Here is a 48,787-nt window from a genome sequence, read left to right on the forward strand (position 1 = left end):
GCGACGCGCTGCATCAGCTGCGCGTCGCGGTGCAGGTGGGCGGCCTCAGCCGTCACACCTTCCAGCCAGGCTGATAGATCGGTCTCGGCACCTTGCGGCCAACTCTGCGCCGTTCTCTGCAGCCGCAACAACAGATGCCGCTCGGCTTCCAGTTCGAGTGCCTTCACTTGTTCGCGCAGGGTCCGCAGGTCGGCGTCCTCCGTGGCCTCGGCCTTCCATTGTGTGCGCAACGCGCGTAGCGGTCGCACGACATCGGTGTCCCACGAGACGGCCACGCTACGTAGTTGCTGCAAGCGTTGCTCATCGCAGGCCACGCACCGTTGTCCCAACCACGCACCACACAGCAACAGACACACATTGACCCCCGCCGACTGCAATTGCAGGCATGCCTGCTCAACGCCCGGACGGGCGTAGGTGGTCAGGGAAAAGCTCCACAGGTCAGAGGACATAGTGCTACTCGCGCCAGTTGCGAGCGAAGCTGGTAGACTCCGCCGCCATTATGATTCGACTTCAGAACCTGACTTTACAGCGTGGCCCGCAACGTCTGCTAGAAGACGCCGAGCTGACCCTGCACGCCGGCCAGAAAGCCGGCCTCATCGGTGCCAACGGCGCCGGCAAATCGAGCCTGTTCGCCTTGCTTCGGGGCGAGCTGCACCCTGACTCGGGTGATTGCTTCCTGCCGGCCGACTGGCGTATCGCCCACATGCGCCAGGAGGTCGACACCCTCGAACGCCTGGCGGTCGACTACGTGCTCGATGGCGACCTGCGCCTGCGCCAGGTGCAACGCGACCTGGCGGCAGCCGAAGCGGCCCATGACGGTGCCGCACAGGCCCGCCTGCACTCGGAACTCGACAGCGCCGACGGTTATACCGCCGACGCCCGGGCGCGCAAGTTGCTGGCGGGTCTCGGGTTCACCAACGAGCAGATGGATCGTCAGGTCGGGGATTTCTCCGGTGGCTGGCGGATGCGCCTGAACCTGGCGCAGGCCTTGATGTGCCCTTCGGACCTGCTGCTGCTCGACGAACCGACCAACCACCTGGACCTCGACGCCATCATCTGGCTCGAAGAATGGCTCAAGAGCTATCCCGGCACCCTGATGCTGATTTCCCACGACCGGGACTTCCTCGATGCCGTGGTCGACCACGTGGCCCACGTCGATCAGCGCAAGATCACCCTGTACCGCGGTGGCTACAGCGCCTTCGAACGCGCCCGTGCCGAACGCCTGGCCCAGCAACAGCAGGCCTACGAGAAGCAGCAGGCGCAACGTGCGCACATGGAAAGCTACATCGCCCGCTTCAAGGCCCAGGCCACCAAGGCCCGTCAGGCCCAGAGCCGGATCAAGGCGCTGGAGCGGATGGAAGAGCTGACCGCCGCCCACGTCGATTCGCCGTTCGACTTTGTCTTCCGTGAATCGCAGAAAATTTCCAGCCCGCTGATCGACCTGTCCGATGCCCGCCTGGGCTATGGCGACAAAGCCGTACTGGAGAAGGTCAAGCTGCAACTGACGCCAGGGGCGCGAATCGGTCTGCTCGGACCTAACGGCGCCGGTAAATCGACCCTGATCAAGAACCTTGCCGGTGAGCTCTCGCCATTGGCTGGCCGCTTGACCCGTGGCGAGAACACCGTGGTCGGTTACTTCGCCCAGCATCAACTCGATTCTCTGGACTCCAAGGCCAGCCCGTTGTTGCACTTGCAGCGCCTGGCACCGACCGAGCGCGAACAGACCCTGCGCGACTTCCTCGGCGGTTTCGACTTCCGTGGTGCGCGAATCGACGAGCCGGTGCTGAATTTTTCCGGTGGCGAAAAGGCGCGCCTGGCATTGGCCTTGATCGCCTGGGACCGACCGAACCTGTTGCTGCTCGACGAACCGACCAACCATCTGGACCTGGAAATGCGCCTGGCGCTGACCATGGCCCTGCAGGAATTCAGTGGGGCGGTACTGGTGGTCTCCCACGACCGTCACTTGCTCAAAAGCACCACCGATAACTTTTACCTGGTGGCGGACGGCAAGGTCGAGGAGTTCGACGGCGACCTGGAGGACTACACTCGCTGGCTGGTGGATTATCGCCAGCGCAATGCCCCGGTCAGCAACACACCGGTCAACCCGGACAAGACCGACAAGAAAGCCCAGCGTCAGGCCGCCGCTGCGTTGCGCCAGCAACTGGCGCCGCACAAGCGCGAAGCCGACAAGCTTGAAGCCGAGCTGGGCAAGCTGCACGAAAAGCTTGCGAAAATCGATGCCAGCCTCGGCGACAGCGATATCTACGAGCCGACGCGCAAGAACGAATTGCGTGATCTGCTGGCCGAACAGGCCAGGTTGAAGGTGCGTGAGGCGGAGCTGGAAGAGGCGTGGATGGAAGCCTTGGAATTGCTGGAAAGCATGCAGGCGGAGCTGGAGGCACTGTCCTGATGGACGCCTTCAAGCTGCCGCTGCCGGCGATGTGGGTCGAGCCGATCTGGCTTGGCGTGCAGATCCTGCTGATTCTGCTGGCCGGTTACGTCGCCCAGCGCTTTGTCGCCAAGTGCCTGACCCGCCTTGGTGAGCGCTATCCGTTCCCGCCGCAACTGCTGATGCCGCTGCGGGGCGGTTTGCGCTGGCTGATCATGGGTAGCGCGCTGATTTTCGTCCTGGAACGACTCGGTGTGTCGGCCACGGTGCTCTGGACCGCATTGTCGGGTTTCGTCGCGGTCGCGGCAGTGGCGTTTTTCGCCATGTGGAGCGTGCTATCGAACCTGCTGTGCGCGATCCTGATCTTCACCGTCGGCCCGTTCCGCCTGGGTGATGTGGTCGAGTTGGTGGACACCACCGACAAACCCGGCGTCAAAGGCCGGGTGGTGGCGATCAATCTGCTGTACACCACGCTGGTCGAGGCCGAAGAACTCGGCACTGGCAGCGCCATGGTGCAAGTGCCCAACAGTTTGTTCTTCCAGCGTTCGGTGCGGCGCTGGCGCGGGACGGATGTGCTTCCTTCCAACGGGTTTGAAAAGTAAGCCTTCTGCTGTCCGATAGATTGCCTTCGCGAGCAAGCCCGCTCCCACATTTGCTCTTCGGTAGACACAAACTTTTTGAGCACCGCAGATCCAGTGTGGGAGCGGGCTCGCTCGCGAAGGGGCCCTCAAGTCGTAAGCGCTGGTCGGCAACCGCAACATCCCGCAAAAAAATCGGTAGTCATCCACCCAAAGCCGCATTAGCTTAGACGTCTGTCACGAGTCTGAGTCGAGGTGTGCAATGGAGCTTCAAACATGGCTGGCGTTTTTTGCCGCCTGCTGGGTGATCAGCCTGTCCCCCGGTGCCGGCGCCATTGCGTCGATGTCCAGCGGTCTGCAGTACGGTTTCTGGCGCGGTTACTGGAACGCCCTGGGCCTGCAACTGGGCCTGGCTTTGCAGATCGCCATCGTCGGTGCCGGTGTCGGCGCCATTCTCACGGCTTCGGCCACGGCCTTCTACGCCATCAAATGGTTTGGCGTGGCGTATCTGGTTTACCTCGCGATCAAGCAATGGCGTGCGCTGCCCAGCGATATGAGCGATGACGCGGCAGTGCGCCAGATCGGCAAGCCGATGGCCCTGGTGTTCCGCGGTTTTCTGGTGAACATCAGTAACCCCAAGGCGCTGGTGTTCATGCTGGCGGTGTTGCCGCAGTTCATCGACCCCCATGCTCCACTGCTGATCCAGTATCTGGTGATCGGCGTGACGATGGTCTGCGTCGATCTGATCGTCATGGCCGGTTACACCGGTCTGGCGTCCAGGGTGCTGCGTATGCTGCGCACACCAATACAGCAAAAACGCATGAACCGGACCTTTGCCGGGCTGTTCATCGGTGCGGCAGCGTTCATGGCGACGCTGCGCAGAGCCGCGGCGTAAATCGACCGAAACCCGAAAAGGCGACCCATGCGGTCGCCTTTTTTATTGGCGTATCAGTTCCTTGGAGAACCCTCGAAGTCGCAGGAAGTCCCGACAAAGCTTGAGCGAAACCCGTTGGGCGTTAACAATATGTAACTTCGTTTTTCCAATTGAGACTCATTCATGATTTCCCCCTCCCGTTTCCTGGCCTGGCTGTTGCTGCCGCTGCTCGCGGCGAGCAGCGTTCAGCTGCTGGCCGCCCCCGCCGAAGGTGCGCCGCAGGCGCTGCACTTGCTCGATTACATCGGCGCGGATTACCCGGACACGGTGCAGGCGGGCAGCATCATGGATGAGGCCGGGTTTCGCGCGCAGCAAGAGTCGGTCAAGACGCTGGGAAGTCTGCTGGCGGCCATGCCGGCCAAACCGGAAAAAATTGCCCTGGAGCAAAGCCTGGTCGCGCTTGGAAGCTCCATCAGCGCCCGTCAGGACGGTGCCGACGTCGCGCGCCAGGCCCGCCAACTGGGGGCAAAGCTGGCCGTGGCCTATGAAGTCAGCCAGGCTCCGGTCATTACGCCGGACCCGGCGCGTGGTGCGCCACTGTACGCTCAGCATTGCTCGGTCTGCCATGGCGATACAGGGGCCGGCGATGGCCCGGCAGGTGTCGGCATGACGCCACCGCCATCCAATCTGCGTGATAGCACACGACTGGATCGACTTAGCCTCTACGCGATCTACAGCACCTTGGGCCTGGGTGTTGAAGGGACCGACATGCCAGCCTTTGCCGATCAGCTGGATGATCGTCAGCGTTGGGATCTGGCTACCTATATCGCCAGCTTCAGTGTCGACCTGGCTACAGCCAATGCTGACAGAACCTACAACATCGCCGACCTGGCTCGTCAGACCCCGGCCGAAGTGCAGGCCGTCGAAGGCCCGCAGGCCGCCGCGACATTCCGTGTCCAGCGAGCGCAACCGCCGCAGGTCAAGCGTGGCCCGGCACAATTGCTCGACTACACCGCAGCCACTCTGGACAAGAGCATCGTGGCGTATCGTGCCGGTGAGCATGATCAGGCTTATGACTTATCGGTAGCGGCGTATCTGGAAGGCTTCGAGCTGGTTGAAAGCTCGCTGGACAACATTGACGCCAACGTGCGTAAAGACACTGAAAAATCCCTGATGGCCTACCGTCAGTCGTTGCAGGACGGTTTGCCGGTGAGCGACGTCGAACAGCGCCTGGAGGCGGCCAAGGCCAGGTTGAAGGCATCGGCCAGCCTGCTGGGCAACGACGGTTTGAGCTGGTCGCTGAGTTACATTTCCGGCTTGCTGATTCTGTTGCGCGAAGGCCTTGAAGCGATTCTGGTGCTGGCGGCGATCCTTGCTTTCCTGCGTAACACGGGTCAACAGGCGGCGGTGCGCAGCGTCAACGTCGGTTGGGGCCTGGCGTTTCTGGCGGGGCTGGGCACCTGGGCGCTGGCAGCCTATGTGATTGATGTCAGCGGTTCGCAGCGCGAATTGCTGGAAGGCGCGACAGCGTTATTTGCCAGCGTCATGGTGCTGTGGCTGGGAGTGTGGATGCATGACCGTCGTCACGCGGCGGCCTGGCAGGATTACATCAAGACCAGCATGGTGGGTGGCGGTGGGCGTTTCGGCTTTGCGACCCTGGCGTTTTTCTCGGTGTATCGCGAACTGTTCGAAGTGATTCTGTTCTACGAAACCCTGTGGTTGCAGGCAGGTCCCGCGGGGCACAACGCGGTGTTGGCAGGTGGAGCCACGGCGGTGGTGCTGCTGGTCGGCCTGGCCTGGGTGATTTTGCGCGGTTCGGCGAAATTGCCGCTGGCGCTGTTCTTCAGCATCAATGCTGGTCTTTTGTGCGCCTTGTCGGTGGTGTTCGCCGGACATGGCGTGAAGGCGCTGCAGGAAGCGGGAATATTCGGTACGCGGCCGGTGCCGTTCTTTGAGTTCGACTGGTTGGGGATTCATGCCGATGCGTATTCGTTGAGTGCGCAGGCGGTGGCGATCATCGCGATTGTCGTGTTGTATGGCCGTAGCCGGGTGGTTGCGAAGCAGCGGGTACAGATTTCTTAAACAGAATTCGCTGCGCTCACATTCGCGGGCAAGCCCGCTCCTACAGGATTGCGTATAACCTGTAGGAGCGGGCTTGCCCGCGATGTTTTTTCAGAAAGGATCAAAACATGCGTGTCTGGATCGATGCCGACGCCTGCCCTCGGGCAGCGAAGGATCTGGTGGTGAAGTTCGCCCTCAAGCGTCAGTTCGAAGTGGTGCTGGTAGCCGGGCAGCCGCAGATCAAGCCCGGTCTGGCGCTGGTCAAGCTGATCGTGGTGCCGAGCGGCCCGGATGCGGCCGATGATTACCTGGTGGAGCACGCAGTTCCCGGTGAATTGGTGATTTGCAGCGATGTACCGTTGGCCGACCGTCTGGTGAAGAAGGGCGTGGCCGCGCTCGATCCGCGCGGGAAGGAATTCGATGCGCAGAACATGGGGGATCGGCTGGCCGTACGCAACCTGTTCACCGATTTACGCGAACAGGGGCAAATGGGCGGAGGGCCAGCGCCGTTTGGCGACCGTGAGAAGCAGGCATTTGCCAATGCGCTGGACCGGATACTCACACGGCTGGCCCGTAAACTGTAGGAGCGAGCCTGCTCGCGATGGACGTCAACGATGACGAGTGCTGGCTGGATGAACGCGGTGCTCTCACGTCCATCGCGAGCAAGCTCGCTCCTACAGTGTGTCAGGCGTCGTTTTCGTGGGTCAGTTCGAGCACGCGGTCGACCAGTTTGTTGATGCCGGAAGCCGCCTCGCTGATGCTCTGCGCCAGCATGTAGGCCGGGGTGCTCACCAGTTTGCGTGCCTTGTCCTCGACGATGTCGCTGACCGCGCAATCGGTATGGGTCGCGCCCATCTTGTTCATCGCGGCGGCGGTGTCGGTGTCGTTGCCAATGGTGCAAGTGACGCCGGGGCCGTAGATCTTGGCCGCCAGGGCCGGGGAAATGCACATCAACCCCACCGGTTTGCCGGCCTCGGCAAAGGCTTCGGTCAGTGCCAGGACATCCGGTTGAACTGTGCAGCCGGCGCCTTGAATGGCGAAGTTGGACAGGTTCTTGGCCGAGCCGAAGCCGCCGGGCACGATCAGCGCATCGAAGTCATCGACGTTCGCGTCACGGATATCCTTGATGTTGCCCCGGGCAATCCGCGCCGACTCCACCAGCACGTTGCGCGATTCGGGCATTTCTTCGCCGGTCAGGTGATTGATGACATGCAACTGCGCGATGTCCGGAGCGAAACACTGCACCTGCGCCCCGCGCTGATCCAGGCGCAGCAGGGTGATGACGCTCTCGTGGAGCTCGGCGCCGTCGTACACGCCACAACCGGAAAGGATCACTGCAACTTTTTTGCTCATGGGCTTTTCTCCAGATTCATGGCGTTAAATGTCCACTAATTTGGCACTCGTTGCCATAGGGTTAATTGACGGTTACACATAGCATCTGTCCTCTGGACTCCGGTCAGGGCGCGTCATGGACTTCATTCTGTATGCGGTGCCGTTTTTCTTTGTGCTGATCGCCGTCGAGCTGCTGGCCGACCGTTGGCGCGGGGTGCGCAATTATCGGTTGGCGGACGCGATCAACAGCATCAGCACCGGCGTGCTGTCGACCACCACGGGGCTGCTGACCAAAGGCGTGGGGTTGGTGACCTACGCGTTTGCCCTCAAGCATCTGGCGCTGTTCGAGTTGTCGGCCGACAGCGTCTGGACTTGGGTGTTTGCTTTTGTCTTCTATGACTTCTGTTACTACTGGCTGCACCGCATGGGCCACGAACGCAACATCCTCTGGGCCGCGCATTCGGTGCATCACCAGAGCGAGGACTACAACCTGTCCACGGCATTGCGCCAGACCAGCACCGGATTCCTGCTGAGCTGGATCTTCTATCTGCCGCTGGCGGTGTTCGGCGTACCGCTGCTGGTGTTTGTGAGCGTCGCCGCGCTGAACCTGCTGTACCAGTTCTGGGTGCATACCCGGCACATTCCCAAGCTTGGCTGGTTCGAATGGTTTTTCGTCACGCCATCCAATCATCGGGCTCACCATGCACAAAACGCTCTCTACATGGATCGCAACTACGGCGGCGTGTTCATTATCTGGGACCGTCTGTTCGGCTCGTTCCAGGAAGAAGACGACAGCGAGCCGGTGATCTTTGGCGTGACCACGCCGCTGGCGAGCTGGAATCCCGTGTGGGCGAACGTGCAGTTCTATGCACAGTTGTGGGCAGATGCGCGGCGTGCCGAAAGTACCTTGGACAAATTGCGGATCTGGTTCATGCGTACCGGCTGGCGCCCGGCGGACGTGGCGGCCAAATACCCGATGAACAAGCCGGACCTGACCCGGTTCCGCAAATTCGAGGTGCCGCTGGACGGGCGTCAGCAGCTCTACATCTTGTTGCAGTTCTGCGTGTACATCGCGCTGGGCAGCTACTTGATGAGCCTTGAACCGAAGCTGTCAGTCGCCGCCCTGGTGTTGGGCTGGGGAGCGGTGGCGTTTGGTCTGTTTGTGCTGGGCGTGGCCCTTGAGGATCGCCCATGGGCGTTGAAGCTGGAGCTGGTGCGACTGACGTCGAATCTGCCTTTGGTGTGGCTGGCACCAATGGTGGGGCTGTGGCCGGCCAGCATGGTGGGCTGGGTCGGCCTGCTCAGTTACAGCCTGTTGAGCGGCATCGGTCTCTACTGTTGCAGAAACCGCATCACTCGACTGGCGTCGTAGGGCCTTCGGTTTTGATGCTTTCGGCTTTCAGCGCTTGTTCGTCGGCGTAGACCTGCTTGGCCAGGCGGGCATTCTTGAAGCGCCGACGCAGCCATAGCACGAAGCCCAGGACCAGCAGGGCGCCGAGCACCCAAAGCTCGTACTTCTTCACACTGCCGAGCATGCCTTCGAGCACTGCGCCGAAATGGTACGCGGCCGCCGCCAAGGCTGCGGCCCAGATCGCCGCGCCAATGCCGTTGAGCAGCAGGTAACGACCCGGCGGGTAGCCTGACAACCCGATGGCCACCGGCATGACCGTACGCAAACCGTAAACGAAGCGGAAGCTCAATACCCAGATGTCCGGATGCTTGCGAATGTGTTCCAGCGCCCGGTCACCCATCATCTGCCAGCGCGGCTTGCGCGCCAGCAGTTTGCGGCCGTGCTTGCGCCCAAGGAAGTACCACAGTTGGTCGCCGGCATAGCTGCCAAAGAAGGCCACGACCACCACCAGGTTGATGTCCATGTATCCACGGAACGCGAGGAAGCCCGCGAGTACCAGAATGGTTTCGCCTTCGAAGAACGTGCCTAGAAAAAGGGCAAAGTAGCCGAAGTCATGCAGAAATTGTTGGAGCATTGTCTGGGTGCTGGCGAAATGAACGCGCAGCCTAACCCTTCGGACACATTCAGGAAAGTGTCCAAATGTGTCTCGACGTGAACATTTCCTACAACGACAATGGAATGCGGCTACGTGTCGCGGGATGCACACAACTGTCATCTGTTCGTCATAATGGCCGCTTATAACTGTCACGCTCGCCCGTAAGCGCGGGCTCAGGAGTCTGCCGTGAGCTTTACCCCCGCCAACCGTTTGTTCCCTGCAACCCGCCTGCGCCGCAACCGTCGTGACGACTTCTCGCGTCGTCTGGTCCGTGAAAACGTCCTGACCGTCGATGACCTGATCCTGCCGGTGTTCGTACTGGACGGTGAAAACCGTCGCGAAGCGGTGGCTTCGATGCCGGGTGTCGAACGCCTGACCATCGACCTGTTGCTGGAAGAGGCGGCCAAGTGGGTCGAGCTGGGGATTCCGGCGCTGGCACTGTTCCCGGTGACGCCAGCGGAGCTCAAGTCCCTGGACGCCGCCGAATCGTGGAACCCGCAAGGCATCGCCCAACGCGCGACCCGTGCGCTGCGTGCGCAATTCCCGGAGCTGGGCGTGATCACCGACGTCGCCCTGGACCCGTTCACCACCCACGGCCAGGACGGCATTCTTGATGAAGAAGGCTACGTGCAGAACGACATCACCGTCGACGCACTGGTCAGGCAAGCCCTGTCCCACGCCGAAGCCGGCGCTCAGGTCGTGGCGCCATCGGACATGATGGACGGTCGCATCCAGGCGATCCGCGAAGCCCTGGAAGTGGCCGGTCACGTCAATGTACGGATCATGGCCTACTCGGCCAAGTACGCCAGCGCCTATTACGGCCCGTTCCGCGATGCGGTCGGTTCGGCGCTGAACCTGGGCAAGGCCAACAAGGCCTCCTATCAGATGGACCCGGCCAACAGCAACGAAGCGCTGCACGAAGTGGCGGCGGACTTGTCAGAAGGTGCAGACATGGTCATGGTCAAGCCAGGCATGCCGTACCTGGACATCCTGTGCCGGGTAAAAGAAGAATTCAAAGTGCCGACGTTTGTGTATCAAGTCAGCGGCGAATACGCCATGCACATGGCGGCGATCCAGAATGGCTGGTTGAGCGAAGGGGTTATCCTCGAGTCCCTCACCGCTTTCAAGCGTGCAGGGGCTGATGGCATCCTGACGTACTTTGCCGTTCGTGCTGCCCAATTGTTGCGAGAGCAAAAATAGCCCTCCCAGGAACATTCGATGAATACCGAAGTACTCACTGAAGTTGCCGTAAAAGACGCTCAACCTGTGGTGGAGCAAGTCGACGAGACCCCGCCGGAGCTGGAGCCAGCTCCGCCCGCGGCGGTCGTCGAAACCGCTGCGACAGTGCCAGCGGTGGCCATTCCCGGCCTGGATGACAGCAGCCTGTACATCCATCGCGAGCTCTCGCAACTGCAGTTCAACATCCGCGTGCTGGAACAGGCGCTGGACGAGTCCTACCCTTTGCTGGAGCGGCTGAAGTTTCTGTTGATCTTCTCCAGCAACCTGGACGAGTTCTTCGAAATTCGTGTCGCCGGCCTCAAGAAGCAGATCACTTTCGCCCGTGAACAGGCCGGCGCCGATGGTCTGCAACCGCATCAGGCCCTGGCCCGCATCAGCGAGCTGGTCCACGGTCACGTCGATCGCCAGTACGCGATCCTCAACGACATTCTCTTGCCGGAGCTGGAAAAACATCAGGTCCGCTTCATTCGTCGCCGCTACTGGACCACCAAGCTCAAAACCTGGGTCCGCCGCTATTTCCGCGACGAGATCGCGCCGATCATCACTCCGATCGGCCTCGACCCGACGCACCCGTTCCCGTTGCTGGTGAACAAGAGCCTGAACTTCATCGTCGAGCTCGAAGGCATCGACGCCTTTGGCCGCGATTCCGGTCTGGCGATCATCCCGGCGCCACGTCTGCTGCCGCGCATCATCAAGGTGCCGGAAGAAGTCGGTGGCCCTGGCGACAACTATGTATTCCTGTCGTCGATGATTCACGCTCACGCCGACGACCTGTTCCAGGGCATGAAGGTCAAGGGCTGCTACCAGTTCCGCCTGACCCGTAACGCCGACCTGGCGCTGGACTCCGAGGACGTCGAAGACCTGGCCCGCGCCTTGCGCGGCGAACTGTTCTCCCGTCGCTATGGCGATGCGGTGCGACTGGAAGTGGCCGACACGTGCCCCAAACACCTGTCTGACTACCTGCTCAAGCAGTTCAACCTGGGCGAGACCGAGTTGTATCAGGTCAACGGTCCGGTGAACCTGACGCGGCTGTTCAGCATCACCGGCCTGGACAGCCAGCGCGAGCTGCAATATCTGCCGTTCACCCCGCAGATCCCGAAACTGCTGCAGAACAGCGAAAACATTTTCAGCGTGATCAGCAAGCAGGACATCCTGCTGCTGCACCCGTTCGAGTCGTTCACCCCGGTGGTCGACCTGTTGCGCCAGGCTGCCAAGGACCCGCACGTGCTGGCGGTGCGCCAGACCCTGTACCGGTCCGGCGCCAACTCGGAAATCGTCGATGCGCTGGTGGATGCGGCGCGTAACGGCAAGGAAGTCACCGCGGTGATCGAACTGCGGGCGCGGTTCGACGAAGAGTCCAACCTGCAACTGGCCAGCCGCCTGCAAGCGGCCGGTGCGGTAGTGATCTACGGTGTGGTCGGCTTCAAGACCCACGCCAAGATGATGCTGATCCTGCGTCGCGAGGCTGGTGAAATCGTGCGTTATGCGCACCTCGGTACGGGCAACTACCACGCTGGCAACGCCCGCCTGTACACCGACTACAGCTTGCTGACCTCCGACGATGCCTTGTGCGAAGACGTCGGCAAACTGTTCAGCCAGTTGATCGGCATGGGTAAGACGCTGCGCATGAAGAAACTGCTGCATGCGCCGTTCACCCTGAAAAAGGGCATGCTCGACATGATTGCCCGCGAAACCCAGTTCGCCCTCGACGGCAAACCGGCGCACATCATCGCCAAGTTCAACTCGCTGACCGATCCGAAGATCATCCGCGCGTTGTACAAGGCCAGCCAGTCGGGCGTGCGCATCGATCTGGTGGTGCGTGGCATGTGCTGCCTGCGACCGGGCATCGCCGGGGTTTCCCACAACATCCACGTGCGCTCGATCATCGGTCGCTTCCTGGAACACACCCGGGTCTTCTACTTCCTCAATGGCGGCGAAGAACAGATGTTCCTCTCCAGCGCCGACTGGATGGAGCGCAACCTCGATAAACGCGTCGAGACTTGCTTCCCGGTGGAAGGCAAGAAGCTGATCATGCGGGTCAAGAAAGAGCTGGAGCTGTATCTCACCGATAACACCCACAGCTGGAGCCTGCAGTCGGACGGTCGTTACATCCGCAACACGCCGACCGGTAACCAGAACCCGCGTAGCGCCCAGGCGACATTGCTGGAGCGTTTGGGCAGCCCGATCCTGGCTGTTCGGTAACGCGGGCGAGGTATAAAAAATGGCGATCCCAGCGGATCGCCATTTTTGTTTCACCACCGTCCACTGTAGGAGCGAGCTCGCTCGCGATGGGCGTGAACGATAACGCGTGCTGCCTGGAGAAACGCGGCGCCTGTTGGTTTTTCGCGAGCAAGCTCGCTCCTACAGGGGCTGGGGTCAGCGAGCGTTCAGCACGATATCTACGCGTGTCAGCCATTCCGCTTCAATGGCGAAGTCGGCTTGGGTCAGCTGGTTTTCATCCAGCCAGTTTTCCGGGAAAACCACTTCCAGGTGGTTGTCATAGGCGTTCAGTTCCACCTGGGGCATTTGCTGGGTGCCACGTATGTGGTGGAACAGAATCGCAAAGCGCAGCAACACGCACAGGCGAATCAGCTTGGTGCCGTCATCGCCGAACTCGGCGAACTTGTCCTTGGGAATGTTGCGTCGGTGGCCGCGTACCAGCAGCGCGAGCATCAACTGGTCTTCGCGGGAAAATCCGGCGAGGTCCGAGTGCTCGATCAGGTAGGCGCCGTGCTTGTGGTACTGGTAGTGGGCGATGTCCAGGCCCACTTCATGGACCTTGGCCGCCCAGCCGAGCAGTTCGCGCCAGACGCCGTCTTCCAGATCCCAGTCCGCGGCCACCTGGTCGAACGCATGCAGTGCCTTGCGCTCGACGCGTACCGCTTGTTCCTGATCGACGTGGTAGCGCTCCATCAGCGAAGTGAGGGTGCGTTCGCGCACGTCTTCGTGATGATGGCGGCCCAGCAGGTCATAGAGCACGCCTTCGCGCAAGGCGCCTTCACAGTGATCCATGCGTTGCAGTTCGAGGGAGTCGAAGATCGCTTCGAGGATCGCCAGGCCGGCCGGGAAAATCGCCCGGCGATCCGGTTTGATGCCTTCGAAATCGATTTTCTCGACGTCGCCCAGCTTGATCAGTTTGCGCTTGAGCCAGGCCAGACCTTCGGCGTTGACCTCGCCGGTGCTGTGGCCGCCAGCCTTCAGCGCCAGACCGATGGCGCGGATGGTGCCCGAGGAGCCAATGGCTTCATCCCAGGTCAGGCGATGCAGGGCGTGCTCGATGCTCATGATCTCCAGTCGCGCCGCGGTGTACGCCTGGGCGTAACGGGCCGGGGTGATCTTGCCGTCCTTGAAATAGCGTTGGGTGTAGCTGACGCAACCCATCTGCAGGCTTTCGCGCAGCAGCGGTTCGAAGCGCTGGCCAATGATGAACTCGGTACTGCCGCCGCCGATGTCGGCCACCAGGCGCTTGCCCGGGGTGTCGGCGAGGGTGTGGGACACGCCGAGATAGATCAGGCGCGCTTCTTCACGGCCGGAAATGACTTCCACCGGGTGGCCGAGAATTTCTTCGGCGCGACGGATGAATTCGGCGCGGTTGCGCGCTTCACGCAAGGCGTTGGTGCCGACGATGCGAACGGCACCGGTAGGCATACCGCTGATCAGTTGGGCGAAGCGCTTGAGGCAGTCGAGCCCGCGCTGCATCGATTCTTCGTTGAGATGGCGCTCTTCGTCGATGCCTGCGGCCAGCTGAACCTTCTCCCCGAGACGCTCGAGAATGCGGATTTCAGCGTTCTGGGCCTTGGCCACGACCATGTGAAAACTGTTGGAGCCCAGGTCGATTGCGGCGATCAGGGACAGATTCTTGGCTTGAGATTGCGGCATGGTCTGGGGTCTCGGTCGATAACCTCGACATCGTGCCACGATCAAAGGCTGCCGCCAACGCGCAGTGTTCAAAGCCTTGATCCAGCACAGCAAAGCAAGCGGCCGCTATGCGGCCAATCGCGGGCAAGCCCGCTCCCACAGGATCTCGGTTGAAGCACTATTGTGTGCTCGACGCAAAACCTGTGGGAGCGGGCTTGCCCGCGAAGGCGGCCTCCAAGGCACTGAAGATCTGTCAGCCCGCCGCTTCAACCGTCCCGATGAAGTTCGCCAGCTCAGCCGTCTGCGGATTGGCGAACAACACCTTCGGGTCGCCCGTTTCATGCACCTTGCCCAGGTGCATGAACACCAACTTGTCCCCAACCTCCCGGGCGAAGCGCATTTCGTGGGTGACCATGATCAGCGTCATGCCTTCCCTGGCCAGTTGCCGGACCACGCTCAGCACTTCGTTGACCAGCTCCGGGTCCAGGGCCGAGGTGATTTCGTCGCACAGCAGCACCTTCGGCGACATCGCCAGGGCGCGGGCAATCGCCACCCGCTGTTGCTGGCCGCCGGACAGTCGATCCGGAAAGGCATCGAACTTTTCGCCCAGCCCGACCCGTTCCAGCATCTGCCGCGCCAGTTCGGCGGCCTTGGCCTTGGGCACTTTCTGCACCACTTGCGGCGCGAGCATCACGTTTTCGCCAACCGTCAGGTGTGGGAACAGGTTGAACTGCTGGAACACCATGCCGACTTTCTGCCGCAGGCTGCGCAGGTCGGCGCGAGCGGCGTCGAGGTACTCGCCGTCGACTTCGATCACGCCGTCGTTGATCGACTCCAGGCCGTTGAGGGTGCGCAGCAGGGTGGACTTGCCCGAGCCGCTGCGGCCGATGATCGCCACCACCTGGCCTTCCTCGACGCTCAGGTCGATGCCTTTGAGCACATGGTGATCGCCGTAGTATTTATGCAGGGCGGAAATTCTAAGCAGAGGCATGCAGTCTCCTTTCCAGGTAGCGCGCACTGAGGGACAGGGGGTAGCAGAGCAGGAAGTAGCCGAGGGCGACGAGGCCGTAGACCATGAAGGGTTCGAAGGTCGCATTGGCGAGCATGCCGCCGGACTTGGTCAGCTCGGTGAAACCGATGATCGAGGTCACGGCGGTGCCTTTGACCACTTGCACCGAGAAGCCCACGGTCGGCGCGACGGCAATGCGCAAGGCCTGCGGCAGGATCACATGGCGCAGTTGTTCCAGCGGATTGAGCGCCAGGCTCGATGAGGCTTCCCACTGGCCATTGGGGATCGACTCGACGCAACCGCGCCAGATCTCCGCCAGATAAGCGCTGGTGAACAGCGTCAACGCGATCGCCGCCGCCATCCACGGTGAAATCTCCAACCCGGCCAGCGCCACACCAAAAAACACCAGAAACAGCTGCATCAACAGCGGCGTGCCCTGAAACAGCTCGATGTAGGTGCGCGCAAAGCTGCGTGGCAGGGATTGATCCGAGATGCGCATGACCATGATCAGCAAGCCGATCAGCCCGCCGCCAATGAAAGCCACCAACGACAGCGCCAGCGTCCATTGCAGGCCGGTGAGCAGGTTGCGCACGATGTCCCAGAAGGTGAAATCACTCATCGGCCGCTCCTTGCGATGAACCGCTGGCCGATCCAGTTCAGGAACTGGCGGATCAGTAGCGCCATGCACAGGTACAGCAGCGTGGTCAGGGCGTAGGTTTCAAAAGCGCGGAAGTTGCGCGATTGAATGAAGTTGGCCGCGAAACTCAGCTCTTCGGTGGCGATCTGTGAACACACCGCCGAGCCGAGCATGACGATGATGATCTGGCTGCTCAGGGCCGGCCAGACTTTGCCCAGTGCCGGCAGCAGCACGACATGGCGGAATGCCTCGAAGCGCGTCATCGCCAGTGCCGCCGCGGCTTCCAGCTGACCCCGGGGGATCGCCTGGATACCGGCACGGATGATCTCGGTCGAATAGGCGCCGAGGTTGATCACCATCGCCAGCACCGCTGCCTGCCATTCGGAGATCTGCACGCCCAGTGACGGCAAGCCGAAGAAGATGAAAAACAGCTGCACCAGAAATGGCGTGTTGCGGATCAACTCGACGTAGACCGCAAAAAAAACCGCGAAAGGCCGAATGTTCCACGCCCGCACCAGCGCCCCGACGATGCCAAGGCCCACACCGAGCACGGCGCCGATGGCTGTCAGCTCAAGGGTGAACAACGCACCGCGCAGCAACAGATCGGTGTTGTGCACCACCGGCAGGAAATCGAACTGATAAGCCATAAAACGTCTCCAGCGCGCCGAATCAGAGATCAGCCGGCAGCGGTTCTTTCAGCCAGGTCAGGGAGTTCTTTTCCAGCGCGCCGTCGCTCCTGGCGGTCACGAGAATCTGGTTGACCTTATCCAGCAGCTGCGGCTCGTTCTTGTTCACGCCCACGTAGACAGGCGAATCCTTGAGCTTCACTTTCAGCGCCGGCACACGTTTCGGGTTCTTCTCGCTGATCGCGACCATCACTACGTTGCCGCTGGCGATCAGGTCGACTTGCCCGGCCAGGTACGCGGCGATGGTCGAGTTGTTGTCTTCGAAGCGCTTTATGGTCACGCCTTCGGGAGCGACCTTGGTCAGCTCGATGTCTTCAATCGCGCCACGGGTGACGCTGATGGTTTTGCCCTTGAGATCGTCCAGACTCTTGATGTCAGCGTCTGGCGGACCGAACACCGCGAGGTAGAACGGCGCATAGGCACGGGAGAAGTCGATGACCTTCTCGCGCTCCGGGTTTTTGCCGAGGCTGGAAATCACCAGGTCGACCTTGCCGGTGGTGAGGAACGGGATGCGGTTGGTGCTGTTGACCGGCGTCAGTTCGAGTTTGACCTTGAGCTGCTCGGCCAGCAGTTTCGCGGTGTCGATATCGAGGCCGCGGGGTTTCATGTCCGGGCCGACCGAGCCAAAGGGCGGGAAGTCCTGGGGCACGGCAACCTTGAGGACGCCGCGCTTGACCACGTCTTCCAGGCCGTCGGCGTGGGCGGGTGCCTGGCTCAGCATCAGGCTGGCAAACAGGGCTGCGAGGAGGGCGCTGTAACGCTGGGTCATGGCAAATCTCCGAATCGGCAAGAAGTGATTTCTGCGGATCGACAGAGCATGGGGCATGCCAACTTGGGGTTTTGGGGGCGCCAGAGTGCGGTTTTACTGGCGTCGGATGGTCTTACTGGTCTGAACAGTCAAGTTGCGTTTCGCACCCCGATAGCGCAGCCGGGAATATCGCGAACCCCCATGGGGCACGACTTGCCGGGGACCGTGAATAGCTTTACAACTGAGCGCACTTTGGCCTGGTTCGTCTGGAAAACCATGAATTCGATCTCCCGCGCCGTACCCGAAGTGGCGCTGCAAGCCATTCGCAAACTGATTACCGAGCAGGGCTTCGGGCCGGGTGATGCCTTGCCCTCGCAACGGGACCTGGCGCTGCAACTGGGCGTAAGCCGGGCTTCTTTGCGCGAGGCGTTGTCGTCCCTGAGTGCGTTGGGCGTCGTCAGCATTCAGCCGGGTAAAGGTGTATTCGTTCAGGCGCCGGTGGAGCTGCCGCGAGGCGAAGCGATGCCGGGCTGGCCGTTCGCGGCGCAGGCTTCGCCGCTGGATATCTTCCAGTTGCGTTATGCGCTGGAGGGGTTTGCCGCGGGGCTGGCGGCCGTGACCTTGAGCACTGAAGAGCTCGATGCGCTGGAGGACAATGTCGCCGCCATGCGCAACGAACTGAAAGCCGCTGATTTCGAAGCGGCGGCGCGCCTGGACTTCGAATTCCACCGGCGCATCCTGCTGGCCAGCGGCAATCAGGCAATGCTGAGTATCCTCACCGCCAGCGCCGATATCTTCCTGGAAAGCCAGAAACTACCGTTCATCCGGGCCGAACGAGCCATGGAAACCTGGCAGGAGCACCGCAAGATCCTTCGCGCACTGGCTCGCCGAGCCTCTGGCGCCGCGCAAAAGGCCATGCAAGAGCATGTGCGCAACGCGGCGTTGCGCACCGGAATCGCCTTCGTCGCTCCCGCCCCGGCGTGACCCGGGCTATACCCAAACTCATGGAACGCCATAGCGAGACTCAATCAACTGCACCTTCCTGAACGAGGGAAGGGCAGCTATGATGGGCCACGTTTTTTTGCTTACAACCCTGGAGAATTCCATGAGCAGCGATCTTATCAAACACGTTAGCGACGCTAGCTTCGAGGCCGACGTACTCAAGGCTGAAGGCGCTGTACTGGTCGATTACTGGGCTGAGTGGTGCGGCCCTTGCAAAATGATCGCTCCTGTCCTGGACGAAATTGCCGAGACCTACAAAGGCAAGCTGACCGTTGCCAAGCTGAACATCGACGAAAACCAGGAAACCCCGGCCAAGCATGGCGTGCGTGGTATCCCGACCCTGATGCTGTTCAAGAACGGCAACGTTGAAGCGACCAAGGTCGGCGCACTGTCGAAGTCGCAACTGGCTGCTTTCCTCGACGCCAACATTTAAGCGTCGTTGCAAGTGTCTTGAAAAAAGCCCCGCAAATAGCGGGGCTTTTTGCGTATACAGGGCTAGACGCTCCTGATACTCAGGTGGTACATTCGGCCCCGCATTGGTTTCTCCATTGCCCCCTGCTAGCCGTCGCCGACGCACTCCTTTTCGAATAAGTACGCGATCCTGTCGCCTTCTCCGCGGCGCGGCCTCATTAAGCCAAAAGCTTAATTTCCCCCCTCCATAAATGATTACGTCATTCCTATATGAATCTGACTGAACTCAAGCAAAAGCCGATTACCGAACTGCTCGAATTGGCCGAACAGATGGGCATAGAAAATATGGCCCGTTCGCGCAAGCAGGACGTGATTTTCTCCCTGCTCAAGAAGCACGCGAAAAGCGGTGAGGAAATCTCCGGTGATGGCGTGCTGGAGATTCTCCAGGACGGCTTCGGCTTCCTGCGCTCCGCTGACGCTTCCTATCTCGCAGGTCCGGACGATATCTACGTCTCGCCGAGCCAGATCCGTCGTTTCAACTTGCGCACCGGTGACACCATCGTTGGCAAGATCCGCCCTCCAAAGGAAGGCGAGCGTTATTTCGCGCTGCTCAAGGTCGACACGATCAACTTCGACCGTCCGGAAAACGCGAAAAACAAGATTCTCTTCGAGAACCTGACCCCGCTGTTCCCGACCGTGCGCATGAAGATGGAAGCCGGTAACGGTTCCACCGAAGACCTGACCGGTCGTGTTATCGACCTGTGTGCCCCGATCGGTAAAGGCCAGCGCGGTCTGATCGTTGCTCCGCCGAAAGCCGGCAAGACGATCATGCTGCAGAACATTGCCGCGAACATCGCGCGTAACAATCCTGAAGTTCACCTGATCGTGCTGCTGATCGACGAACGTCCGGAAGAAGTAACCGAAATGCAGCGCACCGTGCGCGGCGAAGTGGTTGCCTCGACGTTCGACGAGCCGCCGACCCGCCACGTGCAGGTTGCCGAAATGGTGATCGAGAAGGCCAAGCGCCTGGTCGAGCACAAGAAGGACGTGGTGATCCTGCTCGACTCCATCACCCGTCTGGCGCGTGCCTACAACACCGTGATCCCGAGCTCCGGCAAGGTACTGACCGGTGGTGTCGATGCCCACGCCCTGGAGAAGCCGAAGCGTTTCTTCGGCGCCGCGCGGAACATCGAAGAAGGCGGCTCGCTGACCATCATCGCCACCGCGCTGGTTGAAACCGGCTCGAAGATGGACGAAGTGATCTACGAGGAATTCAAGGGCACGGGCAACATGGAACTGCCGCTGGATCGCCGTATCGCTGAAAAACGCGTCTTCCCGGCCATCAACATCAACCGTTCCGGTACCCGCCGCGAAGAGTTGCTGACCGCCGACGACGAGCTGCAGCGCATGTGGATCCTGCGCAAGCTGCTGCACCCGATGGATGAAGTCGCTGCCATCGAGTTCCTGGTCGACAAGCTGAAAACGACCAAGACCAACGATGAGTTCTTCCTGTCGATGAAACGCAAGTAAGTCGAACAGGCACAAAAAGCCGGGGAAACCCGGCTTTTTGCTATCTGATTTTTGATCAAATGCCAGTTCGTGGTTCTGAATAGAGGGCTTCGGCGCTAAACTGCCTGCCCCCGAACGCCACGGCCAACACGAGGCTCACGCATGCAGTATCGCGACTTGCGCGACTTTATCAGCGGGCTGGAAAAGCGCGGTGAACTCAAGCGCATTCAGGTTCCGGTGTCCCCAGTGCTCGAAATGACCGAGGTCTGCGACCGCACCTTGCGCGCCAAGGGCCCGGCCCTGCTTTTCGAAAACCCTACCGGTTATGACATTCCCGTGCTCGGCAACCTGTTCGGCACACCCGAGCGCGTCGCGCTGGGCATGGGTGCCGAAGCGGTCAGCGAGCTGCGCGAGATCGGCAAGCTGCTGGCGTTCCTCAAGGAACCCGAGCCGCCGAAAGGCCTGAAGGATGCCTGGTCCAAGCTGCCGATCTTCCGCAAGATCATTTCGATGGCGCCGAAAGTCGTCAAGGATGCGGTGTGCCAGGAAGTGGTCATCGAAGGCGACGACGTCGACCTGGCCATGTTGCCGGTGCAGACCTGCTGGCCGGGCGATGTCGGTCCGCTGATCACCTGGGGCCTGACCGTCACCAAAGGCCCGAACAAGGATCGCCAGAACCTCGGCATCTATCGTCAGCAAGTGATCGGCCGCAACAAGGTCATCATGCGCTGGCTGAGCCACCGTGGCGGCGCGCTGGATTTTCGCGAGTGGTGCGAGAAGCATCCCGGCCAGCCGTTCCCGGTATCGGTCGCGCTGGGCGCCGACCCGGCGACCATCCTCGGTGCCGTGACCCCGGTGCCCGACAGCCTCTCCGAATACGCCTTTGCCGGCCTGTTGCGCGGTAACCGCACCGAGCTGGTGAAGTGCCGCGGTAACGACCTGCAGGTACCGGCCACCGCCGAAATCATCCTCGAAGGTGTGATCCATCCGGGCGAGATGGCCGATGAAGGCCCGTACGGCGACCACACCGGTTACTACAACGAAGTCGACAGCTTCCCGGTGTTCACCGTCGAGCGCATCACCCACCGGATCAAACCGATCTACCACAGCACCTACACCGGTCGTCCACCGGATGAGCCGGCGATCCTCGGCGTGGCGTTGAACGAAGTGTTCGTGCCGATCCTGCAGAAGCAGTTCCCGGAAATCACCGATTTCTACCTGCCGCCCGAAGGTTGCTCGTACCGCATGGCCGTGGTGACCATGAAAAAGTCGTATCCCGGCCATGCCAAGCGGGTAATGCTCGGTGTCTGGTCGTTTTTGCGACAGTTCATGTACACCAAGTTCGTTATCGTCACCGACGACGATATCAACGCCCGGGACTGGAACGACGTGATCTGGGCCATCACCACGCGCATGGACCCCAAGCGCGACACGGTGATGATCGACAACACGCCGATCGACTACCTGGACTTCGCTTCGCCGGTGTCCGGCCTGGGTTCGAAAATGGGCCTCGATGCCACGCATAAATGGCCGGGCGAAACCACCCGTGAATGGGGTCGGGTCATCGTCAAGGACGATGCCGTGACCCAGCGGATCGATGCCATCTGGAATCAGTTAGGAATAGATTGATGCGTGTAACCTTGCAGCCTTCCGGAGCAGTGCTTGAGATATTGCCCGGCGAGCGGATTCTCGATGGTGCGCGACGATTGGGCTACGAATGCCCGCAAAGTTGCCGTAACGGCAATTGCCACGTGTGCGCGGCGCTGCTGGTGGAAGGGCGGGTCGAGCAGGCTGGCGATGTGCGCGACCATGGTGAGTTCTACACTTGCATAGCGGAGCCGCTGGAAGACTGCATCGTGCTGTGGGATGGCGTGCTCGCGCTGGGAGAACTGCCGGTGCGCAGCTTGTCGTGTCAGGTCATTGAGTGCAGGGACGTGGGCGGCGACACCTGGCGCGTGCGTCTGCGGGCTCCGGCCGGCAAACCGCCGCGCTACCACGCCGGTCAGTACCTGATGATCGAACGCGAGAACGGCGAAAAGTCGGCTTTCTCCCTCGCCTCGGCACCGCATGCGGGGCGTGACCTGGAAATCCATGTACTGGCGCGTGAATCCAGTGCGCTGAGCCTGATCGAACAGCTTCAGCGCAACAGCATGGTGCGGGTCGAGTTGCCGTTTGGCGATACCCACCTGGCAGAGTTGCCGGACGGTCCTCTCGTGCTGATCGCCGCCGGCACCGGCATGGGCCAGATCCACGGCCTGATCGAACATTGCCGGGCCTCGGGTTTCAAGCATCCGGTGCACTTGTATTGGGGCGTGCGTCGTCCTGAAGACTTTTATCAAGTCGAACATTGGGATGAGTGGCTGAAATTGTCCAACCTGTTCCTGCACAAGGTCGTCAGCGATCAATGCGGCTGGAAGGGGCGTTGTGGCATGTTGCATGAAGCGGTGTGTGAGGATTTCCCTGATCTCAAGCCGCTGCATGTGTACGCCAGTGGTTCTCCGGCCATGGTCTACGGCACGCTGGATGCGCTGGTCGAGGCAGGGATGGACGCCCACCAGATGCGCGCCGACGTATTTGCCTACGCCCCTAGATCCTGATCTGCCCCCCCCGTACTTGTAGGAGCGAGCATGCTCGCGATGGACTCAAGAACGCTGCGGGCAGCCTGACTTCCCGCATAATCGTTAACGACCATCGCGAGCGAGCTCGCTCCTACAGGTATATAACCCGCTATATAGCCCATCGGTATTTATAAAAATGTATAAATGTCGGTAGGTTATATCTCGTTCAAGTGATTAATTAAGAACTGCGCCAAGGCACTTAAATTACTTGAAAACATATGTGCCTTATTGTTTCGGCGGTGCGTTCTATTTAGTAACTGTTTACTCGCGGGGAGCTGAACGCTATTCGCCATGAGCGCCATCGAATCTGCTTTTTTGAATCTGGCTTACCCTCCACGGCTCGATCTGGGGCCGCAGCTCACTCACGAACAATTACTCAGCTCGATGCAATCGACCATGGCCCGCCACAAGGGTGGGCCGGTGTGGCTGTTTGCCTACGGGTCGCTGATCTGGCGGCCTGAATGCACGGCGGTTGAACGGGTTCGTGGCCGGGTGCATGGCTATCATCGCGGGTTGTACCTGTGGTCCCACGAACATCGCGGCACGCCGGAAATGCCCGGTCTGGTGTTTGGCCTGGATCGCGGCGGTTCTTGCAGCGGTTTCGCCTATCGCTTGCCCGAAGAACAACTCGAGGCGTCGCTATACGCACTTTGGCAGCGCGAGATGCCGTTTCCTTCCTACCGCCCGCACTGGCTTAACTGCCGTCTCGAAGACGGCAGCCAGGTACAGGCCTTGGGTTTTGTGCTGGAGCGACATCTGCCCAGCTATGCCGGCAACCTGCCGGATCATGTGCTGAGCCATGTGTTTGAAAACGCTTGCGGGCGCTATGGCACCACCCGCGATTATGTCGAGCAAACGGCTCACGCCCTGCGCAGCCACGCCATGCCAGACCGGAATCTGGAGGCGCGGCTCAAGCGCTGTAAATCAAAGGCCGATCATGCGAGCGCTTCGCGCCCCTGACTGGCGATTTGTTTGTGCCGTAGCGTCGGGGCCAGGAAGGCCATCGCCAGCAGGCAGGCGCCGACCAGCAGCACGAAGCCGCCGTCCCAACCGAAATGGTCCACGGTGTAGCCCATGGCTGCACTGGCCGCGACCGAGCCGCCCAGATAACCGAACAGACCGGTAAAGCCCGCCGCCGTACCCGCAGCTTTCTTCGGTGCCAGTTCCAGCGCCTGCAGGCCGATCAGCATTACCGGGCCGTAGATCAGGAAGCCGATGGAAAGCAACGCGATCATGTCGACCATCGGATTACCGGCCGGGTTGAGCCAGTAAACCAGCGTCGCGACAGTCACCAGCGCCATGAACACCATGCCGGTCAGACCGCGGTTGCCACGGAAGATCTTGTCCGACATCCAGCCGCACAGCAGCGTGCCCGGGATACCTGCCCACTCGTAGAAGAAATACGCCCACGAAGTTTTGTCTACGGTGAAACCCTTGGCTTCCTTGAGATAGGTTGGCGCCCAGTCCAGCACGCCGTAGCGCAGCAGATAGACAAACACGTTGGCCAAGGCGATGTACCAGAGCATTTTGTTGCGCAGCACATATTTGACGAAGATTTCCTTGGCGCTGAATTCCTCTTCGTGGCTGGCGTCGTAGCCTTCCGGGTAGTCGTTCTTGTACTGCTCGATCGGCGGCAGGCCAACCGATTGCGGGGTGTCGCGCATGGTCACAAAGGCAAACACCGCTACCGCCAGTGCCACTGCTGCCGGCACGTAGAACGCGGCGTGCCAGTCATTGAACAGGCCCATGCCGATCAGGAACAGCGGGCCGATCAGGCCGCCGCCGACGTTGTGTGCCACGTTCCACACGGAAACCACGCCGCCACGCTCCTTCTGCGACCACCAGTGCACCATGGTCCGGCCACTCGGTGGCCAACCCATGCCCTGTGCCCAGCCGTTGATGAACAGCAGAATGAACATCATGGTCACGCTGGACGTCGCCCAAGGCGCGAAACCGAAAATGAACATCACCCCGGCCGAAACCAGCAGGCCGAACGGCAGGAAGAAGCGCGGATTGGAGCGGTCGGACACCAGGCCCATCAGGAACTTCGACAGGCCGTAGGCAATCGCGATGGCGGACATCGCCAGACCCAACTGACCACGGGAGTAGCCCTCATCGATCAGGTACGGCATGGCCAGGGAGAAGTTCTTGCGCAGCAGGTAGTAACCCGCGTAGCCAAAGAAGATACCGGCGAAGATCTGCCAGCGCAGGCGTCGGTAGGTGCTGTCTATTTTTTCTTCAGGCAATGGAGCCTGATGTGCGGCAGGACGAAAGAAAGCAAACATTCAAGAGCTCCAGATTTCTTGTTTTGACTGCGGATGCGAATATTACAGTTTCGTTACCGAAAATAGCACCGCTTCTCATTGGCAAAACAGGGGAGATGTTGGATATCGCGCGTTCCTTTATGAACATGTCGCTCAGATGTAAGTGAGGGGCGTTGTAGGAAGCGTTACCCGTTTTCGTATTGAGGACTTGGTGTACCGAAAATTGGGCAGTTTTTTGGGAAAGGTCCTTCGTTCAATGCGGAAGTCATGGCGTTATGCCGGACGACTGCGCCCCGTAACCTTTGCGCTGTTGCCAGGTCTGGCATTACAGACGAAGGGAGAGGGATATGCGGTGGTGGTTGTGTGGGGTTTTGTTGCTGGTCTGCGCGGATGTCAGGGCCGGGGAGGTGTTCCTGATACCCGAGAATAATCCGAAGCCGGTGTACCCGGTGGAGCTTTACCGCGCCGGTGTCATCGGCATGGTGCGTGTCAGCCTGACCGTGCAGGCCGATGGTTCTGTCAGCAAGGTTGTGATTGCCGAAGATACGCATCCCGGACTCGGTGAGGCTTCATTGGCCGCAGTCAGCCAATGGCGGTTCAAGCCATGGAGGATCACCGACGATCAGCCGGCGAAAGTCGTCGTAATCGCACCAATGGATTACAGACTGGACCGGGATCAACCCATCCACATCAACAAGACGCTGGAACGGCTGAAATGTGGTGACATCGGACGGGCAGCGCTGAACATCGCTGACACTTCGTGGGTAGACCTGCCGGTATTCAGATGGACCCGCAGTTACCTGGCGCACTCCCTTTCGCCGACGCAATTGCCGGAGGAGAAACGACTGGCGCTGATTGCCAGGCTCAATAAAAGCATCCCTTTGATAGTCAGGCGTTGTAATACTTATCCCGCGAGCCGATACGTGCGGTTTCTTCCGGAAGAGATAGCGACTCTGTTTTGACGAAAAAGCGCGGCAGCGTGGCCGCGCTTTTTTGCAGATAGGGACTCAGCGAACCTGCACCACCACTTTCCCGACCGCTTTACGCTGGCCAAGATCATTGATCGCTTGCGCCGCATTGCCCAGCGGATAGACCTGCGACACCAGTGGCTTCAACTTGCCTTCGGCAAACCAGCCGAACAGCTGCTGGAAGTTTGCTGCGTTGTCCTGTGGCTGGCGCTGGGCGAAGGAGCCCCAGAACACGCCGAGCACTGCGGCACCCTTGAGCAGCGCGAGGTTCACCGGCAGTTCGGGAATGCGCCCGCTGGCGAAGCCGACCACCAGCAGGCGGCCGTTCCAGGCGATGGCACGGATGGCCTGGTCGAACAGGTCGCCGCCCACCGGGTCGTAGATTACGTCGGCACCCTGGCCGTCGGTCAGGCGCTTGATTTCGTCCTTGAGGCTGGTTTCGCTGTAGTTGATCAGTTCATCGGCGCCGGCGGCCTTGGCCACGGCGAGTTTTTCCGCGCTGCTGGCCGCGGCAATCACCCGGGCGCCCATGGCTTTGCCGATTTCCACTGCGGCCAGGCCGACACCGCCGGAGGCGCCAAGCACCAGCAGGGTTTCGCCCGGTTGCAGGTTGCCGCGCTGCTTGAGGGCGTGCATCGAGGTGCCGTAGGTCATGCTGAAGGCGGCGGCGGTGTTGAAGTCCATGGACGGCGGGATCGGCAGCACGTTGTAGCCCGGCACGGCGACCTGTTCGGCAAAGCTGCCCCAGCCGGTCAGGGCCATGACCCGGTCACCGACTTTCAAGTGGCTGACTTTTTCACCCACGACGCTGACCACGCCTGACGCTTCGCCACCCGGAGAGAACGGGAAGGGCGGCTTGAACTGGTATTTGCCCTCGATGATCAACGTGTCGGGGAAATTGACCCCGGCGGCGTGCACGTCCAGCAGGATTTCATTCTTCTTCGCGACAGGACTGGCGACGTCTTCCAGCACCAGCGATTCGGCAGGGCCGAAGGCTTTGCACAGCACGGCTTTCATCAGGGCTATTCCTTTGGGAGTGATGGCCGATAAGTGTAGGTGTGTGGGTCGATGGGTCAACGAGCATGCCCGGCCCTGATAGTCAGCCATAAGCTTGTGCTTGTGCGACGGGTCGTTATGCTAGGCCGCAAACCGGATAAGGAGCGAATTGTGAAAGCGTGGATCATGTTGTTGCTGGCCCTGTCTCTGCCTGTGGCAGCGGTGGCCGAAGAAGCCAAAGAAGATGCAGCTCCGAAGGTCAGCTACATCACCCTGAGTCCGCCGTTCGTGGGTAACTACGGGCTGGACGGCACGCCGAAACTGAAGGTCTACAAGGCCGATGTGGCGTTGCGGGTGACCGGTGACGAGGCCGCCAAGGCAGTGAAGGCCAATGAACCTTTGATCCGCAATCAATTGGTCGCGCTGTTCGCCCAGCAGACCACCGAGACGATGAACAACGTCGAGGCCAAGGAGAAGCTGCGTCAAGAGGCCCTGAAACAGGCCCAGCAGGTGATGAACGATGAAACCGGGAAACCTGTGGTTGAGGATCTGTTGTTCAACAACCTGATCATTCAGTAAGTTTTCCGCCGCCTGTACCGGCCTCTTCGCGGGCAAGCCCGCTCCCACAGTGGATTTGTGTTGGAACATGATCATATGTCCACAACAGGAACCCTGTGGGAGCGGGCTTGCCCGCGAATGCATTCTGACAGACGTCGAAAATCTCAGGGTTTGAGTGCAATCACCGCCGCCCACTGCTGCGCCGTTACCGGCATCACCGAAAGCCGCGAACCTTTCTGCACCAATGGCAACTCGGCCAGCGCCGTCTGTTGCTTCAGATAATCCAGTTTCAGCACTCGGGCAAACGTCTCGACATGCGCGACATCGATCGCGCTCCAGGCGTTTTTCTCCGGGGTGGCCTTCGGGTCAAAATAATGGCTCTCCGGCTCCAGTGCCGTCGGGTCCGGATAGGCGGCTTCGACAATCCTGCCGATCCCGGCGATACCCGGCTCGGGGCAGCTGGAATGATAGAAAAAGAACTCGTCCCCCACCGCCATGGCCCGCAGGAAATTGCGTGCCTGATAGTTACGAACCCCGTCCCAGCGCGCTTTGCCGAGTTTTTCCAGCCCTTTGATCGAGAGTTCGTCAGGCTCGGATTTCATCAGCCAATAGGCCATGTCTTTTGCTCCTTGCGTGGTGATTGAGCAGCTTGTCGGCAATTTTATGACAAACCGACAGTCGGTTGACGTCAGCATTTGCGCAGCGGTTCACGTTGTCGCAAAATGCCGGCCTTTAAAGCTTGACGCTGCTGCACGGCCTGTAAACGGAAACCGCTGCTGTCATCGTGTTGATATGCCTTTGGGGGGCAATCGATGAAACGCAAACCGGATTTACTATGGATTTTGGTCATTTTGTTTGGCCTTGGCGTCGTGACCACTGGCTATGCCCAAAGCCTGTGGGCCAACAAGACCGATGCACCGGTCGAGCTCGGCCAATTGCAGCAACAGTCGACAGCCTTCAAGCGCTGATCCTGTTGCCGTGGCGCCACTGATCGAAGTGGTGCCTAGCCTGCGTAATACCAGGCCTTGTCTGTCACCGTTCCTTGCAACGGCACATCCCAGCTCGCCTGAGCCAATCGCTCCACCTTCTGACATTCGTGGGCAAGCCCCAACAGCGTAGGCTTGCGCCAGTCCTGTCGGCGCGCCAGGTAGGCCAGGCTCCGGTCGTAGAAGCCACCCCCCATCCCCAGGCGTCCGCCGACATCGTCAAAACCCACCAATGGCAACAACACCAGGTCCAGCGCCCAGATCCTGCGCTGCCGGGCGAGGTTGGCCCGTGGTTCGAGGATGCGAAAGCGGTTGGGTTTGAGTTTCTCCCCGGGCCGGATGCGCTGGAACACCATTTTGGTTCGCGGCCAGGCACTCAGCACCGGCAGGTAGGTGGCCTTGCCCCGGCGCTGTGCGGCACGCAGCAGCAGGCGCGGATCAATTTCACCGTCGGTCGGCAGATAGAGCGAGATGTGTCTGGCGCGGCGGAACAGCGGTTGCTGGGCCAGTTGCTTGTATAGCCCGCGAGCGGCCTGGCGCTGTTGACTCGGTGTCAGTGCGCGGCGGGCGTTGCGCAGCATGCGTCGAAGTTGCGGGCGGGGTAGCAGCGCAGGTTCGGTCATGGATTCGGGCTTCGGCAGGACGGATACGCAAAGCGTACCTGTAAAAACGCCGATGCCGGTATTTAAACCGGCATCGGACTGGAATCAGGCTCCCCGAATGTGTCGCTGTCGACTTAGCCCTTGAACCCGAAAGTTCAAGGTGGAAGATGCAGTAGGCTTTAAGGCTTTCCGTCTAGCGGACATGCACACCAGCCCAACGTGCAACCTCCAGGGTATAGCAAATCGGCTCAGGGACATCGCCAACTGGCAAGCACCCCAGGGAGTGATTCGAGTATACCTCAAGCGATCGCGCGAATCAGCCTTTGGTGACGTCCGGATCGGTGGCGAGCACCAGATCGACGCGATCGAGCAGGTCGCGCACCTGCTCACGGGTCGAGCCGCTGACCTGTACATCCGGGCGATCTTCCTTGTGCAGCAGATCGTGGGTGATGTTCAGCGCGGCCATCACGGCGATACGGTCGGCGCCGATGACTTTGCCGCTGCTGCGGATCTCGCGCATCTTGCCGTCCAGATAACGGGCGGCGCTGATCAGGTTGCTGCGCTCTTCCTGAGGGCAGATGATCGAATACTCTTTGTCGAGGATCTGCACGGTGACGCTATTGCTTGAACTCATGAGTCTTGCTCCAGGGCCTTGAGGCGCGAAATCATCGATTCGACCTTACGTCGGGCGATTTCGTTTTTTTCAATGAGGTGCGCGCGTTCCTCGCGCCAGGTCTTTTCCTGAGCTAGTAAGAGTCCGTTTTGACTCTTAAGTTGCTCGACTCGGGTAATCAGCAGTTCGAGTCTGGCCATCAGCGCTTGCAGGTCGGTGTCTTCCATTGTCTTCACTGTCTGATGGGTGTCGGACTGTAGGAGCGAGCTTGCTCGCGATGAGCCCGAGAACGTCGCGGGGTGTCAGGTACCCAGCGTTATCGTTGGCGACCATCGCGAGCGTGCTCGCTCCTACAGGGGTAGTCGATGTAGGATACAAGGCCTTCATTCTAGACATAGCGCCGTCTGGCGCCTAGCTGCCCATGACCATTCAGAATTCCCCGTACCAAGCCTTCGCCACCTTGCTGACTTCCAGCGGTCACAACGTCTCGCCTGCCGAACTGCACGGCCTGCTGCTCGGCCGCAGCTGCGCCGGCGCCGGTTTCGACGCCGAAGGCTGGCTGATCGACGCCGCCGAACTGCTCGAAAACGAGCCTCAGGACAACGTTCGCAGCGCCCTGATCGGCCTGCAGGAAATGGTCAAGGGCGAACTCACCGGCGATGACGTGACCGTCGTACTGCTGCTACCGACCGACGATGCTCCGCTCACCGAGCGTGCCGCCGCACTGGGCCAATGGTGCCAGGGCTTCCTCAGCGGTTTCGGCCTGAACTGCCGTGACAGCAGCATGCTGAGCACCGAGGCCACAGAAGTTTTGCAGGACCTGGCAGCCATTTCCCAGGTGCAAGACGCGCTGGAAGAGTCCGAGGACGGCGAAACCGACTATATGGAAGTCATGGAGTACCTGCGCGTTGCACCGCTGCTGCTGTTCTCCGAGACCAAAAAAGACGTGCCAGCCGCCAAACCGTCGCTGCACTAATCGTTTGCCAGGGAACGCCATCTGCCCATGATCCACATCCCGAAATCGGAATACAGCCGTCGCCGCAAGGCCCTGATGGCGCAGATGGAACCCAACAGCATCGCCATCCTGCCCGCCGCCGCGGTGGCCATTCGTAACCGCGACGTCGAGCACGTTTACCGCCAGGACAGCGACTTCCAGTACCTCAGCGGTTTTCCCGAGCCCCAGGCCGTACTGGTGTTGATGCCGGGGCGTGTGCATGGCGAATACATCCTGTTCTGCCGCGAGCGCAACGCCGAGCGCGAGCTGTGGGATGGCCTGCGCGCCGGGCAGGAAGGCGCGATTCGCGATTTCGGCGCTGACGACGCCTTTCCGATCACTGATATCGACGACATCCTGCCGGGCCTGATCGAAGGCCGTGACCGGGTGTATTCGGCCATGGGCAGCAACCCTGAATTCGACCGCCACCTGATGGAGTGGATCAACGTGATCCGTTCCAAGGCCAACCTCGGTGCCCAGCCACCGAACGAATTCGTTGCCCTGGATCATCTGCTGCACGACATGCGCCTGTATAAATCGGCGGCGGAAGTGAAAGTGATGCGTGAGGCGGCGCGGATTTCCGCCCAGGCGCACGTGCGGGCGATGCAGGCCTGTCGCGCCGGGTTGCACGAATTCAGCCTGGAAGCCGAGCTCGATTACGAGTTCCGCAAGGGCGGGGCGAAGATGCCGGCCTACGGCTCGATCGTCGCGGCGGGGCGCAACAGCTGCATCCTGCATTACCAGCAGAATGACGCGGTACTCAAGGACGGTGATCTGGTGCTGATCGATGCCGGTTGCGAGATCGACTGTTACGCCAGCGACATCACCCGGACCTTTCCGGTCAGTGGCAAGTATTCAGCGGAACAGAAAGCGATTTACGAATTGGTGCTGGCCTCCCAGGAGGCCGCCTTTGCCGAAATCGCCCCGAACAAACACTGGAATCAGGCGCACGAGGCTACGGTCCGGGTCATCACGGCCGGGCTGGTCAAGCTGGGGCTGCTGCGGGGCGACGTCGACGAACTGATCGCCAGCGAAGCCTACAAGGCGTTCTACATGCACCGCGCCGGGCATTGGCTTGGCATGGATGTGCATGATGTCGGCGAATACAAGGTCGGCGGCGAGTGGCGCGTGCTGGAGGTCGGCATGGCGCTGACCGTGGAGCCGGGGATCTATATCGCCCCGGACAACCAGAGCGTGGCGAAGAAATGGCGCGGCATTGGCGTGCGCATCGAGGACGACGTAGTGGTCACCAAAACCGGCTGTGAAATATTGACGGGCGGCGTGCCGAAGTCTGTCGCCGAAATCGAGGCCCTGATGGCGCAAGCACGGACACAAGCGGCATGAGTCGAGTCAACCTGGCAATCATCGGTGGCGGGCTGGTCGGTGCAAGCCTGGCGCTTGCACTGCAGGCCGGCGCCAAAGCCCGGGGCTGGAAGATCGTGCTGATCGAGCCGTTCGCCCCTGGCGACACCTGGCAACCGAGTTACGACGCCCGTTCTTCGGCGTTGTCCTTCGGCTCGCGGCAAATCTATCAACGGTTGGGCATCTGGCAGGAAGTCACCCGCCGCGCCGAGCCGATCAAGCAGATTCATGTGTCCGACCGTGGACGTTTCTCCACCGCCCGGTTGTCGGCGATGGAAGAGGGCGTTCCAGCGCTGGGTTATGTCGTTGAAAACGCCTGGCTCGGCCAATGCCTGTGGCAAGGCCTGGACAAGGATGTGATCAGTTGGCGTTGTCCGGCGGAGGTCACTCGCATGGAGCCGCTGACCGATGGCTATCGCCTGACCCTCAACGATGAAACCATCCTGGAATGCGACCTCGCGGTGCTCGCCGATGGTGGCCGTTCCGGCCTGCGCGAGCAATTGGGGATCGGCATCCGCAAGCGTCCGTACAACCAGAGCGCGCTGATCGCCAACATCACCCCGAGTGAAGCCCACAACGGCATGGCCTTTGAGCGTTTCACCGACGAAGGCCCGATGGCATTGCTGCCGCTGCCGGAAAACCGCTGCGCACTGGTCTGGACCCGCCTGGGCATGGACGCGCAACGCCTGGCGGCACTCGATGAGCGCAGCTTCCTCAGCGAGTTGCAGGGTGTGTTCGGTTATCGCCTTGGCGCATTGAAGCAGGTCGGTGCGCGGCATCTGTATCCGCTGACACTGGTCGAGGCCGAAGAACAGGTGCGTTCGCATCTGGCGGTGCTCGGCAACGCGGCGCACAGCCTGCATCCGATTGCCGGCCAGGGGTTCAACCTGTCCCTGCGCGATGCCCAGGCCCTGGCCGATGCCTTGCTCGCCAGCGAAAAACCATTGGGTGACTTCGCCACGTTGCAAGCCTATCGCGAACGCCAGCGTCTCGATCAGGACCTCACCGTGGGCTTCTCTGATCAGGTCACGCGTCTGTTTGGCAGCACCCAGCCGCTAGTGTCCCTGGGGCGCAACATCGGCTTGCTCGGCCTCGATCTGCTGCCACCGGCCAAGCGCTGGTTTGCCCGACAGGCGATGGGGCTGGGTACCCGTCCAGATGCGTGACGGGCTGATCCGCCGTTTTGGCAAGGCACGACTGATAAAAATACCTGGCGCAATTGCAGGTCGACATTCATGACGGCGCCGGCCACCTGGTGGCGCGGGTCGGGAAAACCCTTTACGTGCGGCTCAAGCCGCAAGAGAGACAGGCTTAAAGCATGGAAATGCGTGCAGATCTGCTGATTGTCGGGGCCGGAATGGTCGGCAGCGCCCTGGCGCTGGCGTTGCAGGACAGCGGGCTGGAAGTCCTGCTGCTGGACGGCAGCCCCATGAGTGTCAAACCCTTCGACACTCAGGCCGCGTTTGAACCGCGGGTGAGCGCCTTGTCGGCCGCCAGCCAGCGGATTCTCGAGCGCCTTGGCGTCTGGGATGGCATCGCCGGGCGACGCAGCAGCCCCTACACCGACATGCAGGTCTGGGATGGCAGCGGCACCGGGCAAATCCACTTCTCGGCGGCCAGCGTGCATGCCGAGGTGTTGGGGCATATCGTCGAGAATCGCGTGGTCCAGGATGCCTTGCTTGACCGCCTGCACGACTGCGACCTGGGGTTGCTGGCCAATGCACGGCTGGAACAGATGCGCCGCTCCGGCGATGACTGGCTGCTGACCCTGGCCGATGGCCGTACCTTGCGCGCACCACTAGTAATTGCAGCCGATGGCGCCAACTCGGCGGTGCGGCGCCTGACCGGGGTCGCGACCCGCGAATGGGATTATCTGCACCATGCCATCGTCACCAGCGTGCGTTGCGCCAAACCGCATCAGATGACGGCCTGGCAGCGCTTCACCGACACCGGTCCGCTGGCGTTTCTGCCCCTTGAGCGCGACGGCCAACAGGATTGGTGTTCGATCGTCTGGTCGACCACACCTGGCGAGGCCGAACGTCTGATGGCGATGGATGAACAAGGCTTCTGCAAGGCGCTGGAGCGGGCCTTTGAAGGTCGGCTCGGCGATGTACTGAGCACCGACCCGCGCCTGTGCGTGCCCCTGCGTCAGCGGCATGCCAAGCGTTATGTGGCTGAAGGCCTGGCGTTGATCGGCGATGCGGCCCACACCATTCACCCATTGGCCGGGCAAGGTGTGAATCTCGGATTTCTCGATGCCGCCGTGCTGGCCGAAGTGTTGCTGCAAGCGGCAAACCGTGGCGAACGCCTGGCGGATGTGAAAGTCCTCAGCCGTTACGAGCGTCGGCGCATGCCTCACAACCTGGCGCTGATGGCGGCGATGGAAGGCTTCGAGCGCTTGTTCCAGGCCGATCCGTTGCCGGTGCGCTGGTTGCGCAATACCGGGTTGAAAATGGTTGAGAAAATGCCGGAAGCCAAGGCCTTGTTCGTGCGTGAAGCGCTGGGGCTGACCGGGGATTTGCCGGCGTTGGCCAAGCCCTGAGGTTTGCGTTGAGCCTACTGGCCCCTTCGCGGGCAAGCCCGCTCCTACAGGCATTGCGCTGTACCTGTGGGAGCGGGCTTGCCCGCGAAGGCGTCAGCACAAGCACCACAACTTCCAAGCAGCGCAACATCTGGTAACTCCTCCGCAAGCGGGTTCGATTGAGAAGCTAAATGTGAGTCCTTATCATTTGGCCTCATTTCTCAATCGAGGGACCGCTCCCATGTTGGCACCGAAGCGTCTACTGACTGCACTGGCCTTGACCCTGATCGGTAGCACCGCCGCCCAGGCCGCTGACGAGGTGGTGGTCTACTCCTCGCGAATCGACGAGCTGATCAAGCCGGTATTCGATGCCTACACCGCCAAGACCGGTGTGAAGGTGAAGTTCATCACCGACAAGGAAGCGCCACTGATGCAGCGGCTCAAGGCCGAGGGCGCGAATACGCCGGCCGACCTGCTGCTCACCGTTGATGCCGGCAACCTCTGGCAAGCCGAGCAGATGGGCATCCTCCAGCCGTTCACCTCGAAAACCATCGACGCCAACATTCCGCTGCAATACCGGGCAGCCTCCCACGCCTGGACCGGCCTGAGCCTGCGGGCGCGGACCATTGCCTACTCAACCGATCGGGTGAAGCCGGGTGAATTGACCACCTACGAAGCGCTGGCCGACAAGCAATGGGAAGGCCGCCTGTGCCTGCGCACGGCGAAGAAGGTCTATAACCAGTCCCTGACCGCGACCATGATCGAAGTGCACGGTGCCGGGAAGACCGAGGAAATCCTCAAGGGCTGGGTCAAGAACCTGTCCACTGACGTGTTCTCCGACGACACCGCCGTGCTGGAAGCGATCAATGCCGGCCAGTGCGACGTCGGTATCGTCAACACCTACTACTACGGCCGCCTGCACAAGCAGAAGCCAGACCTGCCGGTGAAGCTGTTCTGGCCGAACCAGGCTGATCGTGGCGTACACGTGAACCTGTCGGGTATCGGCCTGACACAACACGCGCCGCACCCGGAAGCGGCCAAGGCCCTGGTGGAGTGGATGACTACGCCTGAAGCGCAGAAAATCTTTGCCGACGTGAACCAGGAATTCCCGGCGAACCCTGCCGTTCATCCATCCGAAGAAGTGGCGGCCTGGGGCAAGTTCATTGCCGATACCTTGCCGGTGGAAATTGCCGGCAAGCGCCAGGCTGAAGCGATTCGCATGATGGACAAGGCTGGCTGGAACTGAGTCAGCCGTTATGCTGCGCCCCGCCTATGCGGGGCGTTTGTTTTTGCGCTACGCGCCTCTGACGCTGTAGGAGCGAGCTTGCTCGCGATGAACGTCAACGATAACGCGGGGGGGCTGATGGTCCGCGGTGCCCTGACGCTCATCGCGAGCGAGCTCGCTCCTACAGTGTCGATCTCATCCATCAGATAGTAGAGAACCAAGCCTGTGGCCCACCCCGCCCAACGCCGCTGGTATCCAGTCGTCTTCGCCATCGCTGCGCTGGTCCTTTTGCCCCTGAGCGTCCTGCTGCTTTCCTGGCAAACCATTGACGTTCAAATCTGGTCCCACCTGTGGGACACACAGATGCCACGCCTGCTGGGCAACACGCTGACGCTGGTGCTCGGTGTCGGTGCGGGTGTCACCTTGCTGGGCGTCAGCCTCGCCTGGCTGACCAGCCTCTGTGAATTCCCCGGCAGGCGCTGGCTGGACTGGGCATTGATGCTGCCCTTTGCGATTCCAGCCTATGTGCTCGCGTTCGTGTTTGTCGGCCTGCTGGATTTCGCCGGCCCTGTGCAAACCCTGCTGCGCGAGTGGTTCGGCAGTGGTCTGCGGCTGCCGCGCGTGCGCTCCACGGGCGGTGTGATTGTGGTGCTGGTGCTGGTTTTCTATCCCTATGTATACCTGCTGGCCCGCACGGCTTTCCTCGCCCAGGGCAAAGGCCTGATGGAAGCGGCACGGGTCCTTGGCCAATCGCCCTGGCACGCGTTCTGGCGGGTGGCACTGCCCATGGCGCGGCCGGCCATCGGTGCGGGAGTGGCATTGGCGCTGATGGAAACCCTGGCGGATTTCGGCGCGGTGTCGGTGTTCAACTTCGATACCTTCACCACGGCCATCTACAAGACCTGGTACGGTTTTTTCAGCCTGTCTTCCGCCGCGCAACTGGCCAGCCTGTTGCTGCTGGTGGTGATGCTCGTGCTGTACGGCGAACGGCGTGCTCGCGGGGCCAACCGGGCGAGCAACGAGCGACCACGGGTCAAGGCGCTGTATCACCTGCGAGGCGTCAAGGCGCTGGCAGCCATGACATGGTGCGGGCTGGTATTTGCCTGCGCCTTTGTCATTCCAATGCTGCAACTGATGGTGTGGTTCTGGCAGCGTGGGCGTTTCGATCTCGATGAGCGCTACGCCGGGTTGATCGTCCATACCTTGTACCTGGGGGCGATGGCGGCGTTGATCACCGTCAGCGTCGCCTTGTTACTGGCGTTTGCCCGACGACTGGCGCCCACCCGGGTCATTCGCTCCGGGATCAGTCTGGCCAACCTGGGTTATGCCTTGCCGGGTTCGGTGCTGGCGGTGTCGATCATGCTGGCGTTCAGTTACCTCGATCGCGAGCTGGTGATCCCGCTCTCGAGCTGGCTCGGTGGCGCGGGCAAGCCGCTGCTGCTGGGCAGTCTGTCAGCGTTGTTGCTGGCCTATCTGGTGCGCTTCATTGCGGTGGCCTATGGGCCACTGGAAAGCAGCCTGGCGCGTATACGGCCATCTTTGCCCGAAGCGGCACGTAGCCTTGGCGTCAGTGGACCACGACTGTTTTTCAAAGTGTATCTACCATTGTTGTTGCCCGGCACCTTGAGCGCTGGGCTGCTGGTGTTCGTCGACGTGCTCAAGGAAATGCCCGCGACCCTGCTGATGCGCCCGTTTGGCTGGGACACGCTGGCGGTGCGGATCTTTGAAATGACCAGTGAAGGAGAGTGGGCGAGGGCATCTTTGCCAGCGTTGACACTGGTGCTGGTCGGCCTGTTACCGGTCATCGGATTGATCCGGCGCTCAGCACATCGAAACAGCTAGGTGTCAGTCCTACACCTTGCGGCTACAATGCGCGGCATTCGGTGCGGTCCGTCTGACAGACCAGGTAGCTGAAATCGGCTAAAGGCCCTTTGTTTCAAGGCATTCAGTCCGTGCAGCACTTGCCCGCACCTTCGCCACGCCCGGAAGGAGAAACCCATGGGACAGCGTACGCCTCTGTATGACCTTCATCTCGCATTCGGCGCGAAGATGGTCGATTTTGGCGGTTGGGACATGCCTCTGCATTATGGATCGCAGGTCGAGGAACACCATCAGGTGCGCCGCGATTGCGGTGTCTTCGATGTATCCCACATGACCGTAATCGACGTCGGCGGTCCCCAGGCCAAAGCCTGGCTCCGGCATTTGCTGGCCAATGATGTCGAGCGCCTGCACAGCCCCGGCCGTGCGTTGTACAGCACCATGCTCAACGAGCAGGGCGGCATCGTCGACGACATGATCGTCTATCGTCTCGATGAGGGTTATCGCCTGGTGGTCAATGCCTCCACCCGCGATCAGGACATGGCCTGGATGCAAGCGCATCTCGACGGTTTCGACGTGCAACTTCGCGAACGTTCCGAGTTGGCGATGCTGGCCATTCAGGGCCCCCACGCCCGGCAAAAAATTGCCGAGCTGGTCAGCCAGTCCCGCGGCAACCTGATCCAGCTCCTCAAGCCCTTCGAAGGCCTGTCCGATGGTGACTGGTTCATCGCGCGCACCGGTTATACCGGCGAAGACGGCCTGGAAATCATTCTGCCGGCCGATCAGACGCCAGGATTTTTCAACGATCTGGTCGGCGCCGGGATTTCTCCCATCGGCCTTGGCGCACGGGATACCTTGCGGGTCGAAGCCGGCATGAACCTTTACGGTCAGGACATCCAGCAGGACATTTCACCGTTGGCCTCCAATATGGCCTGGACCATTGCCTGGGAACCTGCCACCCGGCAGTTCATCGGGCGCAAGGCGCTGGAAGCGGAGCAGGCTGCCGGTGTACAGCAAAAACTGGTCGGTCTGGTCCTTGAGGAGCGAGGTGTTTTGCGCGCTCATCAGGTGGTCCGCATCGCCGATGTTGGCGAAGGGGAGATCACCAGTGGTAGTTTCTCTCCTACGCTTAGCAAGTCGATTGCACTGGCGCGCGTGCCGATGGCAACTGCCGACCGCGCTGAAGTGGAAATCCGTGGCAAGTGGTACCCGGTACGAGTGGTCAAACCGACCTTCGTCCGTCACGGCAAAACCTTGATCTAACCTATTCCGGCGGGCACGACCGCTGACCTATTTCCTGAGGACACAGAACATGAGCAATATCCCCGCCGACCTGCGTTTTGCCGAAAGTCACGAATGGGCACGTCTGGAAGCCGATGGCACCGTCACCGTGGGCATCAGCGATCACGCGCAGGAAGCGCTGGGTGATGTGGTGTTCGTTGAGTTGACCGAAGTCGGCAACGTGTTTGCCGCTGAAGATCAGGCCGGTGTCGTTGAGTCGGTCAAGGCCGCTTCCGACATCTACTCCCCGATTGCCGGCGAAGTGATCGCGGTCAACGAAGCGCTGAGTGGTGAGCCTGAACTGCTCAACTCCGATCCGTACGGTGCCTGGATCTTCAAGCTCAAGCCAAACAACGCTGCAGACCTGGAAAAACTGCTGGATGCCGCCGGCTACAAGGCTGCCATCGGCGAGTAATGCTCGCCCCTGCAGGAGCCGGCAAGCCGGCTCCTGCAGGGGTTGTTCAAGGTTTCAGTACCGCTTTCACGGCCGCCACCGAACGCTCGACATCCGCTTTGCTCATCGCCGTGAACATCGGCAACGAGACAATCAACCGACCGACCCGCTCGGCGACCGGGAACATGCCTTCCTTGAATCCGCGCTCGCGGTAAAGGCTCAACAGGTGAATCGGCGGGTAGTGATAGCCGATCCCGACACCCAATGCCTGCATCTGCTCCATGAACATCGCCCGCGCCGGTTTGCCATCCGTACGCTCCGGCAGTACCAGTTGGAACAAATGCCAGTTGCTGTGGGTGAAATCCGCTGGCGGCAGTTGCGCTCCGTACTGCGCTTCGAAATCCTCGCCAAAGCAGGCGAAATAGTGTCGGGCCAGGTCACGGCGATGCGCGGTGATCGCTTCGATATGGGCAAACTGCCCCAGGCCAATGGCTGCGGCGACGTCGGTCATGTTGAACTTGCCACCCAGCACATCGACGTCCAGGCCATCGAAACCATTGCGGGTAACGCCCTGCAGCCGGTATTTCTCTGCCAGTCGCACTTCTTCGGCCGTATTCAACACCAGGCAACCGCCCTCGGAGGAGGTGACGTTTTTGTTCGCCTGGAAACTGAAGGACACGAAATCACCGGTCGAGCCAATGCGCTGGCCGTTCCAGCTGGAGCCCAATGCCTGGGCCGCATCTTCGACGATCCGCAGACCGTGCTTTTTCGCCAGGGCGTACAACCGCGTCATGTCCACGGGCAGCCCGGCGAGATACACCGGGATGATGGCCTTGGTGCGGGGGGTAATTGCCGCTTCCAGTTGATCCAGATCGATATTGCGGGTCACCGGGTCGATGTCGGCAAACACCGGGGTGGCGCCGACTTCCAGGATGACGTTGGCAGTGGCTACCCAGGAAATCGGCGTGGTAATCACTTCATCGCCCGGCCCGACCCCGGCAATACGCAAAGCGATTTCCATGGTGCAGGTGCCGGAATTGAAGGTGCGCACCGGGCGCCCGCCAAAATACTCCGAGAGTTGCGCTTCGAAGGCCTGGACCTTGGGGCCGCTGGTGATCCAGCCCGAGCGCAATACGTCGCCGACAGCGGCAATCGTGGTTTCATCGATGGTGGGTTTGGAAAACGGCAGGAACGGCAGTTGGCTCATGAATACAGTCACCCGATCAGCGGACATTAGGTAGGCGCCGCACATGATGATCCGGATTGGATCGCCGCGCTACGTCATCCACGCGGATATCGACTGCTATGCTGGTTTGACCGTGTTGCATCGACGCTGAGCGCCAGTCAAGAGAGAGCCCGTCATGTCCCAGTTGCCGTCCCTGAGCCAGTTACACGACCCCAATGCCTTTCTGCGCCGCCACCTCGGCCCCGATGCCGTCGAGCAACAGGCGATGCTCGACAGTCTCGGCCTGGGCAGCCGGATCGAATTGATCGAGCAAACCGTGCCGCCGGGCATCCGCCTCAACCGGGCGCTGGACCTGCCTCCGGCACTCGATGAAGAGGCCGCGCTGGCCAAACTTCGCGGTTATGCCGAACAGAACCAGGTCTGGACCAGCCTGATCGGCATGGGCTACCACGGCACCCTCACACCGGCCGTCATTTTGCGTAACGTGCTGGAAAATCCCGGCTGGTACACCGCGTACACACCCTATCAGCCGGAGATCGCCCAAGGGCGGCTCGAAGCGCTGCTGAACTTCCAGCAATTGACCATCGACTTGACCGGTCTTGAGCTAGCCAACGCCTCGCTGCTTGATGAGGCCACTGCCGCGGCGGAAGCCATGGCCCTGGCCAAGCGGGTCGCCAAGTCCAAAAGCAACCTGTTCTTTGTCGATGAAAACTGTCACCCGCAAACCGTTTCCGTGGTGCAGACCCGCGCTGAAGGCTTCGGCTTCGAGCTGATCGTCGACACTGTGGATAACTTGAAGCAGCACCAGGTGTTCGGCGCGCTGCTGCAGTACCCTGACACCCACGGCGAGATCCACGATCTGCGGCCGCTGGTTGATTACCTGCACGCGCAGCAGGCCCTGGCCTGTGTCGCCACTGATTTGCTGAGCCTGTTGTTGTTGACTCCGCCGGGTGAACTGGGCGCCGATGTGGTGTTCGGCTCGTCCCAGCGATTTGGCGTGCCCATGGGCTACGGTGGGCCCCATGCGGCATTTTTTGCCAGCCGCGATGAATACAAGCGAGCGATTCCCGGGCGGATCATCGGTGTTTCGAAAGATGCGCGGGGCAACACCGCCCTGCGCATGGCCCTGCAAACCCGCGAGCAACACATCCGCCGGGAGAAGGCCAACTCCAACATCTGCACGGCTCAGGTGCTGCTGGCCAATATCGCCAGTTTTTATGCGGTCTACCACGGCCCGGAAGGGCTCAAGCGGATCGCCCAGCGGGTTCATCGGCTGACCTGCATCCTTGCCGCCGGGCTTGAGCGCAACGGCATTACCCGGGTCAACCGGCACTTCTTCGACACCCTGACGCTGGAGGTGGGTGGAACCCAGACCGCCATCATCGAAAGTGCCCGGGCTGCGCAGATCAACCTGCGCATTCTCGGGCGCGGCCAACTGGGCTTGAGCCTCGACGAGACCTGCGACGAAGGCACCGTGGCGAAGCTGTTCGACGTGTTTCTGGGAGCCGATCACGGGCTCAGCATCGAGGACCTGGATGCCGAAGTCTTGCCTGGCGGAATTCCCGACGGGTTGGCGCGAACTTCGCCTTATCTGCGTCACCCCGTGTTCAGCGCCCATCACAGCGAAACCGAGATGCTGCGTTACCTCAAGCAACTGGAAAACAAGGACCTGGCGCTCAATCAATCGATGATCCCGCTGGGCTCCTGCACCATGAAGCTGAACGCCACCAGCGAGATGATCCCGATCACCTGGCCTCAGTTCGCCAACCTGCACCCGTTCGTGCCGAAAGAGCAGGCTGCCGGGTATGGGTTGATGATCGAAGAGCTGGAGCGCTGGCTGTGCGCGATCACCGGTTTCGATGCGATCTGCATGCAGCCCAACTCTGGTGCCCAGGGTGAATACGCCGGGCTGTTGGCGATCCGCAAATACCATGAGAGCCGCCATCAGGGTGGCCGCGATATTTGCCTGATTCCTTCTTCGGCTCACGGCACCAATCCCGCGTCGGCGCAAATGGCCGGGATGCGCGTGGTGATCGTCGAGTGTGACGAGGCGGGCAACGTCGACCTGGATGACCTCAAGGAAAAAGCCGCGCAGGCCGCAGACAAACTCGCCTGCCTGATGGCGACCTATCCTTCGACCCATGGCGTGTATGAGGAAGGTATCAGCGAAATCTGTGAAGTGATCCACCAGCACGGCGGTCAGGTGTACATGGATGGTGCCAACCTCAACGCGCAGGTCGGGCTGGCGCGGCCGGCCGATATTGGCGCCGACGTCTCGCACATGAACCTGCACAAGACTTTCTGCATTCCCCATGGTGGCGGTGGGCCGGGCATGGGGCCGATTGGCGTTCGGGCGCATCTGGCACCGTTCGTGGCCAACCATCCGGTGGTGCCGATCGAAGGGCCGCACCCGCAAAATGGTGCTGTCAGCGCAGCGCCCTGGGGCAGCGCAAGCATTTTGCCGATCAGCTGGATGTACATCGCCATGATGGGGCCGCAACTGGCGGACGCCAGCGAAGTGGCGATCCTCGCCGCGAATTACCTGGCGCGGCATTTGTCCGGTGCTTTCCCTGTGCTCTACACCGGGCGCAACGAGCGGGTGGCCCACGAATGCATCCTCGACCTGCGGCCGCTCAAGGCGTTGACCGGCATTACCGAGGAGGACGTGGCCAAGCGCCTGATGGACTATGGCTTCCATGCTCCGACCATGTCATTTCCGGTGCCTGGGACGCTGATGGTCGAACCGACCGAAAGTGAATCGAAGGCGGAGCTGGACCGCTTTATCGGAGCGATGCTGAGCATCCGCGCGGAAATCAACGAGGTGCAAAACGGTAATTGGCCGGCTGAAGAAAACCCGTTGAAAGGAGCGCCGCACACGTTGGCCGATATCACCGGCGTGTGGGAGCGGCCATACAGTATCGAACAAGCGGTCACGCCGGACGCGCACACCAAGGCTCACAAATACTGGCCGGTGGTGAATCGGGTGGACAACGTGTATGGGGATCGGAACCTGTTTTGTGCGTGTGTGCCGGTGGACGATTACCGCTGACCTCCCAGGCAACACATGTCCCCTGTAGGAGCGAGCTTGCTCGCGATGGACTCAAGAGCGCTGCGTTTAGTCAGTAAACACGCGGCATCGTTAACGACCATCGCGAGCAAGCTCGCTCCTACAGGGGTATCAGTGAACATGAGACAGGTGTAGGCAGGGCAAAAAAATGCCGCTCATGTGAGCGGCATTTTTATGCGGGTATTACTTATTCCGAAGCCACGGCATTCTTCGCCAGGATCGCGTTCGCCAGTTCCATGTCCGTGGCTTGCAGGCCCGGGTTGGCTGCGCGGACTTTCTGTATGGCCGATTCCAGGTACGGGCCGCGGATACCGCCGTCGCTGGCGACGAAGCTGCTGGCGTCGTCCTGTGCCGCGACGATCAGCTTGTTATCCCTGGACGTCAGATAGCTCGAACCGGTGGTTGCGCCGGATGTAAGAACGTTACGCCAAAAAGTATCGGCCATCGCCGAGCCGACAGGCAGGGACAACAGGGCGACGGTAGCGACAGCAAGCTTGAAACGCATGAAAGGGTGACTCCACTGGGTTAACTACGCCCTTGGATTGCCAACCCTCAATCGAGTTCCATGGTCACTTATTCCGCCGCTTCGACCAGCAGGACTGCGCCTTGCTGGCCGACCACCCGCACGCGGCTGCCAATGGCAGTGTCCGGCCCGCGGGCCATCCACACGCCGTCGGCCACCTTGATTTTGCCGCGACCGTCGACAATCGCTTCATGCACCACAAAGGTTTTGCCGATCAGTTCCTGGCCACGCAGATTCAGGTGCGGCTGATCGCTCGGACGCGTCGCCGTGCGTTGACGCCGCCACCAGTACAACGCGGTGGCGATCGACAGCAGGCCGAACAACAGAAACTGCCATTCCCAGGACAGGCCCGGCAGGAGGAAGGTCAAGACGCCCACGGCGGCCGCCGCCATGCCGATCCACAACAGGTAGCCGCCAGCGCCGAAGACTTCAAGAATCAACAGCACCGTGCCCAGCGCCAACCAGTCCCAGAACGAAAGGTGCTGCAAAAATGCCCACATGGTGCGCCTCAGGCTTTCTTGTTATCGAAAGTGGCCTTGACGATTTCGCCAATGCCGCCCACCGCACCGATCATCGAACTGGCCTCCAGCGGCATCAGGATCACTTTGCTGTTGTTGGCCGAAGACAATTTGCCCAGCGCATCGATGTACTTCTGCGCCACGAAGTAATTGACCGCTTGCACGTTGCCGCTGGCGATGGCCTCGGACACCACTTTGGTGGCCTGGGCTTCTGCCTGGGCTTGTCGTTCGCGGGCTTCGGCCTCCAGGAAGGCGGCTTGCCGGCTGCCTTCGGCTTCGAGGATCTGTGCCTGCTTCTTGCCTTCGGCGGTCAGGATCGCTGCTGCACGCAGGCCTTCGGCTTCCAGAATTTGTGCACGCTTGATTCGTTCGGCTTTCATCTGTCCCGACATTGCCGCCATCAGGTCGGCGGGCGGGCTGATGTCCTTGATTTCGATCCGGGTGATCTTGATGCCCCACGGCGCGGTTGCTTCATCGACGGTGCGCAGCAGTTTTTCGTTAATGGCGTCACGCTGGCTGAGCATGGCGTCGAGTTCCATCGAGCCGAGCACCGTACGGATGTTGGTTTGCAGCAGGTTGCGGATGGCGTGCTCGAGGTTGTTGACCTCGTAGGCGGCCTGGGCCGAGTTGACCACCTGGAAGAAACACACGGCGTCGATCTGCACCGTGGCGTTGTCGGCGGTGATGACTTCCTGCGGCGGAATATCCAGCACGCTTTCCATCACGTTCATCTTGCGACCGATGCGGTCCATGACCGGAACGATGACGTTCAGCCCCGGCTTGAGCGTGTTGGTGTAGCGCCCGAAACGCTCGACGGTCCATTCAAAGCCCTGGGGCACGACCTTGAAGCCCATGAGCAGAATGGCGACCACCAGGCCGATAAAAAGCAAAAGCACACTACCGATCTGCATAACGATTCCTTGTTGATGTGTGGATCTGTGGAGTTGCACTCGCTGGAGTGTAGCGGGGCCCTGCCGGATAAGAGCAGCCGGGCTCAGTTTTGCTCGCTCTGGGGTGTCACTCGCAAAACCTCCTCGATTGTCGTCAATCCGGCGGCCACCTTTTGTGCCCCTGACAACCGCAGGCTGCGCATGCCTTCCTTGAATGCCTGCCGCCGCACGGCCAGCAGATCGGTATCGGGGCTTATCAGCGCTTTGATGCCATCGCTCAGTTGCATGATTTCGTAGACACCGGCGCGCCCGTGATAACCGGTGTCGCGGCATTCCAGGCAACCGACGGCACGCTGGGCATTGCCCGGCAATGGTGCCTGCCAGGGACGGGTCAGGGTTTGCCAGTCGTCTTCGCCCAGCGTCAGCGGCGCCTTGCAGTGCGGGCACAGGGTTCGCACCAGCCGCTGGGCCATGACGCCAAGCACTGTGGCCTTGATCAGGTAGTGCGGCACGCCGAGTTCCAGAAGGCGACTGATGGCACCGGGTGCATCGTTGGTGTGCAGGGTCGACAGCACCAGGTGCCCGGTGAGCGCAGCCTGGATCGCCATCTCCGCGGTTTCGAGGTCGCGGATCTCGCCGATCATGATGATGTCCGGGTCTTGCCGCATCAGCGCGCGCACGCCGGCGGCGAAGGTCAGGTCGATATTGTGCTGGACCTGCATCTGGTTGAACGCCGGCTCGACCATTTCAATCGGGTCTTCGATGGTGCAGAGGTTGACCTGCGGCGTCGCCAGTTTTTTCAGGGTGGTGTAGAGGGTAGTGGTCTTGCCCGAACCCGTCGGCCCGGTGACGAGGATGATGCCGTGGGGCTGGCGGGTCATGTCCAGCCAGCGGCGCAGGTCGTCGACAGAAAACCCGAGCTGGTCGAAGTCCTTGAGCAGGACTTCCGGGTCGAAGATCCGCATGACCATTTTTTCGCCGAAGGCTGTAGGCAGTGTCGACAGGCGCAGTTCGACTTCGCCCCCGTCCGGGGTCTTGGTTTTCACCCGGCCGTCCTGGGGTTTGCGCTTTTCCGCGACGTTCATGCGCCCCAGGGTTTTCAGGCGACTGACGATGGCCATGGTGACCTGGGGCGGGAATTGATAGACGTTGTGCAGCACGCCGTCGATGCGAAAGCGCACCGTGCCTTGCTCGCGCCGGGGTTCGATGTGGATGTCGCTGGCGCGTTGCTGGAACGCGTACTGGAACAGCCAGTCGACGATATTGACGATGTGTGCGTCGTTGGCGTCCGGCTCCTGGTCGCTGGCGCCGAGGTTGAGCAACTGTTCGAAATTGCCGAGGGTACTGACTTGCGGGTCGGCGCTGTTCGCCCCGGTGACCGATTTGGCCAAGCGGAAGAATTCGACGCTCAAGCGCTGGATCTCCACCGGGTTGGCCACCACGCGCTTGATCGGCAATTTGAGCACGTGGGTCAGGTCAGCCTCCCAGCCGCTGACATAAGGCTGGGCGCTGGCCACGGTCACCGCATCACGGTCGATCGCTACCGCGAGGATCTTGTGGCGCTGGGCAAAGGCATAGGACATCAGCGGAGTCACGGCCGCGACGTTGATTTTCAATGGATCGATGCGCAGGTAAGGCTGGCCGGCCTGCCGGGACAGCCACAGGGTCAGGCTTTCGAGGTCCAGCGGTTTGCCGGGACGGCTGAGGTCGTCCAGCTGTTGGCTGGCGATGAACTCCAGCGGATGCATCTGGCCATGGGTGGCGTTGCGGCGGCGGGCATTGAGTGCGTGTTCGGCCGAATCCTGGCTGATAAAGCCCTGGGCGACCAGTTCGCGCAGCACATCATTGAGATCCAGCCAGCGGTCCTGAAGGGCGATTTGTACGGACATGCGGGCTCCTTTTGAACGACAGTCCGCAAAGGATAGCCGTGGCCCGACTGACCGCTGGGCCACTACCCGACAAAGCCGTTTCGGAGTTTTTCAGCCCGCCGCTTGAACCGCCTCGGCCCATGCGCAATCAGCTTCTTGCAGCTCCACCGAGCAGACGCTGATCAGGTTGCGAAGTTTTTCCGCAATCACTTGCGCACGGTGCCAGCTCAAACCGTCGATGACGATCTCGATGGCCAGCCAGTCGTCCTGGCGCTGCACGTTGACCTGCTCCGGCGTGAGCAATTGCAAGGCGAACAGGTTGAGGGCGCGACACAGCAGGTCGGGTTCTGCCTCGGCCAGCATTTGATAGCGAACACGGCAATGGGCGTTGCTGACGTTCCAGACATCGGCACGGGCAGGCGGGGTGTTCACGGCTTCGAGATACGGCATGGTCAGGCTCCAGAATTACTGGAGAAATGTTTACATCCTGTGCCGGGTATTTCTTCTCTATGATTGGCAACATTGTAGAAATTTAGAATCAATCAATTCACTTATTGACCAACAAAGGGTTTTTTTATGCAAAGCGAGCTGGATGGCTATGACCGCAAGATCCTCGCCTTGCTGCAAGAGGATGCTTCGCTTTCCAGCGCGCAGATCGCCGAGCAGGTGGGGCTCTCGCAATCGCCGTGCTGGCGGCGGATTCAGCGGATGAAAGAGGAGGGCATCATTCGCGGCCAGGTGACCTTGCTCGACCGCAAGAAAATCGGCCTGAACACACAGATCTTCGCCGAGGTGAAACTCAATGCCCACGGGCGTTCGAACTTCACCGAATTCACCGAGGCGATTCGCGGCTTTCCGGAAGTGCTGGAGTGCTACGTGTTGATGGGGGCGGTGGACTTCCTGCTGCGGATTGTCACGGCGGACATCGAGGCGTATGAGCGCTTCTTCTTTGAGAAGCTGTCGATGGTACCGGGGATTCAGGAGGTCAATTCGATCGTGGCGTTGTCGGAGATCAAGTCGACCACCAGTTTGCCGGTGTTGCGCTGATGATGCTTGAGGGAGCTTGTGGCGGGGGGGGGGGCCCCCCCCCCCCAAAGGTTTTAAGACGCCACAGCCATTTTAAGGCGCGGGGGTGTTAAACCCCCAAAGCCAGGGGGGTTGGCGCCAGCACGGCGTGGGGGGGGGTGGGGTGGTTT

47 protein-coding genes, 1 other RNA gene and 1 pseudogene are annotated in these 48,787 nt (G+C 60.9%); 28 read left to right on the top strand and 21 right to left on the bottom strand.

Translation table 11 applies throughout. The features are described from left to right. A partial coding sequence (locus ACCD00_RS17870; RefSeq protein ID WP_413426455.1) for a TIGR02444 family protein occupies positions 1 to 449 on the bottom strand: 449 nt, incomplete at its 3' end. Between the two features lie 50 nt (positions 450 to 499). Here ACCD00_RS17870 and ACCD00_RS17875 point away from each other — a divergent pair. The 5 genes from ACCD00_RS17875 (at position 500) to ACCD00_RS17895 (ending at position 6,486) form a co-directional block, all read left to right on the top strand. Further along, positions 500 to 2,410 carry an ATP-binding cassette domain-containing protein gene (locus tag ACCD00_RS17875; RefSeq protein WP_413426457.1) on the top strand — a complete coding sequence of 637 codons (1,911 nt, stop codon included), beginning with the start codon at positions 500 to 502 and terminating at the stop codon, positions 2,408 to 2,410. After that, positions 2,410 to 2,991 carry a mechanosensitive ion channel domain-containing protein gene (locus ACCD00_RS17880; protein ID WP_413426459.1) on the top strand — a complete coding sequence of 194 codons (582 nt, stop codon included), beginning with the start codon at positions 2,410 to 2,412 and terminating at the stop codon, positions 2,989 to 2,991. The genes ACCD00_RS17875 and ACCD00_RS17880 overlap by 1 nt, the downstream gene beginning before the upstream one ends. A gap of 238 nt (positions 2,992 to 3,229) precedes the next feature. Further along, complete coding sequence (locus tag ACCD00_RS17885; protein WP_413426461.1) at positions 3,230 to 3,862, top strand: LysE family transporter; 633 nt, start codon at positions 3,230 to 3,232, stop codon at positions 3,860 to 3,862. 162 nt (positions 3,863 to 4,024) lie between these two features. Continuing rightward, positions 4,025 to 5,923 carry an FTR1 family protein gene (locus ACCD00_RS17890; protein ID WP_413426463.1) on the top strand — a complete coding sequence of 633 codons (1,899 nt, stop codon included), beginning with the start codon at positions 4,025 to 4,027 and terminating at the stop codon, positions 5,921 to 5,923. Positions 5,924 to 6,030: 107 nt separating this feature from the next. Further along, positions 6,031 to 6,486 carry a YaiI/YqxD family protein gene (locus ACCD00_RS17895; RefSeq protein ID WP_413426465.1) on the top strand — a complete coding sequence of 152 codons (456 nt, stop codon included), beginning with the start codon at positions 6,031 to 6,033 and terminating at the stop codon, positions 6,484 to 6,486. A gap of 100 nt (positions 6,487 to 6,586) precedes the next feature. On the opposite strand, the gene elbB is transcribed toward ACCD00_RS17895, so the two are convergent. Beyond that, complete coding sequence (gene elbB, locus ACCD00_RS17900) at positions 6,587 to 7,255, bottom strand: isoprenoid biosynthesis glyoxalase ElbB (protein ID WP_413426467.1); 669 nt, start codon at positions 7,253 to 7,255, stop codon at positions 6,587 to 6,589. Between the two features lie 115 nt (positions 7,256 to 7,370). Here elbB and ACCD00_RS17905 point away from each other — a divergent pair, with 115 nt between their 5' ends. Continuing rightward, complete coding sequence (locus ACCD00_RS17905; RefSeq protein ID WP_413426469.1) at positions 7,371 to 8,606, top strand: sterol desaturase family protein; 1,236 nt, start codon at positions 7,371 to 7,373, stop codon at positions 8,604 to 8,606. Here ACCD00_RS17905 and ACCD00_RS17910 read toward each other — a convergent pair. Beyond that, positions 8,587 to 9,219, bottom strand: a complete 633-nt coding sequence (locus ACCD00_RS17910) for a DedA family protein (RefSeq protein WP_413426471.1) — start codon at positions 9,217 to 9,219, stop codon at positions 8,587 to 8,589. The two genes, ACCD00_RS17905 and ACCD00_RS17910, sit on opposite strands and share 20 nt — an antisense overlap. A 207-nt stretch (positions 9,220 to 9,426) precedes the next feature. Between ACCD00_RS17910 and hemB the strand changes: the two genes are divergently transcribed. Both hemB and ppk1 read left to right on the top strand, forming a co-directional pair. Next, complete coding sequence (gene hemB / locus ACCD00_RS17915; RefSeq protein WP_413426473.1) at positions 9,427 to 10,440, top strand: porphobilinogen synthase; 1,014 nt, start codon at positions 9,427 to 9,429, stop codon at positions 10,438 to 10,440. 18 nt (positions 10,441 to 10,458) lie between these two features. Then, positions 10,459 to 12,681 (top strand): polyphosphate kinase 1, encoded by a 2,223-nt coding sequence (ppk1, locus tag ACCD00_RS17920; RefSeq protein ID WP_413426475.1) that lies wholly within the window; start codon positions 10,459 to 10,461, stop codon positions 12,679 to 12,681. 174 nt (positions 12,682 to 12,855) lie between these two features. Here the strand turns inward: ppk1 and ppx are convergent, their stop codons facing one another. The 5 genes from ppx to ACCD00_RS17945 all read right to left on the bottom strand — a co-directional run bounded on the left by ppx (position 12,856) and on the right by ACCD00_RS17945 (position 17,438). Next, entirely contained in the window at positions 12,856 to 14,358 is a 1,503-nt protein-coding gene (gene ppx / locus ACCD00_RS17925) for an exopolyphosphatase (protein WP_413426477.1), read from the bottom strand. Positions 14,359 to 14,590: 232 nt separating this feature from the next. Then, complete coding sequence (locus ACCD00_RS17930; RefSeq protein WP_057398732.1) at positions 14,591 to 15,328, bottom strand: amino acid ABC transporter ATP-binding protein; 738 nt, start codon at positions 15,326 to 15,328, stop codon at positions 14,591 to 14,593. Continuing rightward, positions 15,315 to 15,965, bottom strand: a complete 651-nt coding sequence (locus ACCD00_RS17935; RefSeq protein ID WP_413426479.1) for an amino acid ABC transporter permease — start codon at positions 15,963 to 15,965, stop codon at positions 15,315 to 15,317. The genes ACCD00_RS17930 and ACCD00_RS17935 overlap by 14 nt, the downstream gene beginning before the upstream one ends. Then, positions 15,962 to 16,630: an amino acid ABC transporter permease gene (locus ACCD00_RS17940; RefSeq protein ID WP_413426481.1), complete on the bottom strand. Its 669-nt coding sequence runs from the start codon at positions 16,628 to 16,630 to the stop codon at positions 15,962 to 15,964. The genes ACCD00_RS17935 and ACCD00_RS17940 overlap by 4 nt, the downstream gene beginning before the upstream one ends. Before the next feature lie 22 nt (positions 16,631 to 16,652). After that, entirely contained in the window at positions 16,653 to 17,438 is a 786-nt protein-coding gene (locus ACCD00_RS17945; RefSeq protein WP_413426483.1) for a transporter substrate-binding domain-containing protein, read from the bottom strand. A gap of 255 nt (positions 17,439 to 17,693) precedes the next feature. Between ACCD00_RS17945 and ACCD00_RS17950 the strand changes: the two genes are divergently transcribed. From ACCD00_RS17950 to ACCD00_RS17975, 6 genes are all read left to right on the top strand, one after another. Continuing rightward, complete coding sequence (locus tag ACCD00_RS17950) at positions 17,694 to 18,401, top strand: FadR/GntR family transcriptional regulator (protein ID WP_413426485.1); 708 nt, start codon at positions 17,694 to 17,696, stop codon at positions 18,399 to 18,401. 121 nt (positions 18,402 to 18,522) lie between these two features. Continuing rightward, positions 18,523 to 18,852: a thioredoxin TrxA gene (gene trxA, locus ACCD00_RS17955; RefSeq protein WP_003206727.1), complete on the top strand. Its 330-nt coding sequence runs from the start codon at positions 18,523 to 18,525 to the stop codon at positions 18,850 to 18,852. A gap of 248 nt (positions 18,853 to 19,100) precedes the next feature. After that, positions 19,101 to 20,360 (top strand): transcription termination factor Rho, encoded by a 1,260-nt coding sequence (gene rho, locus ACCD00_RS17960; RefSeq protein WP_003206716.1) that lies wholly within the window; start codon positions 19,101 to 19,103, stop codon positions 20,358 to 20,360. Positions 20,361 to 20,501: 141 nt separating this feature from the next. Next, positions 20,502 to 21,968 carry a 4-hydroxy-3-polyprenylbenzoate decarboxylase gene (ubiD, locus tag ACCD00_RS17965; protein ID WP_008015451.1) on the top strand — a complete coding sequence of 489 codons (1,467 nt, stop codon included), beginning with the start codon at positions 20,502 to 20,504 and terminating at the stop codon, positions 21,966 to 21,968. Beyond that, positions 21,968 to 22,936, top strand: a complete 969-nt coding sequence (locus ACCD00_RS17970) for a CDP-6-deoxy-delta-3,4-glucoseen reductase (RefSeq protein WP_413426488.1) — start codon at positions 21,968 to 21,970, stop codon at positions 22,934 to 22,936. Before ubiD ends, ACCD00_RS17970 begins: the two co-directional genes overlap by 1 nt. 312 nt (positions 22,937 to 23,248) lie before the next feature. Next, positions 23,249 to 23,917 (top strand): gamma-glutamylcyclotransferase, encoded by a 669-nt coding sequence (locus tag ACCD00_RS17975; protein WP_057398738.1) that lies wholly within the window; start codon positions 23,249 to 23,251, stop codon positions 23,915 to 23,917. Here ACCD00_RS17975 and glpT read toward each other — a convergent pair. Then, a complete protein-coding gene (gene glpT, locus ACCD00_RS17980; protein ID WP_413426490.1) occupies positions 23,893 to 25,242 on the bottom strand; it encodes a glycerol-3-phosphate transporter in 1,350 nt (449 codons plus the stop codon). The two genes, ACCD00_RS17975 and glpT, sit on opposite strands and share 25 nt — an antisense overlap. A gap of 326 nt (positions 25,243 to 25,568) precedes the next feature. Between glpT and ACCD00_RS17985 the strand changes: the two genes are divergently transcribed. Continuing rightward, the gene (locus ACCD00_RS17985) at positions 25,569 to 26,183 is read left to right on the top strand and encodes an energy transducer TonB (protein WP_413426492.1); all 615 of its coding nucleotides are present in this window, start codon (positions 25,569 to 25,571) and stop codon (positions 26,181 to 26,183) included. 45 nt (positions 26,184 to 26,228) lie between these two features. On the opposite strand, the gene ACCD00_RS17990 is transcribed toward ACCD00_RS17985, so the two are convergent. Beyond that, positions 26,229 to 27,206 carry an NADPH:quinone oxidoreductase family protein gene (locus tag ACCD00_RS17990; RefSeq protein WP_413426494.1) on the bottom strand — a complete coding sequence of 326 codons (978 nt, stop codon included), beginning with the start codon at positions 27,204 to 27,206 and terminating at the stop codon, positions 26,229 to 26,231. Between the two features lie 150 nt (positions 27,207 to 27,356). Between ACCD00_RS17990 and ACCD00_RS17995 the strand changes: the two genes are divergently transcribed. Then, positions 27,357 to 27,764 (top strand): flagellar basal body-associated protein FliL, encoded by a 408-nt coding sequence (locus tag ACCD00_RS17995; RefSeq protein WP_413426496.1) that lies wholly within the window; start codon positions 27,357 to 27,359, stop codon positions 27,762 to 27,764. Positions 27,765 to 27,907: 143 nt separating this feature from the next. Here ACCD00_RS17995 and ACCD00_RS18000 read toward each other — a convergent pair whose 3' ends face one another. Beyond that, entirely contained in the window at positions 27,908 to 28,360 is a 453-nt protein-coding gene (locus ACCD00_RS18000) for an EVE domain-containing protein (protein ID WP_413426498.1), read from the bottom strand. A 195-nt stretch (positions 28,361 to 28,555) separates the two neighbouring features. On the opposite strand from ACCD00_RS18000, the gene ACCD00_RS18005 reads away from it, so the two are divergent. Next, the gene (locus ACCD00_RS18005; protein WP_196373703.1) at positions 28,556 to 28,711 is read left to right on the top strand and encodes a hypothetical protein; all 156 of its coding nucleotides are present in this window, start codon (positions 28,556 to 28,558) and stop codon (positions 28,709 to 28,711) included. Between the two features lie 35 nt (positions 28,712 to 28,746). On the opposite strand, the gene ACCD00_RS18010 is transcribed toward ACCD00_RS18005, so the two are convergent. From ACCD00_RS18010 to ACCD00_RS18025, 4 genes are all read right to left on the bottom strand, one after another. Beyond that, complete coding sequence (locus ACCD00_RS18010) at positions 28,747 to 29,352, bottom strand: 5-formyltetrahydrofolate cyclo-ligase (RefSeq protein ID WP_008015434.1); 606 nt, start codon at positions 29,350 to 29,352, stop codon at positions 28,747 to 28,749. An 86-nt stretch (positions 29,353 to 29,438) separates the two neighbouring features. Beyond that, positions 29,439 to 29,617: non-coding RNA, 6S RNA (ssrS, locus tag ACCD00_RS18015), on the bottom strand. A 30-nt stretch (positions 29,618 to 29,647) separates the two neighbouring features. Continuing rightward, the gene (locus ACCD00_RS18020; protein ID WP_015097304.1) at positions 29,648 to 29,965 is read right to left on the bottom strand and encodes a cell division protein ZapA; all 318 of its coding nucleotides are present in this window, start codon (positions 29,963 to 29,965) and stop codon (positions 29,648 to 29,650) included. Continuing rightward, positions 29,962 to 30,171, bottom strand: a complete 210-nt coding sequence (locus tag ACCD00_RS18025; protein WP_007982902.1) for a TIGR02449 family protein — start codon at positions 30,169 to 30,171, stop codon at positions 29,962 to 29,964. Before ACCD00_RS18025 ends, ACCD00_RS18020 begins: the two co-directional genes overlap by 4 nt. A 194-nt stretch (positions 30,172 to 30,365) precedes the next feature. Here ACCD00_RS18025 and ACCD00_RS18030 point away from each other — a divergent pair, with 194 nt between their 5' ends. The 9 genes and pseudogenes from ACCD00_RS18030 to gcvH all read left to right on the top strand — a co-directional run bounded on the left by ACCD00_RS18030 (position 30,366) and on the right by gcvH (position 39,560). Continuing rightward, positions 30,366 to 30,920 carry a YecA family protein gene (locus ACCD00_RS18030; protein ID WP_111282885.1) on the top strand — a complete coding sequence of 185 codons (555 nt, stop codon included), beginning with the start codon at positions 30,366 to 30,368 and terminating at the stop codon, positions 30,918 to 30,920. A 27-nt stretch (positions 30,921 to 30,947) separates the two neighbouring features. Further along, positions 30,948 to 32,282, top strand: coding sequence for a Xaa-Pro aminopeptidase (pepP, locus tag ACCD00_RS18035; RefSeq protein WP_413426502.1), 1,335 nt, complete (start codon positions 30,948 to 30,950; stop codon positions 32,280 to 32,282). Continuing rightward, positions 32,279 to 33,466: a 2-octaprenyl-6-methoxyphenyl hydroxylase gene (gene ubiH, locus ACCD00_RS18040; protein ID WP_413426504.1), complete on the top strand. Its 1,188-nt coding sequence runs from the start codon at positions 32,279 to 32,281 to the stop codon at positions 33,464 to 33,466. The genes pepP and ubiH overlap by 4 nt, the downstream gene beginning before the upstream one ends. A gap of 38 nt (positions 33,467 to 33,504) precedes the next feature. Further along, a pseudogene (locus ACCD00_RS18045) lies at positions 33,505 to 33,615 on the top strand (tetrameric acyl-CoA thioesterase); the annotation flags it as partial. A gap of 9 nt (positions 33,616 to 33,624) precedes the next feature. Next, positions 33,625 to 34,842 carry a 2-octaprenyl-3-methyl-6-methoxy-1,4-benzoquinol hydroxylase gene (locus ACCD00_RS18050; protein WP_413426527.1) on the top strand — a complete coding sequence of 406 codons (1,218 nt, stop codon included), beginning with the start codon at positions 33,625 to 33,627 and terminating at the stop codon, positions 34,840 to 34,842. 220 nt (positions 34,843 to 35,062) lie between these two features. Further along, positions 35,063 to 36,067 (top strand): extracellular solute-binding protein, encoded by a 1,005-nt coding sequence (locus ACCD00_RS18055; protein ID WP_413426506.1) that lies wholly within the window; start codon positions 35,063 to 35,065, stop codon positions 36,065 to 36,067. 204 nt (positions 36,068 to 36,271) lie between these two features. Beyond that, positions 36,272 to 37,888 (top strand): ABC transporter permease, encoded by a 1,617-nt coding sequence (locus ACCD00_RS18060; RefSeq protein WP_413426508.1) that lies wholly within the window; start codon positions 36,272 to 36,274, stop codon positions 37,886 to 37,888. A 156-nt stretch (positions 37,889 to 38,044) separates the two neighbouring features. After that, complete coding sequence (gene gcvT, locus ACCD00_RS18065) at positions 38,045 to 39,127, top strand: glycine cleavage system aminomethyltransferase GcvT (protein ID WP_413426510.1); 1,083 nt, start codon at positions 38,045 to 38,047, stop codon at positions 39,125 to 39,127. A 49-nt stretch (positions 39,128 to 39,176) separates the two neighbouring features. After that, entirely contained in the window at positions 39,177 to 39,560 is a 384-nt protein-coding gene (gene gcvH / locus ACCD00_RS18070; RefSeq protein ID WP_413426512.1) for a glycine cleavage system protein GcvH, read from the top strand. Positions 39,561 to 39,606: 46 nt separating this feature from the next. Here the strand turns inward: gcvH and ACCD00_RS18075 are convergent, their stop codons facing one another. Continuing rightward, complete coding sequence (locus tag ACCD00_RS18075) at positions 39,607 to 40,746, bottom strand: DegT/DnrJ/EryC1/StrS family aminotransferase (RefSeq protein ID WP_413426514.1); 1,140 nt, start codon at positions 40,744 to 40,746, stop codon at positions 39,607 to 39,609. A 154-nt stretch (positions 40,747 to 40,900) separates the two neighbouring features. On the opposite strand from ACCD00_RS18075, the gene gcvP reads away from it, so the two are divergent. After that, entirely contained in the window at positions 40,901 to 43,774 is a 2,874-nt protein-coding gene (gcvP, locus tag ACCD00_RS18080) for an aminomethyl-transferring glycine dehydrogenase (RefSeq protein WP_413426516.1), read from the top strand. Positions 43,775 to 43,979: 205 nt separating this feature from the next. Here the strand turns inward: gcvP and ACCD00_RS18085 are convergent, their stop codons facing one another. The 5 genes from ACCD00_RS18085 to ACCD00_RS18105 form a co-directional block, all read right to left on the bottom strand. Beyond that, a complete protein-coding gene (locus tag ACCD00_RS18085) occupies positions 43,980 to 44,297 on the bottom strand; it encodes a DUF2388 domain-containing protein (RefSeq protein WP_085716288.1) in 318 nt (105 codons plus the stop codon). A gap of 68 nt (positions 44,298 to 44,365) precedes the next feature. Then, entirely contained in the window at positions 44,366 to 44,815 is a 450-nt protein-coding gene (locus ACCD00_RS18090) for an NfeD family protein (RefSeq protein ID WP_111282872.1), read from the bottom strand. A gap of 8 nt (positions 44,816 to 44,823) precedes the next feature. Continuing rightward, the gene (locus ACCD00_RS18095) at positions 44,824 to 45,744 is read right to left on the bottom strand and encodes an SPFH domain-containing protein (protein WP_413426519.1); all 921 of its coding nucleotides are present in this window, start codon (positions 45,742 to 45,744) and stop codon (positions 44,824 to 44,826) included. Between the two features lie 83 nt (positions 45,745 to 45,827). Next, a complete protein-coding gene (locus ACCD00_RS18100) occupies positions 45,828 to 47,612 on the bottom strand; it encodes a GspE/PulE family protein (protein ID WP_413426521.1) in 1,785 nt (594 codons plus the stop codon). Positions 47,613 to 47,702: 90 nt separating this feature from the next. Then, the gene (locus tag ACCD00_RS18105; protein WP_413426523.1) at positions 47,703 to 48,041 is read right to left on the bottom strand and encodes a hypothetical protein; all 339 of its coding nucleotides are present in this window, start codon (positions 48,039 to 48,041) and stop codon (positions 47,703 to 47,705) included. A 126-nt stretch (positions 48,042 to 48,167) separates the two neighbouring features. Here ACCD00_RS18105 and ACCD00_RS18110 point away from each other — a divergent pair, with 126 nt between their 5' ends. Then, a complete protein-coding gene (locus tag ACCD00_RS18110; protein WP_413426525.1) occupies positions 48,168 to 48,638 on the top strand; it encodes an Lrp/AsnC family transcriptional regulator in 471 nt (156 codons plus the stop codon). The last annotated feature ends 149 nt before the right edge of the window (positions 48,639 to 48,787 follow it).

Origin of the sequence: Pseudomonas sp. Pseusp3 (assembly GCF_047304225.1) — a bacterium.
Classification (GTDB): domain Bacteria; phylum Pseudomonadota; class Gammaproteobacteria; order Pseudomonadales; family Pseudomonadaceae; genus Aquipseudomonas; species Aquipseudomonas fluorescens_CD.

What these genes read in the sequence shown, in the direction of transcription:
- ACCD00_RS17875 (WP_413426457.1), top strand. Translation starts at nt 500, where the DNA reads ATGATTCGACTTCAGAACCTGACTTTACAGCGTGGCCCGCAACGTCTG.
- ACCD00_RS17880 (WP_413426459.1), top strand. Translation starts at nt 2,410, where the DNA reads ATGGACGCCTTCAAGCTGCCGCTGCCGGCGATGTGGGTCGAGCCGATC.
- ACCD00_RS17885 (WP_413426461.1), top strand. Translation starts at nt 3,230, where the DNA reads ATGGAGCTTCAAACATGGCTGGCGTTTTTTGCCGCCTGCTGGGTGATC.
- ACCD00_RS17890 (WP_413426463.1), top strand. Translation starts at nt 4,025, where the DNA reads ATGATTTCCCCCTCCCGTTTCCTGGCCTGGCTGTTGCTGCCGCTGCTC.
- ACCD00_RS17895 (WP_413426465.1), top strand. Translation starts at nt 6,031, where the DNA reads ATGCGTGTCTGGATCGATGCCGACGCCTGCCCTCGGGCAGCGAAGGAT.
- elbB (WP_413426467.1), bottom strand. Translation starts at nt 7,255, where the DNA reads ATGAGCAAAAAAGTTGCAGTGATCCTTTCCGGTTGTGGCGTGTACGAC.
- ACCD00_RS17905 (WP_413426469.1), top strand. Translation starts at nt 7,371, where the DNA reads ATGGACTTCATTCTGTATGCGGTGCCGTTTTTCTTTGTGCTGATCGCC.
- ACCD00_RS17910 (WP_413426471.1), bottom strand. Translation starts at nt 9,219, where the DNA reads ATGCTCCAACAATTTCTGCATGACTTCGGCTACTTTGCCCTTTTTCTA.
- ppk1 (WP_413426475.1), top strand. Translation starts at nt 10,459, where the DNA reads ATGAATACCGAAGTACTCACTGAAGTTGCCGTAAAAGACGCTCAACCT.
- ppx (WP_413426477.1), bottom strand. Translation starts at nt 14,358, where the DNA reads ATGCCGCAATCTCAAGCCAAGAATCTGTCCCTGATCGCCGCAATCGAC.
- ACCD00_RS17930 (WP_057398732.1), bottom strand. Translation starts at nt 15,328, where the DNA reads ATGCCTCTGCTTAGAATTTCCGCCCTGCATAAATACTACGGCGATCAC.
- ACCD00_RS17935 (WP_413426479.1), bottom strand. Translation starts at nt 15,965, where the DNA reads ATGAGTGATTTCACCTTCTGGGACATCGTGCGCAACCTGCTCACCGGC.
- ACCD00_RS17940 (WP_413426481.1), bottom strand. Translation starts at nt 16,630, where the DNA reads ATGGCTTATCAGTTCGATTTCCTGCCGGTGGTGCACAACACCGATCTG.
- ACCD00_RS17945 (WP_413426483.1), bottom strand. Translation starts at nt 17,438, where the DNA reads ATGACCCAGCGTTACAGCGCCCTCCTCGCAGCCCTGTTTGCCAGCCTG.
- ACCD00_RS17950 (WP_413426485.1), top strand. Translation starts at nt 17,694, where the DNA reads ATGAATTCGATCTCCCGCGCCGTACCCGAAGTGGCGCTGCAAGCCATT.
- trxA (WP_003206727.1), top strand. Translation starts at nt 18,523, where the DNA reads ATGAGCAGCGATCTTATCAAACACGTTAGCGACGCTAGCTTCGAGGCC.
- rho (WP_003206716.1), top strand. Translation starts at nt 19,101, where the DNA reads ATGAATCTGACTGAACTCAAGCAAAAGCCGATTACCGAACTGCTCGAA.
- ubiD (WP_008015451.1), top strand. Translation starts at nt 20,502, where the DNA reads ATGCAGTATCGCGACTTGCGCGACTTTATCAGCGGGCTGGAAAAGCGC.
- ACCD00_RS17970 (WP_413426488.1), top strand. Translation starts at nt 21,968, where the DNA reads ATGCGTGTAACCTTGCAGCCTTCCGGAGCAGTGCTTGAGATATTGCCC.
- ACCD00_RS17975 (WP_057398738.1), top strand. Translation starts at nt 23,249, where the DNA reads ATGAGCGCCATCGAATCTGCTTTTTTGAATCTGGCTTACCCTCCACGG.
- glpT (WP_413426490.1), bottom strand. Translation starts at nt 25,242, where the DNA reads ATGTTTGCTTTCTTTCGTCCTGCCGCACATCAGGCTCCATTGCCTGAA.
- ACCD00_RS17985 (WP_413426492.1), top strand. Translation starts at nt 25,569, where the DNA reads ATGCGGTGGTGGTTGTGTGGGGTTTTGTTGCTGGTCTGCGCGGATGTC.
- ACCD00_RS17990 (WP_413426494.1), bottom strand. Translation starts at nt 27,206, where the DNA reads ATGAAAGCCGTGCTGTGCAAAGCCTTCGGCCCTGCCGAATCGCTGGTG.
- ACCD00_RS18000 (WP_413426498.1), bottom strand. Translation starts at nt 28,360, where the DNA reads ATGGCCTATTGGCTGATGAAATCCGAGCCTGACGAACTCTCGATCAAA.
- ACCD00_RS18005 (WP_196373703.1), top strand. Translation starts at nt 28,556, where the DNA reads ATGAAACGCAAACCGGATTTACTATGGATTTTGGTCATTTTGTTTGGC.
- ACCD00_RS18010 (WP_008015434.1), bottom strand. Translation starts at nt 29,352, where the DNA reads ATGACCGAACCTGCGCTGCTACCCCGCCCGCAACTTCGACGCATGCTG.
- ACCD00_RS18020 (WP_015097304.1), bottom strand. Translation starts at nt 29,965, where the DNA reads ATGAGTTCAAGCAATAGCGTCACCGTGCAGATCCTCGACAAAGAGTAT.
- ACCD00_RS18025 (WP_007982902.1), bottom strand. Translation starts at nt 30,171, where the DNA reads ATGGAAGACACCGACCTGCAAGCGCTGATGGCCAGACTCGAACTGCTG.
- ACCD00_RS18030 (WP_111282885.1), top strand. Translation starts at nt 30,366, where the DNA reads ATGACCATTCAGAATTCCCCGTACCAAGCCTTCGCCACCTTGCTGACT.
- pepP (WP_413426502.1), top strand. Translation starts at nt 30,948, where the DNA reads ATGATCCACATCCCGAAATCGGAATACAGCCGTCGCCGCAAGGCCCTG.
- ubiH (WP_413426504.1), top strand. Translation starts at nt 32,279, where the DNA reads ATGAGTCGAGTCAACCTGGCAATCATCGGTGGCGGGCTGGTCGGTGCA.
- ACCD00_RS18050 (WP_413426527.1), top strand. Translation starts at nt 33,625, where the DNA reads ATGCGTGCAGATCTGCTGATTGTCGGGGCCGGAATGGTCGGCAGCGCC.
- ACCD00_RS18055 (WP_413426506.1), top strand. Translation starts at nt 35,063, where the DNA reads ATGTTGGCACCGAAGCGTCTACTGACTGCACTGGCCTTGACCCTGATC.
- gcvT (WP_413426510.1), top strand. Translation starts at nt 38,045, where the DNA reads ATGGGACAGCGTACGCCTCTGTATGACCTTCATCTCGCATTCGGCGCG.
- gcvH (WP_413426512.1), top strand. Translation starts at nt 39,177, where the DNA reads ATGAGCAATATCCCCGCCGACCTGCGTTTTGCCGAAAGTCACGAATGG.
- ACCD00_RS18075 (WP_413426514.1), bottom strand. Translation starts at nt 40,746, where the DNA reads ATGAGCCAACTGCCGTTCCTGCCGTTTTCCAAACCCACCATCGATGAA.
- gcvP (WP_413426516.1), top strand. Translation starts at nt 40,901, where the DNA reads ATGTCCCAGTTGCCGTCCCTGAGCCAGTTACACGACCCCAATGCCTTT.
- ACCD00_RS18085 (WP_085716288.1), bottom strand. Translation starts at nt 44,297, where the DNA reads ATGCGTTTCAAGCTTGCTGTCGCTACCGTCGCCCTGTTGTCCCTGCCT.
- ACCD00_RS18090 (WP_111282872.1), bottom strand. Translation starts at nt 44,815, where the DNA reads ATGTGGGCATTTTTGCAGCACCTTTCGTTCTGGGACTGGTTGGCGCTG.
- ACCD00_RS18095 (WP_413426519.1), bottom strand. Translation starts at nt 45,744, where the DNA reads ATGCAGATCGGTAGTGTGCTTTTGCTTTTTATCGGCCTGGTGGTCGCC.
- ACCD00_RS18100 (WP_413426521.1), bottom strand. Translation starts at nt 47,612, where the DNA reads ATGTCCGTACAAATCGCCCTTCAGGACCGCTGGCTGGATCTCAATGAT.
- ACCD00_RS18105 (WP_413426523.1), bottom strand. Translation starts at nt 48,041, where the DNA reads ATGCCGTATCTCGAAGCCGTGAACACCCCGCCTGCCCGTGCCGATGTC.
- ACCD00_RS18110 (WP_413426525.1), top strand. Translation starts at nt 48,168, where the DNA reads ATGCAAAGCGAGCTGGATGGCTATGACCGCAAGATCCTCGCCTTGCTG.